The organism is Burkholderia sp. ABCPW 14 (assembly GCF_001523835.1).
Lineage (GTDB): Bacteria > Pseudomonadota > Gammaproteobacteria > Burkholderiales > Burkholderiaceae > Burkholderia > Burkholderia mayonis.
On the sequence record NZ_LOVS01000149.1, the window covers coordinates 57,528 to 113,825 of the forward strand.

A 56,298-nucleotide genomic window follows, 5' to 3' on the forward strand; every position below is an offset into this window, starting at 1 on the left:
GCGACACGGGCGCCACCACGCGCGAAATCTTCAACACCGAGCGCATCGAGATCACGAAGGGCTCGGACGGCGCGTACGGCGGCCGCGGCGGCGCGGGCGGCAGCATCAATCTCGTCACGAAGGCGCCGCATCTCGGCACGACGGCCGAGGCGAGCGCGGGGCTCGGCACCGACCGCTACCGCCGCTTCACCGCCGACGGCAACTGGCAGTTCGCCGATCACGCCGCATTCCGCCTGAACCTGATGAGCCACAACAACGACGTCGCCGGCCGCGACGCGGTGAACAACGAGCGCTGGGGCGTCGCGCCGTCAATCGCGTTCGGCCTCGGCACGGCGACGCGCGTGACCGCGAGCTACTATCACCTGTCGACCGACGATCTGCCCGACAGCGGCATTCCGTACTTCTACACGACGGCGAACAAGCCCGCGAACGTCGACACGATCTATCCGGCGAACGTCGACCGGCACAACTTCTATGGCCTCGTCGACCGCGACTTCCGCAAGACGACGTCGGACATCACGACGCTCAGGATCGAGCACGACATCACGCCGTCGCTGACGATCCGCAACACCACCCGCTACACGGAGTCGACGCAGGACTACATCTGGACGCAGCCTGACGACAGCCAGGGCAACGTGATCAACGGCCAGGTCTGGCGCCGCAACAACAACCGCAACAGCTCGATCAACAGCATTGCAAACCAGACCGAGCTGTTCGGCGAATTCCGCACCGGCCCGTTCAAGCACAGCTTCACGACCGGCCTCGAGCTGTCGCGCGAATGGGGCAAGCGCGACACGTACAACGTCGCGACCGGCACGGGCAATATCTGCCAGCAAGGGATCGGCGCGGCGTCGGGCTACAACTGCACGAGCCTCTGGTCGCCGAATCCGAGCGATCCGTGGGCCGGCTCGATCACGCGCAACAACGACTACGCGCATGCGCGCACCGTCACGAAATCGATCTACGGGTTCGACACGATCGAGCTCAGCAAGCGCTGGCAGGTGAACGCCGGCGTGCGCCTCGACGACTACTCGACCCGCTTCACGGATACCCGCGCAAACGGCGGCAAAACCTACACGCGCGACGACACGCTGTTCAACTGGCAGCTCGGCCTCGTGTTCAAGCCGGCGCGGAACGGCAGCGTCTATGCGTCGTACGCGACGTCGTCGACGCCGGCCGGCACACTGCTCGGCGAAGGGTCCGAGTCGCAGTCGCTGACGCCCGGCCGCGGCGGCGTCGGCCCGAACGCGGACCAGCTCGCGCCGGAGAAGAACCGCAGCATCGAGGTCGGCACGAAGTGGAACGTGCTGAACGACAAGCTGTCGCTCACCGCCGCCCTGTTCCAGATCGACACGACGAACGCGCGCGTCACGCTGCCGGACAACCAGTACGCGATGGTCGGCAACAAGCGCGTGCAGGGTCTCGAACTCGGCTTCGCCGGGCAGATCACGCGCGCGTGGCAGGTGTTCGGCGGCTACACGTACATGAAGAGCGAACTGCGCGACAACGGCAAGAACACCGCCGACAACGGCCACCCGTTCCCGAACACGCCGAAGCACAGCTTCACGCTGTGGTCGAACTACGACGTGACGCCGAAGTTCACGGTCGGCGGCGGCGCGTTCTACATGTCGAAGGTGTTCGGCGATACCGCGAACCTGCGCGCCGTGCCATCGTACTGGCGCTTCGACGCGATGGCGCAGTACCGGATCAACAAGAAGCTCGACCTGCAACTGAACGTGAACAACCTGTTCAACCGCACGTACTTCGATCAGGCATATCCGGCGCACTACGCGTCGATCGCGCCGGGCCGCTCGGCGTTCGTCACGCTGAACGCGCGCTACTGACGCGATGCGGTCGGTATCGTTGAAGGCGCTTTCGTCGGCGTCGCACGAGGATCTCGCCGAGATCCTCGCCGGCCCGCCCGAGCGCGCGGCCGCGTGGGTCGCGGCGGCCGCGGAAAGCGGAATCGTCGAGGCGCAGGCCGTCTACGGGCAATACCTGCTCGACGGCCGGGGCGTCGCGCGCGATCCCGCCGCCGCGCTCGAATGGTTCAAGCATGCGGCGCGCGCCGATCATCCGATGGCGATGAACATGGTCGGCCGCTGCTACGAGTTCGGCTGGGGAACGGCCGCGAGCGCGACCGTCGCCGCGTACTGGTATCGCGGAGCCGCGCGCGCGGGGCTCGACTGGGGCATGTACAACTATGCGACGCTGCTCGCGCTCGGCAAAGGCGTCGACGAGGATCGCGCGGCCGCGCTCGAGTGGTTCGGGAAAGCGGCCGCGCTCGGCCACGCGAAGTCGATCAACCTGATCGGCGGCTTCCACGAAGACGGCTGGATCGTCGCGGCCGACCGCGACGCGGCCTTCGACTGCTACCGGCGCGCGGCCGCCGCGGGCGACTTCCGCGGCCAGTTCAACTATGCGCGCCTGCTCGCCGAGCGCGGCCGCGTCGCGGAGGCGCTCGAGTGGCTCGCGCGCGTGCCGCGCACCGCGACGCCCGCGTTCGTCGCGAAGATGCGCGCCTATCTCGCGGCGTCGCCGATCGACGCGTTTCGCGCGATCGCGGCGCGGCAGGAGTTCGCGACATGATGCTTCACATTCCCGGCGTGTTGACGAAGGAGCAGGTCGCGCAATGCCGCGACGCGCTCGACCACGCCGACTGGACCGACGGCAACGCGACGTCCGGCGCGCAGTCGGCGCTCGCGAAGCGCAACCGGCAACTGCCGGAGGGCTCGCCCGCCGCGCGCGCGGTCGGCGACGCGATCCAGGACGCGCTCGCGCGCAGCGCGCTGTTCTTCTCGGCGGCGCTGCCGCTCAAGGTGTTTCCGCCGCTCTTCAATCGCTACGCGGGCGGCGATGCGTTCGGCACGCACGTCGACAACGCGATCCGCCTGTTGCGCGGCACCGATTTTCGGGTGCGCAGCGATCTGTCGGCGACGCTCTTTCTCGAGGAACCCGATGCATACGACGGCGGCGAGCTGTGCGTCGAGGACACGTTCGGCGTCCATCGCGCGAAGCTGCCGGCGGGCGACATGGTGCTGTATCCGGCATCGAGCCTGCATCACGTGACGCCGGTGACGCGCGGCGCGCGGGTCGCGTCGTTTTTCTGGATCCAGAGCATGGTGCGCGACGATGCGGACCGCACGCTGCTGTTCCAGCTCGATTCGCAGATCCAGCGGTTGACCGCGGAGAAAGGCGGACGCGACGCGAGCGTGATCGCGCTCACCGGGATTTATCACAATCTGTTGCGGCGGTGGGCGGATGCGTAAAGAAGGCTCGCTAACGCATCGATAGGTGCTTTAGAAGCCACTAATCTAACTATGCCAATAAACGAGCATTAAAAGCCGAACAAAACGAACACCGCTGGAGCCGGCGCGCGATGTATGTTCTCGCAGGCATCGATCAAATCATGCTCAAATCGGAATTCCCGTGGCGCCGTCGGGCCAGGCACGCGCATCGGACTCTCCAAAGCACGCCCCTCCGCTCAACGGCTTGAAGCCACGTTCATTGAACCGCTGCCGTGCCGACTTGCAACGCTGAGCGCCGCGCTCAAGCGCAAAGCCGTCTCGCTCAAGCGCAACCGATAACGCGCTCAAAAAAGCGCGACGAAGAGGCCTTCGCCGTGAAGCAAATCACGCTCGCGAAGTTTCAGGAAACGGCACGGGAGAACGCCGCTCGACTGTTGAATCTCGACGAGGCGGGCTTCTGTGGATCGCCTTCGGTTTAGTGTCGTTGGTCACCATGATATCTGCCTCACCAGGTCGAGCGGAACCATTACTGCCGACGCAGAATGATCGACGCACTGGATTTCGGTGCGAATACGCATGATCCATGCCGCTCATGCGGGCACCATCAAAAGCCCCGGCGTCGTGGACTTCATCAGTGGCCTGCTCGCTGCGGGCGATGGCCGCCCGACCGTGATCGTGCCGGACAACGCCAGCATTCGTCACAGCATCGACGCCGCTACTCGCGATAGATGGATGATAGATCATCGAGCACGCCTGTTCTATCTGCCTGCCTACAGTCCCGAACTCAACAAGATCGATATCGTCTGGCGGCAACTGAAATATTGACGGCGCAACTTCGTCACCTGGACCAAGGAAACCATCGACGCCCAGTTCGCTGAACTGCTACGCGGCTACGGCTCCGCTTTCCAAACGAATTTCTCGTGAACAGTTATCGCCATCGCCCGATTTTCCTTGCCCGCTTCTGTCATGCGTTCGCCATCGAACGGCGATAGTTTGATCCTGCTCTTTGTTAATCCCGGATCAATCGAACCCAAGACGCATTCCCCTAGCCACCCATTGGCAACTCGAAGTAGGTAATTCGATCCGGAAAACGACATGAGCGATCCATTCCAAACATTCGCGCCATATTTCCAGAGAAAACGACACTATGCATTCCTACTCAACGAATCGCACGATTCGATCGAATATTCATCGGCAATCACGATTGTCGATCTTGACCTCGATACTCATCTGCCTCGCCTCAGGCAATGCCTGGGCGGTGAAAAGCCCCGAAACCGGCACGCCGGCCAGCCCGAAAATCAAGCAGCCGCCGACCGACCAGCCGGTGGGCAGTTCACCGTCCGCCCCCCCGGCCCGACCCACGCGCGACGTGAGCGTGCAATGCGGCGACCAAACCACGTCGTATTCCGACGACGGGTATCAATACGCCTATTTCGCCAATTGTCTATCCACCTCCGGCAACAACCTGAACATCAGCATCGTGGCCAAGGGCTTCGAGTACAAATGGGGCAGCGCCTGGTACAACAACAAATACGATTCGCAAATCACTGGCGACGTCGTGGTTCAGCGTGATGGCGCGACGATCACCTCGAAGCAGATCAGCCAGCACTTCGACGGCACGTCGGTTTCCGTCGACTTCAGCGTTCCCGCGCCAGTTCCCGGGAAATACACAGTCATCTTCAGCGGGCAAATCAATGGCGGCTACTGGAGCGATAGCGTCTCGTCAGTCGTCAAGGCAAAGAACATCGAATTTTCGATCCCGAAAGCCCAATGATCGATGCAATGTCTTACTGGAGAAAATCATGACCCCGTTGAACCACTCCCTCGACCAACATCCGCCCAGAATCTCGACGAAAATTCTGTGTGCTGCCGCGCTGTTCGGCGCCTTGTCGACCGCCCATGCCGATCAGTACGCCGACACCCTGGCCGCCGTCAAGCAAGCCGTCTCGAAAGGAAAACTGGTCGTGTACCAGTTCGACGAGAACAGCCCGATCCCGTCCGCGCCGCAGAATGAACCCGGCAAGGCGCTCAAGCAACCCGGCTGGCTGGTCGTCCTGAACAATGCGTCGAACTCGCGCAACGACGTCAACCTGTCCTATGCACTGCTGCCGGACTTGCACCAAGGCCCCGAGAAGCGATGCGAAGACAACCCGAAGGCCATCGCTTCCGACGGCACCCGGGAAACGGCCGAACTGTACACGCCCGTCGAGGCATGGGGCGCCTTGAGCAAGCCCTCGGTGATCTTCAATGCCAATTATTTCGACGTGCGCGACCAAGGATCGAGCACCACCTGGCAATCCAACAAGTGCTCTGTCCCGCTTGGCATTTATTTCGACAATCACCCCGTGACGGCCACGCGCAACGACGCAATCACCGGCGACAAGTATTTCGCGGGGCCGAAGGTGTACCTCGACAAGAACGGCAAGAGCTCGATCGTCGACGCCTTCTTCATTGCCGACGGCTCCGCCCAGCCCGGACGAACCGACGTGACCTACAACCTCGTGGCTGGCGACAAGAACGCCACGGCCATCGTCGACAACGCCAACAACCTCATCAAGTCCGGCCAGCAGTTCGTCGCCTTTTCCGGAACGGCCCTGATCCCGTTCTACACCCGCGACGACGTGACCGCGAATCAGCCCGACGCCGGCACGAGCGCCACCACGCGCATCGGGATTGCCTACCTCAAAGGCACGGATCAACTGATGATCTTCGAGGGCGGTTCATACCGGAAAGGCATTACGCGCGCCGAGCTGGCCGGCATCTTCAATGCGTTCGGCGCGCAATCCGCGCTGGAACTCGACGGCGGCGGCTCCGCCGCCGTCGCCGTCACAAAGGGCGCGGCCAGTTGGGCCGGCACCAGCACGACGGAACCGGCCGGCGCCTGCCCCGGCAATGGCCTGATCTGCTCGGCCATCACCCAGCCCTCCGGCGATCCACGCCCGGTTCCCTCCTGGGCCAGCTTCCATTTCTGATGGGGGAAGGCTAAGCGTTGGGCGCGCCGAACCTCGTGTAATGCGCCTCGTCCGGTGGTTCGTCCGATCCGCCGTGCCGGTTTTCGTCCGACACGGCGGCTCCTTGCATGCCGGACCTACCGTTTCGCCGCGATCAACAGTGTGCCGCCCACGGCTCGCTCGCCGGTGGCGTCGGATGGGTGGCCGGCGCTCGGCAATGTCGGCCGGCGTGAGATTGACCATCAGCGGCCGACCATCGGTATCCACCGCGATATACCGCCTGCAGCCAACTACCTTTTCCCGACGTCGTAACCACGCTCGCTGGCCGAAGGCGCCTACCGACAGACTGTCGATGACGCCGGCACTCAGGCAATGCTGCCTGCCCGCCAGTTCCCGGGCTAGCATCACCACCACGTCGTGCAGTGTGCAAAACAGGAACCGCCGCATCAGCCGACGAGACCACCAGTAGACTGTCCGCCATGGCGGGAAATCCTTCGGCAGCATCCGCCAGCCACCGCCCGCGCGCACCAGATAGCGAACGCGTTGACCACCTCTCTCAAGTCGCACTCGCGACGTCGCCCGCGCGATGCCGCGCGTGGCAGCAATCCCTTGACGGCAGCCCACTCAACTTCGGTCATGTCACTCGGGTAACGCTTCGTCTTACGCGCCACCTTCGCCTGGTGTTCCCGCTGTTCTGTTTTCCACGTGAACCCTTTAAGCCACACTCCGGTTCATTTTTCAAACAGGCTCTGAGCGCCGACACAGGTCGGCTCACGCCCGTGACAGTCCGTGGTTGGAATTGTCTCCACAACCTCTCCGCTACTGGTCGAACGAGCCCACAAACGGAGATAGCTTCTTTGCAATTGATGGCCCTCTCGATTTCTTTGTTCCGGCCATTACTCGACGCTGATCCATTTGTCGAGAGCGCTCGCTCAATTTAACCAAATGCGACAATTCGCAACGCGCCAAACATGGTGCGCAACAACATATCCATTCAAACAACCGCTCTTACAAATATCCTCTGATCCGCACTGATAGCCCAGCGAAACAAATTGCGATTAATGCAAGCCAACCAATCGCAATCAAAAACAAAATAATATTAACGGCAAATACGCCCTGATTCGTGTATCACTTAAAATCCGGAGTAATATCGTGAATGATAAAATAAAAATAATGCAGCGATCAGGCCACCGGGAAGGAAGAGGCGCGCCAACAGCCAGTCGGCCTATCTTTGAATTTTATTTTTGGCCGACTCTTCAACGATTTAAAAATCGAGTTAATTAGCTTCGTTGACGCCCCGTTTATTAGCGCAGTCGAACTATAAAATGGCGCCCTAAACGAAATCCACTGCAGCAACTACGAGCTTCCAGCGATTTCTGCGACATCCTCTTCCATACCTCTCACGTCGACCGCGTCCGGCGGAGGCGGAACGAAAAGATTGCCCCGTTCAACGAACTGCCGACCGCTCTGCCAATCCGACGACGGCAGCCATTCGCAGGAGCCGAAGCGCACGAGGATGTCCTCATAGGCATTGATCAACTCATGCTCAAATCGGAATTCCCGTGACGCAGACGGGTCAGGCACGCGCATCGGACTCGCCAAGGCAGGCCCCTCGCCGTCTGTCGCGATAATGTCGGCCGCCGAGTGCCTGAACGGCTACCAGCGCATAGCAGGATGGCGGTGCCGTTCGTGATCGCGCATTATCACTCAGCGGTCCCCCTGAACCGCTCATTCTTGAACTCCCGGATGATCGTGTATTCACGACGCGCTGGTCGAACGTGAAGCACGCGTCGCCCGCGACGTTCGTTTCGAACCCGAGATTCCCCGCCGAGCGCGCGGTCAACTCGACCGAATTGTTCGTGATCACGCCCGCGATCACGACCTGCGCGATTGGCCACTCGTGCAGCCAGCGCGTCGTAAGCCCGGTCGCCGCGAACGCGTCGGGGACGTTCTTCTCGATCATGTGCTCGTGCGCGAGCGGCGCGAACGCGTCCTGAAATTCCGCGCCGGGCTGTCCCGGCCAGAACCCCGAATCCGGCGACCGGGGAATGTGTCGGACGTGCACGATTGGACGCCCGGTTCTCCGCCAGAAATCAAGCAGTTTCCCGGCGCACGCCTCAGCGTCCGGATTGTTGCGGCGTCCCAGCTTCGGATCGTGGACGCCTTTCTGCAGGTCGATGAGCAGCAGCGCGGCGTGCGCGGAAAGCGATGTGGATGCGTCCATATGGATAGCGGACCGGTCGCGAAAGCGAAGACGTAGACGTAGACGAAGCGGCGATTGTAACGACCGCGGCACAGATCGGGATCGACGAAATGTCGCGAACCTTCGTCGACTTCTCGCGCGACACTCGCCTCTACGGCCGCCATCCCGGCGAACGACGACGCCATTCACGGCCCGCCTCCGCCGCCATCGTTCAATCGAAAGGGCTTCCCCGAACTTGCGCGCCGCGCACGCCGCACCGCACAATCGCAGCACCTTCGCCACCGCTTACCGCCATGACTCATGCGTCGCTCGCCACCGGCGTGCTGCTGGCCGCGGGCCTCGGTACCCGCTTCGACCCCGACGGCGTGCACAGCAAGCTGCTCGCGAAGCTGCCCGACGGCACGCCCATCGCCGTCGCGGCCGCCCAACGGCTCGCCGCCGTGCTCCCCGACGTGATCGCGGTCGTGCGCCCCGGCGCGGAAAGGCTCGCGCATCTGCTCAACGACGCCGGCTGCCAGGTCGTGTTCGCACCCGACGCCGAGCGCGGAATGGGCGCGAGCCTCGCGGCCGGCGTGCGAGCGAGCGCCGACAGCTCCGGCTGGATCGTCGCGCTCGCGGACATGCCGTGGATCGCGCCGTCGACGATCGAGGCCGTCGCGCGCGCGCTCGACGTCGAGCTCGCGTCGACCGTCGCCCCCGTCTATCGCGGGCAGCGCGGCCATCCGGTCGGTTTCTCGAGCCGCCATTACGACGCGCTCGCCGCGCTCGACGGCGACACGGGCGCCCGCGCGCTGCTGGCGGCCGCCCCGCCCACGCTCGTCGACGTCGACGATCCCGCCGTGCTGCGCGACGTCGACACGCGCGCCGATCTGCTCGCCCCGCCGCCGCGCGGCTGACGCCGCGTCGTCCGGCAAACGCGCGTCCGATTGCCTATAACGGAAGACGAGACCCGGCGCGTGCCGCGCCGGTCCCTGCGTTTACCGAAATTGCCGACTCCCATGACCGATCACACGACACCGCTGCCGGAACCGCCCGCCGACCCCACCCGCGACCCCGAAGAAGACGCGCTCGCGCCGCCGTCGCCGGGCCACCACCATCACGAGAATCCGCAGAAGCCGGAAGAGCCGCCAAGCAAGGACCCGGTTTGACGCGCTGGCGGTAGGCCGGCGCAACGCGAACGCGCGCACGGATGCCGCCGAGGCCCGCGAGCCAGAATTCGGCTTGATTGCGGGCTCGCGATCCGGTGATCGACCGCGCCTGACGGATTCGCACGCCTTGCCGTCGCGCTTTTCCGCCGTGCCCTCGCGCGTTTCGTCTCACTCGGTCGATCCGCCGGCCGCCCGCATGGCCCCCGCATGGCCCCCGCATGGCCCCCGCATGCCGCGCGCGTCGATCCCGATGCTCCGACATCGGCCGCGACAAGCATTGCCGATCGCCGCGCCATCGATCGAACGACGACGGCATCGTCCATCCGGCCGACGAATCGCGGTCGCCCGCGCAACTGGCCGATGGCTTGCTCCCATCCGCCCGCCCACATAGGCCACGCCCGCATGCCGGGCGACATCCGTCAAACCGCCCTCAGGGCTTCCCCGCGTTCCGCCCGCACCTAGGGAATACCCGCCTGCGCCCGCGGTCCTCCGCGCCGATAAACAGGCATTCGTCCCCATGCCTCAGCCGCTCCACGACTAAAGACCATGCGCTCTCTCTCCCTGAACCATAAGCTCACGTCGATGATCGTCATCCTCTGGGTCGGTCTGCTGCTGATCGGTGCGACCGGTGCATGGCAGAACCGCACGTCGATGGTCTCGGACCGGCGCGAGCAGCTCGCGAACCTGACCGCGCAGGCATACAGCGTGAGCGAGCATTTCTACAAGCTGTCGCAGCAAAGCGCGATGCCCGAAGCCGACGCGAAGCGCGCCGCGCTCGAAGCGATCGCCGCGATGCGCTACGGCAAGGACGGCTATCTGTCGATCAACGACTCGAAGCCCGTCGTCGTGATGCACCCGATCAAGGCGGAGCTGAACGGCAAGGACGTGTCGGGCTTCACCGATCCGGGCGGCAAGCACCTGTTCGTCGAGATCGTGAAGGCGGGCAACGCGCAAGGCGGCCTCGGCTTCGTCGAATACATGTGGCCGAAGCCGGGCGCCGACAGGCCGATCGACAAGACAAGCGCCGTCCGCCATTTCGCGCCGTGGGACTGGTACATCGTGACCGGCATGTACATGGACGACCTGCAGGCCGCCGTGCTCGCGAGCACCGGCCGCTGGCTCGCGATGACGGCCGTGCTCGGCATCGCGGCGACGATCCTGATGGTGTTCGTGCTGCGCAGCGTGCGCGGCAGCCTCGGCGGCGATCTCGAGGCGGCCGTCGAGACCGCGCAGCGGATCGCGCAAGGCGACCTGACCGCGCACGTCGACATCCGCCGCGGCGACCGCGCGAGCCTCCTGCACGCGCTGCACACAATGCAGGCGGCGCTCATCGACATGGTGTCGCGCGTGCGGCTCGGCACCGAGAACATCAACGTCGGCGCGTCGGAGATCGCGGCCGGCAACACCGACCTGTCGCAGCGCACCGAGCAGCAGGCGGCCGCCCTCGTGCAGACGGCGTCGAGCATGGACGAGATGACGTCGAACGTGAAGCACAACGCGGACAGCGCGTCGCAGGCGGCCGAGCTCGCCGACGAGGCCGCGCAGGTCGCGACGCGCGGCAGCGCGGTCGTCGACGACGTCGTGCGAACGATGGACGAGATCACCGACGCGTCGCGCAAGATCGGCGACATCATCGGCGTGATCGACGGCATCGCATTCCAGACCAACATCCTCGCGCTCAATGCGGCGGTCGAGGCGGCGCGCGCGGGCGAACAGGGACGCGGCTTCGCGGTCGTCGCGGGCGAGGTGCGCACCCTCGCGCAGCGCTCGGCGACGGCGGCGAAGGAGATCAAGTCGTTGATCGAGACATCGAACACGACGGTCGAGCACGGCGCGTCGCTCGTCACGCGCGCGGGCACGACGATGACGGAGATTGTCCAATCGGTGAAGCGCGTCAACGAGATTCTCGAGGAAATCAGTCACGCGTCGCGCGAACAGAGCGCGGGCATCGACCAGGTGAATCGCGCGGTCGGCGAGATGGACCAGGTCACGCAGCAGAACGCGGCGCTCGTCGAGCAGGCCGCGGCCGCCGCGCATTCGCTGAAGGATCAGGCGGACGCGCTGCGCTCGGCGGTCGCGCAGTTCGCGCTGCCGGCCTGATCCGGATGTGATACGGGCGACGAGGGGCGGCGGCCGCCCGGGATGCTCCCGGGCGTCGCCCGGCCGCTTCGCGCCCGCTCCGTCGCCGTCCGCTTCTTGCCGTCGTTCGCGCGTGCTTATCGGCGTATCGCCGATTCCCTCCCGCGATCCGCGCGTCGGCGCGCTCGCGCTGACCGTTTTTCGCTAACCGTTTTTCGCTGACCGTTTTTCGCTGACCGTTTTCCGCTGATCGTTTTCCGCTGATCGTTTTCCGCTGACCGTTTTCCGCTAACCGTTTTCCGCTGATCGTTTTCCGCTGATCGTTTTCCGCTGATCGTTTTCCGCTGACCGTTTTCCGCTAACCGTTTTCCGCTGATCGTTTTCCGCTGACCGTTTTTCGCTAACCGTTCCCCGCTGACCACCTCCCGCTTGCCGATGTCGGCGCGCCGCGCTCGGCGCTTCCGCACCGCCTGACCGCTGCCGACGCCACGGCGCCTCGTCGCGCGCCACCCTCCTTCCGCGACGTTCCGCCGATCGACGTTCGCGTCGGCCACATCCGCCGCGACGCCCGCATCCGAAACATCGATCGCATCCGCCGCGATCGCTGATCGACAACCCTTCCTCGACCGCCGTTTTCCGATGCGCGCGCCGCGCTTCGCGCGCCCCCGAGCGTCCTTCGCCGCCTCCGCCCCGCCCGCGCACTTCTTCAATATTTATCAGACTTTTCAACGATTTGGCGGCCAAAGCAGACGAAATCATTACTCATTCATTACAATTCCACTTTCGGGACGCGATCCGCGATCCCGCCCAGCGATAGCGAGCCCATGCGCCTCAAGAAAAAACCGAAGTCGTCCGATCCTTACGTCGCCGTCGCGAAGAGTCCGATGCTGTCGTCGAACCTGCCGATGTGGCGCTCGAAGTTCATCGTGATCCTCGTGTTCATCGCGTTCGGCACGCTGATCGCCCGTGCGTTCTGGGTGCAGGTCGCGAATCAGGATTTCTACGTGGGCCAGGGCCAGAAGCGCTATCAGCGCACGATCGAGCTCGGCGCGATGCGCGGCAGCATCGTCGATCGCAACGGCGCGCTCCTCGCCGTCAGCCTGACGACCTATGAAATCTGGGCAAATCCGAAACAGGTCGACGAAGTCGCGTACGCGCCGCTCGCGAAGCTGCTCGACCTGCCGCTCGCCGAAGTGCGGCGGCGCCTGACGAGCGACCGTTCGTTCGTGCTGCTCAAGCGCCAGGTCAATCCCGAAACGGCCGCCCGCATCGAAAAGCTCGATGTCGACGGCGTCACGCAAGTCGCCGATTCGAAGCGCTTCTATCCGGAAGGCGAATCGGCCGCGCACGTCGTCGGCTTCACGAACGTCGAGGACCAGGGGCAGGAAGGCGTCGAGCTCGCCGCGAACGGGCGGCTGTCCGGCACCGCGGGCCAGCGCCAGGTGATCCGCGACCGGCTCGGCCGGATCATCTCCGACACCGGCCCGCTCGTGCCCGCGCAGCACGGCGCGACGATCGAGCTGACGATCGATCGCCGGATCCAGCAGCTCGCGTACGCGCAGCTCAAGTCCGCGATCGTCGCGAACAACGCGCAGGCGGGCAGCGTCGTTGTGCTCGACGCGCAGAACGGCGAGATCCTCGCGCTCGCGAACTACCCGACGTTCGATCCGAACGACCGCGCGCGCCTGACGGGCCAGCAGTTGCGCAACCGCGCGGTGGTCGACACGTTCGAGCCCGGCTCGACGATCAAGCCGCTCGTCGTCGCGCTGTCGATCGACGCGGGCAAGGTACGGCCGCAGACGATCATCGACACGTCGCCAGGCTCGTACCGGATCGGCCCGAACGTGATCCACGACACGTCGAACCACGGCGCGATCACGGTCGCGCAGGCGCTGCAGATGTCGAGCAACATCGCGCTCGCGAAGCTCGCGCTCAACCTGCCCGCCGAGACGATCTGGAACAAGTACCAGGAATACGGAATCGGCCGCGCGCCGGAACTGACGTTCCCCGGCGTCGCGTCCGGGCGGCTGCGCCCGTACAAGCGCTGGCGGCCGATCGAGCAGGCGACGATGGCCTACGGCTACGGCCTCTCGGCGTCGCTGCTGCAGATCGCGCAGGTCTATACCGCCTACGCGGGCGACGGCATGCTGCATCCGGTGTCGCTGCTGAGAACGCGCGCCGATCCGTCCTCCGTCGACGCGCACCGCGGCCATCGCGTGACGACGCCCGCCACGGCCGCCGCGATCCGCTCGATGCTGGAAATGGCGGTCGGCCAGGGCGGCACCGGGCGCGCCGCGCGCATCGACGGCTACCGGATCGGCGGCAAGACGGGCACCGCGCGCAAGCAGGTCGGCGCGTCGTACGCGAAGGGCAAGTACCGCGCGCTCTTCTCCGGAATGGCGCCGATGAGCAATCCGCGCCTCATCGTCGCCGTGATGATCGACGAGCCGGGTGCGAGAAGCTACTACGGCGGCACGGTCGCGGGACCGGTGTTCTCGTCGGTGATGAGCGGCTCGCTGCAGTTGCTCGGCGTGCCGCCCGACGCGCCCGTTACCGCCGAGAAGCCGGCGGCGAGCGGCGCGAGGGCGCCCGCGAAAACGAAGGCATGACGCGACGCCGCCACCGCGATGCGGGCGCTGCGCCCGCACACATCCACCTCGATCCCATTCTTTAGGATCACCTCGCATTATTTGAAAGCCCGCTTACCCACCGCCTACAATTTCCCGCACGACATGCATGCCGTCCGCGGCTCGCAAGGCCGCATCCATCGAAACGGAGCACGAAGGAGACGCTTATGGGATTGCGCTGGCCCCAAGCCGCCCTCGTCTGCGCGAGCGTCGCCGCCAGCCTGTCGGCGGCGGCCCCCGCGCATGCGGAAGGCGCGGCGCCGGTAAAGATCGGCTTCGTCGTCAAGCAGCCCGACGACCCGTGGTTTCAGGACGAATGGCGCTTCGCCGAGCAGGCGGCGAAAGACAAGCACTTCACGCTCGTGAAGATCGCCGCGCCGAGCGGCGAGAAAGTGTCGACCGCGCTCGACAGCCTCGCCGCGCAAAAGGCGCAAGGCGTGATCATCTGCGCGCCCGACGTGAAGCTCGGCCCCGGCATCGCCGCGAAGACCAGGCGCTACGGAATGAAGCTGATGTCGGTCGACGACCAGCTCGTCGACGGCCGCGGCGCGCCGCTTCCGAACGTGCCGCACATGGGCATCTCCGCGTACAAGATCGGCCGGCAGGTCGGCGACGCCATCGCCGCCGAGGCAAAGCGGCGCGGCTGGAATCCGGCCGAGGTCGGCGTGCTGCGGCTCGCGTACGACCAGTTGCCGACCGCGCGCGAGCGCACGACGGGCGCCGTCGACGCGCTGAAGGAAGCCGGCTTCCCGGTCGCGAACGTCGTCGACGCGCCCGAAATGACGGCCGACACCGAAGGCGCGTTCAACGCGGCCAACATCGCGTTCACCAAGCATCGGAACTTCAGGCGCTGGGTCGCGTTCGGATCGAACGACGACACGACGGTCGGCGCGGTGCGCGCGGGCGAAGGTCGCGGAATCGGCGCCGACGACATGATCGCGGTCGGCATCAATGGCAGCCAGGTCGCGATGAACGAGTTCGCGAAGCCGAAGCCGACGGGCTTTTACGGCTCGATCCTGCTGAACCCGCGGCAGCACGGCTACGACACGTCGGTCAACATGGTCGAGTGGATCACGCGGAACCGGACGCCGCCGCCGCTCGTGCTGACGTCCGGCACGCTGATCACGCGCGCGAACGAAAAGACGGCGCGCGCGCAGCTCGGGCTGTGAGCGCCGCCGCGCGGCGCGCGGCGGCAGCATCGGCCACCCGTTTCGAACCGAAGGAGAACGCATGACGACACGCACCACGCTGATCACGGGCGCCGCGGGCGGCATCGGGCAGGCGCTCGTGCGCCGCTTTCTCGCCGCGGGCGACCGCGTGCTCGCGCTCGACCGCGACCGTGCGGCCCTCGCCGCCTTCGTCGATACGCTCGGCGATGCGGCCGTCGCGCCCGTCGTCGACGATCTGGGCGACGCCGAGCGCCTCGCGGCCGCGCTCGCGAACGAGCCCGTCGACGTGCTCGTCGCGAATGCGGGCACCGCCGCGTCGGCGACGCTGCGCACGACGACGAGCGCGTCGTGGCGCGCGGATCTCGACGCGAACCTGACCGCGACCTACGTGAGCGTCGAGGCGGTGCTCGCCGGGATGCGCGCGCGCCGCCGCGGCGCGATCACGATCGTCGGCTCGGTCAACGGCGTCGCCGCGCTCGGCCATCCGGCGTACAGCGCCGCGAAGGCGGGGCTCGTCAGTTATGCGAAGTCGCTTGCAATCGAATACGGGCGCGACGGCGTGCGCGCGAACATCGTCTGCCCCGGCACCGTGAAGACGCCCGCGTGGGAAGCGCGCGTTCGGCAGAACCCGCAGGTGTTCGAGCAACTGAAGAAGTGGTATCCGCTCGAAGACTTCGCGACGCCCGACGACGTCGCGAACGCCGCGCTGTTCCTGTCGTCGGACGCGGCGCGCGCGATCACGGGCGTCATGCTGCCCGTCGACGGCGGACTGCTCGCCGGCAATCGCGTGATGGCGCAGGAGCTAACGCTCGAGTCGTTCTATTGACCGTTCGATGCACGTGATGCGCGCGGTGCGACGGACGCCGCGCCGCGCGACGTCGATCGGAATCCGCGCGTCGACGATCGGGACGCGGCGCGGCGCGGCTTCGATACGCCGAACTGGCGATTCCGTCGCGATTGCGCCGATCGGGCGATCCGGGCGAGCGATCCGCCCGCCGGAGCGAGGCGTTCATGCCGCGAATGCCGCGAACGCCGCGAGCAAAACGCTGCGCCCGCAATCTCGCTTGGTGGCTATAGCGCAAGCGCCCGCCTCCCGTCCCGCCCGCGCTTAATGCGCGGCCGCCGAGCGCGCCTGCCCAGCATCCGCGCCCATGCGCGCAAGCACGTGCTCGGTCATCCCGCGCGCGAGTTCCGTCTCGCCGACGAACACGTCGCCCATCCCTTCGTTCGCGAGCAGCGCCGCCTCGTCGTCGCTGTTCGTGCAGAGCGCAATCTCGATTGCCGGATTCAGCGTGCGCGCGATGTCGACGATCTGCCGCACGTCGAACACGTCGGGCAGCGTGACGACCAGCATCCCCGCGCGCGCGATATGCGCCTGCACGAGCACGATCGGCTCGATCGCGTCGCCGGACACCGCCGCGACGCCGTCCGCGCGCAGCTTCTCGACCGTCTCCCGATTCTGCTCGACGACGACGTACGCGATGCCGCGCGCGTCGAGCGCCTGCGCGATTCGCGTGCCGACGCGTCCGTAGCCGACGATCACGACCTGCCCCGTCAGATGCGTCTGCGGCGTCGACATCGGCAGCGCGGCGAGCGGATCGTCGCGCGACTCGAGCCGGCGCACGAACGCCGAGTGCTTGCGGATCCACGCGAGCGCCGGATCGATCGCCGCGAACAGCAGCGTGTTGAGCGCGATCGACAGGAGCGCGACCGCGAGGATCAGGCTCTGCCCTTCGGCCGACAACAGCCCGAGCCCGAGCCCGAGGCTCGCGAGGATGAACGAGAATTCGCCGATCTGCGCGAGGCCCGCGCCGACCGTGAGCGCGGTGTTGAGCGGATAGCGGAACGCGAGCACCAGCGCGACGGCCGCGAGCGTCTTGCCGACGACGACGATCGCCGCGACTTCGAGCACGTGCAGCGGCTCGTCGATCAGCACGCGCGGATCGAACAGCATGCCGACCGAGATGAAGAAGAGGACCGAGAACGCGTCGCGCAGCGGCAGCGTCTCGTCGGCCGCGCGGCGGCTGAACTCCGACTCGCGCATCATCATCCCGGCGAAGAACGCGCCGAGCGCGAACGACACGTCGAACAGCTTCGCCGCGCCGAACGCGACGCCGACCGCCGCCGCGATCATGCACAGCGTGAACAGCTCGCGCGAGCCGGTGCGCGCGACGAGCCACAGGATGCGAGGGAACACGCGCTTGCCGACGATGAGCATCAGCGCGATGAACGCGGCGACCTTCAGCAGCGTCACGCCGAGCGCGCCCCAGAGGCTGCCGCCCGCCGGCGCGGCGGCCGCGTCGCCGTGCGCGGGCGCGCCGCCGCCGAGGAGCCCGGCGAGCGGCGGCAGCAGCACGAGCACGAGCACCATCACGAGATCCTCGACGACGAGCCAGCCGACCGCGATCCGGCCGTTGACCGATTCGATGAGCCCGCGCCCTTCGAGCGCGCGCAGCAGCACGACCGTGCTCGCGACCGACAGCGCGAGGCCGAACACGAGCGCGCCGCCGACGTTCCAGCCCCACAGCAGCGCGAGCCCGCCGCCGAGCGCCGTCGCGACGGCGATCTGGACGATCGCGCCGGGCAGCGCGATCTTGCGCACCGCGAGCAGATCGCCAAGCGAGAAATGCAGGCCGACGCCGAACATCAGCAGCATCACGCCGATCTCGGCGAGCTGCTGCGCGAGCGCGAGATCGCCGACGAAGCCGGGCGTACCGGGACCGATCACGATGCCGGCGAGCAGATAGCCGACGAGCGGCGGCATTTTCAGCAGCGACGCGAGGTAACCGAGGATCATCGCGAGACCGAAACCGGCCGCGAGCAGTGCAATCAGGCTGACGTCATGAGGCATCCGTGCTCCATTTGATGACTTGATGTAACGATTTCGTAAACATTGAAGGATAAGGGATCAAGGCGACAAATGTGCGAACTGGCTAAAATTTGCCGGGGGGCGATCGCGTGAAAGGCGGCCGGGGCCGCCGCGATCGGGCAAACGCGCGTTCGGACGGACGGCGATGCGCTCGCCGATCGCTCGGCGAAACGCGCGCCCGCGCGTCCGCGCACAAATGCGCATGCCTCACGCGCGCCGGCCGGATGTGCCGATCGCGCGTCGCCATGGCGTGCGGCGACGCGTGAATGCCGGTTCGCGGCCGGATCGACGCCGCCGCCCGCGACCGGTAAAAGCGAACGCCGCGAACGCTGCCGCGCGCGACAGGCGGACAACGAAGCATCACTTCGTGGGAATCCCGCGACGGATGACCGAGCGGCGAAAACGGTGCCGCGCGAAGGGAGAGCTCGGTAGCCAGCGGCATGGACCGTCGCGGACGTTCGATCCGCCGTTCCGTTGAAACGCCGACTTTCGCTCGATTCCGGCCGGGTTGGCTCGATCGAGCCCATCGAGATCGAAACGGACGACGTCGATGCCGCCCGGCCGAGATGACGGCTATTCGGCCGACGACCGCCCTCGCCTCACCGACCGAATTCGAATTTCCGTCTAATCCGATTTCGTCCGGCCGTCTTTGATTCGAATCAAATTTCAATCGGCCAATGCGGAATTAATAGTCTTTCTATTAGAAATTCTTTGGAGAAAAGGCTCCGCCGCCATTTCCGCGACCATCTGTCGCATCGCGCCGAATCCGTTCGAAAATCGAACCGCGTCCCTTCCGCAGAACGCCGTCCCCGCCTGACTTTCCGCCGGCCGATCAAACGGCGCGCGACACGCGTCCATCGCCGGCAGTTTCAATTGCCGGGATATTCCCATCGCGGCATCAGGGGAAATCCCCACTCGAAACGACTGGTGCTCGCCGAGCAAGCGATTATTATCGTTACATCATCCAATGTAACGATTGACGATGAATTCCGGCGAGCGGCGTTGCGGCGCGCCCGATGCGAACCGATGCCGACGAAGAGGCAATTCGATGCGAGTGTCCGCGATGACGTCCCCGCTGTTCCGAGCGTCGCCGTGCGCCGCGCCCGCACACCGGCTACCCGTGTCCGCATCGCGCGTCTCGACGCCATGCGCCTGCGGGCACATCCGCAGGCGGCGCGGCAGCACGCGGCGGCCCGGCGGCGCGCACGGCAAACGCCTTCGGCAGCGCCGCGCCCCATTCGCAATCCCGCATCCACCAGCCACACGCGACACGGGACGGCCTCGCGCCGTCCGATGAATTCAAAAACCACAGGGAGGCACTCATGGCAGTCGGCAACCACCATCCGATCAAGGCGCGTCACGTCAAATTCGATTTCGGCGAGACGCCGCTCCAATGGATCCCGGGCGATCCGGCGAGCACGCACATCATCGACACGCTGAACCTGCTGTTCCCCGAAGGCGAGCTCTGGTTCTGCCGCGTATACAACAAGGCGCTGCCGCTCATCGACGACCCGGCGCTGCGTGCGGACGCCGACGGCTTCCTGCGCCAGGAAGCGGTGCATTCGCGCTCGCACCACGCGGTCGCGAAGCAGTGCTATGCGCGGCACGGCGTCGACACGCAGCCGTATACGAAGCGCCTCACCTGGCTCTTCAGCAAGGTGCTCGGCGAGGCGCCGCTCGGCCTGAAGATCGGCGGCACGCGCTTTTGGCTGCGGCAGCAGCTCGGCGTCATCGCCGCGCTCGAGCATTTCTTCGCCTATCTCGGCCGCTGGGTGCTGAACGCGCGCGAGCTCGACGAAGCGCACGCCGATCCGGCGATGCTCGACCTGCTGCGCTGGCACGGCGCGGAGGAAGTCGAGCACGGCACCGTTGCGTTCGACCTGCACCGCTACATGGGCGGCGGCTACTTCGGGCGCGCGTTCCACATGGTGCTCGCGATCTTCCTGTTGGTGCTGTTCGTGTCGATGGGCTCGAGGTTCATGTACACGCGCGATCCGAAGGCGGGCCGCTATCCGGGCTTCGTCCGCGCGTGGACGCTCGGCTCGCGGCGCGGCCATCTGCCGTCGTTCTGGAAGACGATCGGCGCCGCACTGCGCTACTTCATTCCCACGTACACGCCGCACGGCGAAGGCTCGACCGAGCTCGCGCTCGAATACCTCGCGCGCTCGCCCGCCGCCCAGGCGGCCGCGCACGGCGGCAACTGGGGCGGGAAAAAGACCACCTGAGCTCGCGGCCCGCGCGCCGTCGTTCCCGCGGCCGCATTCATCGATTCCGTTTGCCTACACCACATCACTCATGATCAACACTCCCTTGAAATGGGCGTCGTACCTGTTGCTGCTGAGCGCGCAGGCCGCGAGCCCCGGCGCGTCGGCTGGCACGCTGACGGGCACGGTCTCGTCGGACGGCAAGCCGCTGCCCGGCGCGATGGTCACCGTGTTCGACGCGGCGCAAACGCGCCGCGACACCGTCTATACCGACCGCAACGGCCAATACAAGATCGCCGTCGACTTCGCCGGCAGCGTGCACGTGCGTGCGCGCACGCCGTACTTCAAGGACGCCGCGCAGGACCTCGCGCTCGCGTCCGACGCGCGCAAATCGCTCGACTTCGCGCTCGCGCGGCAGACGGTCGCCGAAGAGCTGTCCGCGAGCCTGCCGGCGTCCGCGCATCTGAGCTCGCTGTCGTGGAACAGCCAGGACTCGCGGACGACGTTCATCAGCCAGTGCAACTACTGCCATCAGGTCGGCAACGCGCTGACGCGCACGCCGCGCGACGAAGCCGCATGGAGCGCGACGGTGCGCCGAATGGAGGGCTACGCGGCGCTCCTGACGAACAAGCAGGCGCAGGACATCAGCCATGCGCTTTACAAGGGGATGGACGGCCGCGCGGTCGCGGCGGTCGAGAAATACCTGTACGACGACGCGCTCGCGCCCGCGAAGATCAAGGAATGGGCCGCGGGCGACGGCCTCACGTTCATCCACGACGCCGACGTCGGCGTCGACGACCACCTGTACGGCGCCGACGAGGGCCACGACAAGATCTGGGAGCTCGATCGCAAGACCGGCAAGCTCAGCGAATGGAACGAGCCGGACATCGACCTGCCGCAAGGAGGCGTATTTTCCGGCGTGCAGTTGCCGATCGGCGTGTTCAGCGGCAAGCAGGGGCCGCACAGTCTCGCGCAGGCGGCCGACGGCCGGTTCTGGATCACGAACGCGCTGTCGTCGACGCTCGCGTCGTTCGATCCGGCGACGAAGCGCTTCAAGCGCTACCCGCTCGGCCACTCGCACCTGTATCCGCACACGATCCGCATCGACCGGGCGGGCATCGTCTGGTTCACGATCGTCGCGTCGAACGAAGTTGCGCGCTTCGATCCGAAGACCGAGACGTTCACGATCATCCACCTGCCCGACGGCGGCTTCTGGCGCGTGGTGTCGCACTATCTGTTTCCGCTCGTCGTGAAGATCGCCGCGTGGTTCCCGCAGCAGAACCTGCAGCTCGCGGTCACGCATCACAAGTGGGCGTTCCAGGGCCGCGACGCGTTCCCGTTCCCCTACGGGATCGACGTCGATCCGGTCGACGGCTCGATCTGGTACGCGAAGCTCTATGCGAACAAGATCGGCCGCATCGATCCGAAGACGCTCGACGTCACCGAGTTCGACACGCCGCTCGGCGGTCCGCGCCGGCTGCGCTTCGATCCGCAGGGCAATCTGTGGATTCCGGCGTTCGACGACGGCGGGCTGATGAAATTCGATCCGCGCACGCATCGCTTCGAGACCTACAAGCTGCCGCTCCTCGCGCACAACGAATACGAAGTGCCGTACGCGCTGAACGTGAATCCGAAGACGGGCGACGTGTGGATCACGTCGAACATGTCCGATCGGATCTTCCGCTTCGTGCCGGCCACGCAGACCTTCGTCTCGTATCCGCTGCCGACGCGCGTCACGTGGCTGCGCGACATGGTGTTCACGCAGGACGGCGCGGTGTGCTCGAGCTCGTCGAACCTGCCCGCGTACGGGATCGAAGGCGGGCGCGCGTCGTTCATCTGCCTGTATCCGGACGGCGAGCGCGGCGGCGCGACGGCGGCGTCCGCGGCGGTCGCGGGCATCGCGCCGCCGCGCGCGGCGGCGGGCCGGGACGCGTCTGGCCTGGTCGCGCCCGGCCAGGCCGGATCAAGCCGGATCGGATCGATCCAGACCGGCGCGATCAAGCTCGTCGCCGCACACGGCGATCGTTCGAAGCACTAAGCGGGAATCCGTCATGAACATGCAAACCTTCCTGATGTATCTGCTCATCACGGTGCTGATGGCGCCGCTGCTGTTGGTCTACGGCCTGCCGTTCATCGTCGGCGCGCGCCTCTTCAGCCGCCTCGCGCGTGCGCACCTCGGCGCGCGCGTGCGCTACGCGGTCGCGTGCGGGATCGCCGCGCTCGGGATCGCGCCCTCGTACGACGCGTACCGCGCGCCGCTGCCGATCTATGCGCACCGTCTCGAAGGCGCCGACGTGAGCACGGGCTTCATGCTCGCATCGTTCGCCGTCACGTGGATCGTCGTGATGATCGCCGCGCGACTGTGCACCCGTCGCCGGCAGGTGACGCAAGGCGCGTGAGCGGCCACGCGCGCGCTCCGTAGCCGTTGGCCCGGCATCGCCGCGCAGCGTCGCGGCGATGCCGTTTCGGCGGGATCACGAATCGAGCGCGCGCCGGGCGCGCCGCTCGCATGTTTCGGATCGGGCCGTCGCGGTAAGGGCCGAGCGCCGTTGCAGCAATCGGGCCGGCCCGTGCCGCGCAATGCGCGAAGCGTCGCCGGTACTTCCAGAGCCATAGCGCGAGCGGCGCGAGCAGCATCGTCCAGATCCGTTGCGCGGCCTCGTTTGCGCATCGGCGACGGCCGTGCGGCTCGGCCACCCACGACGCATGTCGCGCACCCTCCTGCGCCGAACGAAAACGCGCATGGAACGGCATGAGCGACGCCCCCGGCCATCATTTGACGCAAGCATAGGATGAGGCCGTCGCAAGTCAAGCCGAACCGGGGCGGCGCCGTGCGCCGTCGGGTCGAGGCACGCAAGCAACGACGAAGCGAAGCATCCGCTTATTGAGGGACGGGCACGCGTCACGCAACGCGTCGCACGCCCGCACGCGATCGTCGATCGCTGCCGCGTTGGCGCGCGACGACGCCGTACGCGATTCGGCGTGGCGCGCGCGACGTGTCGCGGCCCGCCGCCGGCGGCAGCTTTGCTGCGCGTCGCTCGCGTGCGCGCCGCGCGCCGCCGCGTCACGGCTCCGCGACCGCGACCATCACCGGATACGCGCTGAACGCCGCCGTCGCCGGCTCGCGCGTGCGCGGCACGAACCGATGCGATGTCGTCATTTCGTCAGGTCGGCTCGTCGTTTTGATCGGACTTCGGCGCAAACGCGGCATTTGCGCCGCTATCGACCGACATCCGCCTCTGCAACACTGTGATCGTCCCAATCCGTCAGGAGGTCAGGTATGCCGTCCCATCTTCCCGCGACCGTCTATTTGAGCGCCGACGACGTCATCCGTCTCGTGCAGCGTGTCGGCCTGCCGAAGTGCATCGCCGAAGTCGCCGTGCGCATCGAGCGCGATTTTCTGCGCTGGCGGGAATTCGACAAGAGCGCGCGGGTCGCGTGTCATTCGCGCGACGGCGTGATCGAGTTGATGCCGATCGCGGATGCGCGCGAGTTCGCGTTCAAGTACGTAAACGGCCACCCGAGGAACACCCGCGACGGCCTGCCTACCGTCATGGCGTTCGGCATGCTGGCCGACGTCGCCACCGGTGCGCCGCGCCAGCTCTCCGAGTTGACGCTGACGACGGCGATCCGCACCGCCGCGACGTCGGCCGTCGCCGCGCGCGCGCTCGCGCGTCCGGACAGCCGGACCATGGCATTGATCGGCAACGGCGCGCAGAGCGAGTTCCAGGCGCTCGCGTTCCGCGATCTCGTCGGCATCCGGACGCTGCGCGTCTACGACATCGACCCGGCTGCGACCACGAAGCTCGTGGCGAACCTGCGCGACGAGGCGCTCGAGATCCGGGTTTGCCGCGACGCCGCCGAAGCGGCCGACGGCGCGGACATCGTGACGACCGTCACGGCCGACAAGGCCAACGCGACGATCGTCACGCCGGACATGATCGCGCCCGGCGTGCACGTCAACGCAGTGGGCGGCGACTGTCCCGGCAAGACCGAGTTGCACGCGAACGTGCTGACGCGGGGCAAGGTCTTCGTCGAATACGAACCGCAGACGCGCATCGAGGGCGACATCCAGCAGATGGCGCCGGACTTCCCGGTCGTCGAGCTGTGGCAGGTGCTCGCCGGGCACGCGCGCGGCCGCGAGACCGCGGCCGACGTGACGATCTTCGATTCGGTCGGCTTCGCGCTCGAAGACTACTCGGCGCTGACGTTCGTGCGCGACGCCGCCGCGGCGCTCGGAATCGGCGACCTCGTGGAGCTGATTCCGGCCGCCGACGATCCGAAGGATCTGTTCGGCCTGCTGCGGCGACAGACATCCGGCGCGCGGGCGGCCCTCGCGCTGCCCTGAACCGGCGGCGAGGCGACCGGCAGCGACGCAGCCGCCTTCGCCGGCTCGCCCCGGGCAGGTTGTCGGCGTGAACGGGCCCTAACGATAGCGCTTGAGCAGGATGCTCGTTTCCGTGTGCCTGATGCCCTTGATCAGGCGCACCCGCTCGAGCGCCGTCGACAGCTCGGCGGGCGACCGCACCCTCAGCTCGGCGAGCAGATCCCAACGGCCGTTGGTGTCGTGAAGCGCGACGACGCAAGGATCGCCGGGCAGATTCGCGATGACTTCGCGCGCCCGGTTGCCCTCTACCTGGACGTCCATCCACGCGCGGATATTGCCGAGCTCCCTCTGCCGCCTGAGCCGAACCGTGTAGCCGATGATCGCCTATGCGTCTTCGAGACGGCGCAATCGATGCGCGACTGTCGTGCGGGCAACGCCGAGCTTCACGGCCAGCGTCGCGACGTTCATCCGCGCGTCGGCACGCAAGAGTGCGATCAATCGGTTATCCGTATCGTCCATGAAGATTCGCTGTACATCGACGCTCGCCGCGACGCGGAAAGCATGCATGCGTGGACGCGCTGCATCGGCGCGACGCGGCCGCCCGTCTGGTCCGCGAAGAAAACGCCATGCCCCAAGCGAGCCCGTTCATCGCCGCCCCTCTGACTGACCCCGCATCGCTTGCGAATCAAACTTCGAGCCGAACGTCGCGCCGCAGCACCTTGGTCAGCACGACGTAGTAGACAACGCCGACGGCGAGCCAGCTCAGTCCCAGCATCCAGGTGTCGTGCCCCATCGAGTACAGCACATACGCGAGAATCACGAATCCCACGGCCGGAAACACGAGATGCTTGAGATACTGTCTGGACTTGTTTCGAATCACGAAGTGATTGACGACGGACACGTGCAGCATCAGGAATCCGGTCAACGCGCCGAAGTTCACGAAGCCGGTGATCCGGTCGAGCTGATCGATGAAAGCGAGCGACACCGCCAGCGATACGATCGCGACGAGACCGATGCTCACGTAAGGGGCCCGGTATGTGTCCGATACGCGCGCAAGCACGCCGGGCAGCGTCCGGTCGCGCGCCATCGAAAACAGCACGCGGGCGATGGATGCCGTCGACACGAACGAATTCGCGATGCCCCAGGCAATCGCCGTCGACCAGGCAGTCAGCCGATTCAGCCATTTTCCGCCTGCGAGCTCGGCCGTTTCGTAAAACGCGGTATCCGGCGACTTGAATGTCGTTCCGTGAGCGAGATCGCCGGCGATCCAGGTCTGCAGGATGAACAGCGCGCCGACGAGCAGCAGCGCCGTGAGCGTCGCGTTGCCCACGACCTTCTGGTCGCCGCCGGCCACCTCCTCCGACATCGTCGAAATCGCGTCGAATCCGAGGAACGACAGCGCGGCAACGGAAACGGCGGAGAAGATCACGCCGACGCTGAACCGCACGGGCTGGAACAGCGGATCGAGCGTCAGATGGCCAGCCCCCACGCCGCGCCCGTAAAGCGCATAGAGGCCGCAGACGCAGAAGATCGCGAGGACGATCAGTTGCGCGTACAACATCAGCTTGCTCGCCTGCGCCGTCACTTCGACGCCGCACAGGTTCACGCCCGTGCCGCACGCCATGAAGATCACGACCCAGACCCACTTCGGCAGCGCGGGGAAGAGCGGCGCGAGCGCCGCCGCGCTCGCGATGTAGAGCAGCGACGGAATCAGGATGTAGTCGAGCAGGATCAGCCAGCCGGCGAGGAATCCCGCGTGCTCGCCGATGCCCCGCTGCGCATAGGTGTAGACCGAGCCCGCGAGCGGAAAGTCGGCCGACATCGCCTTGTAGCTCATCGCGGTGAAGAACATCGCCGCCATGCCCACCGCGTACGCCAGCGCCACCATGCCGTTCGCGGCCTCGGAAACGTATCCGTAGATGCCGAACGGCGCGATCGGAATCATCCACACGAGCCCATAGACGACGAGGTCCTTGAAACCCAGCGCCCGCTTGAGCTCCTGCTTGTAGCCGAATTCTTCGATGGACATCATGCCCCCTGCAGACAATGAATCGATTGCTTCGCCACGGTCCTGATTGCATGCTTTCTTCGCCATGCGAACTTCATGGGCCGCGCGAAGCAAGCGTCTTGCTGTTTCCGTACTCCGACCGGGGGTTCTGGGGGAGCCGGCGGTGGATACCCTGTCCGTCGAACTGCGTCGCTCGGTGGTCCTCGCGGCTCGACTTTCTCGAGCCATGGCGGCATCCTAAGCACAGGAAATAACGTTTTCAATAGACGCCAATATTCATCGAATGAAAAAAATTCCTCAAACCCTGCTCTACCGGCTGCGCGCGGCGCTGCAAACGTTCAGCCCCGCCGAGAAGCGCGTCGCGATGACGCTGATCGCCGACTACCCGATCACGGGGCTCAAGACCCTCGTCGAGATCGCCAACGCTGCGGGCGTCAGTCCGGCGACCGTGTCCCGCTTCGCGGAGACGCTTGGCTTTTTGGGGTTCCCGGATTTTCAGCGGGCGCTTCACGAGGATGTCGCGGCGCGCTTTTCGTCGCCCGGCCTGCAGTTCGACAAGACCCCGGAGCGCAGCGCCGATTCCGGGCGGCCTCACGCGACCGCGAAAGCGCTCGGCAAGCTGGTGACGCAGACCGTCGCGTCGGTGGAGCGGCGCGACGTCGAACTGCTGATCGAGAAGCTGACCGACCCGAAGCGGACCGTCTATTTCCTCGGCGGCCGCCACAGCGGCTCGCTCGCCCGCTATTTCCAGCAGCAACTGCATCACCTGAGAAGCCGCACGGTGCTCTTCGACAGCGTGAACGCCGACGCGATCGACGCATTGATCGAGTTCGACACGCGCTCGGTGCTCATCGCGTTCGACTTCCGCCGCTACCAGCACGACACGACCCGTTTCGTCGCCGCAGCGAGCGCCCGCCGCGCGCATGTCGCGGTTTTCACCGATCCGTACATGTCGCCGGCCGTCAAGCACGCGAGCCAGGTCTTCCTTTGCCGGACCGCGACGACGTCACCGTTCGACAGCTACGCGAGCGGACTCGCGCTGATCGACTTCCTGACCCAGGAGCTCGCGACTGCATTCGGCGAAACGGGTCACGAGCGCGTGTCGAAGCTGGAAAGCGTGCGCGAGGAATTCGGCCTCGAGTACGTGTTGCGCAAGTAGTCGCCTGCCCGCGTGCGCGGCTCTTCTCCGGCGGCCTCGATGACGCCCGGCCGGATATGAAAAAAATTATCATATTTTTTATTTTTCATCATCCATGGCGATTTATTATCATCACCAGCCGACCTGCCCGCCCTTGCGCAGCAGGCCGGCGGGCCGGTGAATCGTCCCGTGCGCCGGCCCCACCCGCCCGAATAGGCAGGAAGCGACGGGCGCCCCGTTACCGAGACAAACGCGATATGTCCTCCAACGTCGCCTTGCGAGCCGGAAGCGAACCGCTGTGTTTCTTCCTGACCAACGATTTTTCCGGTTTGAACCGCGGCCGCGGCTTCCCCGCGCAGGATCTCGCGCGCTATCTCGACAGCGGCTGCGGCTGGGTGCACGCGAACCAGGCGCTCACGCCATTCGGCCCGATCGGCGACGGCCATCCGTTCGGCCCGCTCGGCGATCTGCGCCTGCGCGCGGACCCGGCGACCGAGGTGCGCTACGGTTTCGACGACGGCGCGCAGCCGCTCCATTTCCTGCTCTGCGACATCGTCGACTACGCCGGCGCGCCTTGGGACTGCTGCCCGCGCTCGTTCCTGAAGGCGGCGATCGGCGACCTGCGGCGCGAAACCGGCCTGATCGTGCGCGCATCGTTCGAGCACGAATTCACGATCACGAATCTCGCCGAGGTCGCGCCGCCGTTCTCGTACCGCGCCTATCGGCTCGCCGAGAAACTGTGCGGCGAGATCGTCGCGGCGATGCGTGCGGCGGGCGCGGGCCCGGAAATGATCCTGCCGGAATACGGCGCGGGCCAGATGGAGATCACGATGGCGCCGGCCGACGCGTTGAAGGCGGCCGACAACGCGGTCGTCGTGCGCGAGCTCGTGAGGGAGCTCGGACGGCGCAACGGCCTGCACGCGACGTTCGCGCCGAAGGTGTCGCCGACGGGCGTCGGCAACGGCGTTCACGTCCATTTCGGGCTGTCGCGGGAAGACGGCACGCCCGTCAACTATGATCGCAACGGCGCGGGCCTGCTGTCCGCGACGCTCGCCCACTTCTGCGCGGGCGTTCTGCGGCACTTGCCCGCGCTGATCGCGCTAAGCGCGCCCAGCGGCATTTCGAATCTGAGGCTGCAGCCGCATCACTGGAGCGCGGCTTTCACGTGCATCGGCTCGCAAAACCGCGAGGCCGCGCTGCGAATCTGCCCGGCGACCCGGCAATCGACCGCGGAAAGCGCGCATCACGTCGAATTCCGCGCGGCCGACGGCTGCGCGTCGCCGTATCTGGCGCTCGGCGCGCTGATTCGCGCGGGCCTCGACGGCATCCGGCGGCAAGCGCCGCTGCCGAAGCTGCTCGACGTCGACCCGTCGAGCCTTTCCGATGCGCAGCGGCGCGAAGCCGACGTGCGCACGCTGCCCGGATCGGTGCCGGAGGCGCTCGCCGAGGTCGATGCGGACCCCGAAGTAAAAGGCTGGTTCAGCGACGACTTCTGGCGATGCTACCGCGCGATGAAGCGCGCGGAGCTGAACCTGCTCGCCGGCTTGTCGGCGGAAGAAATGTGCGAACGATACAGCCGAGTGTATTGATTCACCCGATTCCATTGCCATGAATGCCCCTATCGAAACCAAGCAAGCCCGCGCGGGCGACGCACGCCTGACGCGCATCCGAGCGTTCGACGCCAGGAAGACCGCGGTGCTGGTCGTCGATGTTCAGAATGCCGAAATCGTCCCCCGCTACGAGCGCGAGCGGCCTGAATACTGGCGCGCCGTTCACGAGCGCGCGCTGCCGAACCAGAAGCGCGTGATCGACGCCGCCCGCGCGGCCGGCGCCGAGATCGTCTACACCGTGATCGAGAGCCTGACCGCCGACGGCCGCGACCGCAGCCTGGACCACAAGCTGTCGGAGATCTTCGTGCCGAAGGGATCGCCGCTCGCGCGGGTCATTCCGCTCGTCGAGCCGCAGGCCGACGACATCGTGCTGCCGAAGACATCGTCCGGCGTGTTCAACTCGACGAACCTCGACTACGTGCTGCGCAACATCGGCATCGAGTCGGTCGTCGTCGTCGGATTCGTGACCGATCAATGCGTCGACATGGCGATTCGCGACGGCGCGGACCGGGGCTACTACATGGTCTGCGTCGGCGACGCTTGCGCGGCCTATACCGACGACGCGCATCGGAACGCGCTGCGCGCATTCGGCGGTTATTGCCGGCACATGAACGCCGACGAATTCGTCGCGTCGATCGGCTGACCGGCGCCGCACCGATCTAGTTCAAACCATCGCCTCGCCCTTTCGATCATGCAACATCACCGCATTCCGCTCGGCTTCGACACGCCGGGTTCCGCGCTGGCGCTCGACGCGTTCCGCTATGGCGCAGCGGGCGCCGGCCGCCGGACCGTGTACATCCAGGCCGGCCTGCACGCGAACGAAGTGCCCGGCATGCTGGTCCTGCGTCATCTGCGAGCGCGCCTCGCCGCACTCGAGGACGCCGGCCGGCTCGCCGGGGAGATCGTCGTGGTGCCGGCCGCCAACCCGCTGGGGCTCAGGCAGATCGCGCTCGGCATGCATCACGGGCGCTTCGAGCTCGCGAGCGGCGAGAACTTCAACCGCCGCTTCGCGCCGTTCGCCGATGCCGTGGGCGAGCGGATCGCCGCATCGGACCTCGGCGGCGGAACGCACGCGGCGTCCGTCGTCAAGGCCGCGATCGGCGAAGCGCTCGCCGCGCTGAAACCCGCGACGCAGCTCGAAGCGCTGCGCATCGCGCTGATGCGGCTCGCGGCGAGCGCCGACGTCGTGCTGGACCTGCACTGCGACCGCGAAGCGTGCCTGCACGTGTATGCGAACGACCGGCAGTTGACCGAAGCGACGACGTTGAGCGGCCATCTCGGCGCCGAACTCGTCTTGCACGCGGCGGTCCAGGGCGGCGCTTCGTTCGACGACAATCTCGTCTGCGAATGGCAGCGCATCTACGAGCGTGCCGGCCTGCCGGTCGATTCGGTGCCCGTCTTCGCCGCGACCGTCGAATTGCGCGGACGGACCGACGTCAGTCACGCGCTCGCCAGCGCCGACGCCGACCGGCTGATCGGCTATCTCGGCTCGCTCGGCGCAATCGCCGGCGAAACGCGTCCGGCCGCGCCCGCCCAGTCGTTCGTCGCGCCTCTGTCCGGCGTCGAAACACTGCGCGCGCCCTGCGCCGGCGTGCTGGTTTACCGCCGGAACGTCGGTGAATGGATCGCGCGAGGCGACGTGGTCGCCGAGATCGTCGATCCGGTCGGGGGATCGACCGTCGCGCTGAAAAACGGCATCGACGGCCTGCTGTTCGCCCGCGATCACGAGCGCTACGTGAGCGCCGGCCACAACGTGTCGTTCGTCGCAGGTCGCGAGCCGCTCGGCAAGACAGCGCTGCTGACGGCATGACGCGCGCCGCGCCAGCTTCGTCTGGCTCGTCAGGCGCCGGCTCGCGCTTTGCGGCGTCGGCCCCTTGCATCGGTCTCGCAGTCCCGACGCGCGGCGCGGGCGGCGCTCGTTTCCTGCCCCATCGCGTGATCGGCACGATGAGACCGATCGAGGTCTTTGCAGGATGCCGTCTTCGACGCTTCCCATCGCGTCTAACCATTCGTCGCGCTTGCCGCCTTCTCCAGTTGTGCCGCTCGGCCACAAGTCCGTGCACGTCGCGCGTGCCGCCGCGAACTCCGTGACAGCTCGTCCGTCCCGCCGGCCTGCGTCAGCCATCGCGCGCGAACGGCACGCTCGCCCCGCCGAGCCAAGCGCCCGCCGCCTCGCACCTTGCACGATCCTCACCTGCGGTAGCGCCCTCGCCTGCGGCACCGATTGGCGCATTCCGCACAAACGCGACGCATCATCGTCGACGACCGGCACGTCGTCGATATGCTGCGGCGTTTCGGGCCCGTCGAGTTGTCGTCGATGGACGAGTTCAGGAAGAGCGCAGTGTTTCCATTGCCGGTGGCGTTGAACCGACGCGGGCGCGCCAGGCGGCAGACAATCCCGCCGCTCGCTCGGCAGCGCTGACGGACCGAGCAACGCATCATTCGCGCCCAAGCCGGTCGGCCGAGCGGAATAGAAAATCCGCTCATATATCGATAAAATCGAGCGAAATCACACGTTCACCGTAAAAAAATCATGAGCATTCGAAGTCGAATACCCGAAGACAATCCAGCATTGGTAGAAATTTGGCGCCGATCGGTGCGAGCGACGCATACCTTTCTTCATGAGCAGGACATCGAAGATCTCTACCCTCAGGTACGGGATATGTATCTGCCGAGCGTCACGGTGTGGGTCGACGAAGCCGCCGATGGCCGAATCACCGGCTTCATCGGCGTGGATGGCCGACAAGTCGAAATGCTGTTCATCGAGCCCGACCTGTTCGGCCAAGGCATCGGCACGAGCCTTCTCGATCATGTCAGGGAGCAGCACGCCCGTCTGACCGTCGACGTCAATGAACAGAATCCGCAGGCGCACCGCTTCTATCTCCGGTACGGATTCAAGGAAATCGGCCGCTCGGCGACGGATTCGGCCGGCAGGCCGTTTCCACTCGTTCACATGGCTTATTGAGCCGCTCAGCATTCACCTTCGCCGATAACGACGCGAAGCGCCACGACCGTCTTCGATGAGTTTCTAAGCCTGCGGGCTAGTGTGATCAGCGGAATGCTCATGGCGTCATTTCGTCGCATTCGGATAAACGCGGCATTCTTTCATTCAGATCCGCTTCGCCAGTTCTCACGCAGTGATTAGCGGGATCGAGTGGAAGGATATCAGCTCGTATAACCGGGCATGGGTCGCCAGAAAATTGCGATAACGACGCAATGACACGCACTCGCGTCGACTGGGCCCACATCAGTACATTCGTGATAAATCACGCAGTGCTAACAAAGGCAAGACGTGCGACGCATTCGGCTGACTATATCGCGCGCGAATACTCCAACTGCTCATGAATGACAATATGGCCGGAAACAATTTGGCGGATTAATACAAGAGTCCGCAAATTCCGCCTTGACCTAATAGGTAGTTTCCCTCATACTTCGCGCCGATTCATCGGATTGTTAACTCGTCTGATTCACCATTCCATATTTTCTCTCGCCGTCCGTCGTGCACTGGTATCGCAGCTTAAGCATTGCATTCTTCTTCGCAGGAATTTCATCCAATCCGCCCAAGGCGCGACAGTGCAGTGACTCGAAGAAAAGCGACAACGGCCGCTCGTGCGCTTGCCCGGCAAACCGCATGGCAAGCCATTTCATCGCGCATGTCGGCGAGACCGCCAGTCCTTTCCTCCGCGCCTCTCGTGCTCCGTATCGACCGCATCCGGTTGCTCGGTGACATCCATCGCGCGACTCCAAGCTCACAATCACTCTCGATCACAACTGACTTGAATATTTAGTACACGCGGACAAAGTCCGAAACGAAAACACACGCCATCATTTCCGGGGATCATGAAAATATTTCGCCAGCCTTTCTTCTTGGCTATCGTCGGGATTCCTAATCTCGTCTGCCTCGTCTATTTCCTTTTAATCGCATCGCCGATCTACGTTTCCACGGCATCGCTGATCGTCTACAAGCCCGCACAAACATCTCAGAGCATCGCAACGATGCTCTCGGGCACCGGCGGAGGCAATTCGATCGAAGGGGCCTATATCATCAAGGACTATATCGGCTCGTGGGACGAGTATCGAAACGTCACGAAGGCCGTCGATCTGCCGAAGCAATACGATCAAGGCGATCTCGCGAGCCGTTACGGCGGTCTCGCGACGCTGTTCCGCAAGAACGACGTCACGCTGTGGCATTACTACCAGAACCGGGTCAACGCATCGATCGACCAGAACAGCGGGATCGTGTCGCTGTCGGTGCAGGGCTACTCGCCCACGGCCGCGGCGGCCGTCGCCGAGAAGGTACTGGAGGATTCCGTTCGTCATATCGACAACATGAATCGCCAGCAGGAGCGCGACTACATCAAGAACGCCGTTGATCGACGCGCCGCCATCGAAGCGAAACTGAAGAGCGACGAAGCGGCGCTGTCGGCCTATCGGGTATCCACCGGCATCCACGATCCGTCGGAGCTGTACACGTCGAATCTCGCGCTGCTGAACTCGTTGAACGAGCAGAAGACGCGACTGGCCTCGCAGTACGACGCGATCACGAAGGCCACGCCGAACAATCCGGTCGCGCAGAACCTTCGCTCCGCGATGACGGCCATTCAGGCCAAGATCGCGAGCACCGAAGCCGACGGCCGGACGCTGTCGCGGCAAACGGCGCGCCATGAAGAGCTAACCGTAGCGCGGGACAACGACGTCGCGTTGCTGCGCGAAGTCGAAACGGCCGTGCAGCAGGCGCAGTTGAACGCGATGAAGAACAAGTATTACCTGAACATCATCAGCGCGCCGTCCAGCCCGCGTGCACCCGAATTGCCTCGGCGGCTGGAGTGGATCGCCGGCGTTTTCCTTGCGACTCTCGTTCTTTGGGGCCTTCTCCGATGATCTACTTTTTTTCTCGAACCGTCCGCGTCGGGCTCGCCGGCGCGACCCTGGCGCTGTCCGCGTGCGGCCTCTTGCCGTCCGCCGGCCCCTCTGTCTCGACGGTCAAGTCCAGCACCGACGTCGATATCGTCAACGTCACGCCCGCACTCGCTCGCGAACGCGCGTCGACGGAAGCGGCGGGCCGGAAGGCCGCGATCCTGCGCGCCGTTTCGGAACTGTCCCAATCGACCGATCACGGCGCGTTCTCGTTCGCGCCCGGCGACGTCCTGCATCTGACCCTGTGGACGATTTCCCCGTGGCCCGGCGCCGATTCGCAGCAAGGCGCGACGAACGCCCCCGCGCCCATCGACCTGGGCAACTACACGGTCTCGGAAAAAGGAACCATCGATTTGCCCTATGTCGGCTCGACGTCGATCGGCAAACTCGGTCTCGAAGACGCGCAAGCGGCCGTCGCGCGACGTTACGCATCGCTCGGCATCCTGCAAAGCCCGTCGGCCAAGATCACGGTCGCGTCGACCTCGCATAGCAGCGTCGTCGTGACGGGCGCAATCGGCGCGCCGAAGCTCATCCCGTGGACGCCTGCCGGGTTGTCGCTGACGTCCGCGCTCACGCAAGCGCTCGGCAACGGCGCGGATCTCGTCGGTTCGACCAATGGGCACGACAGCGACAACGTCGCGACGCAAGTGACCGTGCTGCGCAAAGGCGCGTCGGTCACGCTGCCGCTCGAAGAGGCGCTCGCCCAGCAGACGGCGCTCCAACCGGGCGATCGTGTGCTGGTCAAGCGGGCGCCGCTCGTGCGCGTGACCGTGGTCGGCGGAGGCGTGCGCAAGAACGGACAGTTCGGCTTCGCACACCCGCCCACGTTGGCCGAAGTGCTCGCGTCGGCATCCGGCCTGGATGCGAACCTCGCCGACGATCATGCGGTGTTCGTCCTCGAAGGAAAGCCGCGGGGCGAACGCCCGGTGCTCTACGACTTCGCATGGAACAACTTGCAGGGCCTCATCGCGTCGCACAGCTTTCCGATCAACGACGGCGACATGATCTACGTCGCCGAAGCGCCGATCGTTCCGGTCGAACGAGCCATCAGCATCCTGTTCCAGCTCGCGCTGCCCGTGCAAGCCGTGAGGTGACATGACGTTCGACGCCTATATCGACCAGTTGGGCCTCCCCGCCGACGAGGCCCGGCGGCTTCGCGCATCGGTTCGCACCTGGGACGATCTCCATGCATGGCTCGACGCGAATCAAGCGTCCGTGATCCAGCCGAAGCCGGAACGGATCACGGTCGCGCCGCCTCCGCTGAACGTTTCGTGGAAACACAATGTATGGCGACGCTTTCGCCGATCGCAATCGTTGAAAGCGCCCGTCGGCCAGCCGCCCGGCTGGGAGCAGGTCGTCGAATACCGGCGCAAGGTGTCGCTCGCCCTCACGCTCGTCACGACGGTCGTCATCCTGCTGCTGTCCAATTACACGTTGCGCGCGCAACAAATGCCCGAGGTCACGATCAAGATCTACCTCGTGATCTACGGAATCATGACGTGGTTCCTGGCCGCCAACTTCTTCAAGCTCCTCATCGGAACATGGCACACGCTGCGCGGGCCCGGCAACAATCCGTGGCATCCGTCGAAATCGGCGCAGGAGCCGCGTCCCGACGCGAAGGTCGCCATCGTCTATCCGGTGTACCACGAGGACATCGCGCGCGTCGCCGCCGGCATGGCGGCCACCTGGGCGTCGATCGAGCGTGATTACCCGGAATACAGTCATCACTTCGACAACTTCCTGCTGTCGGACAGCCGGAAGCTCGAGTACGGCGTCGTCGAGCAAACGGCCGTTCACAAGCTGAAGGAACAGTTCCCGCGCGGCCGGTTCTTCTACCGTCGCCGGCCGGTCAACCTGAACGCGAAGCTCGGCAACGTCACGGATTTCTGCCGTCGCTGGGGCAAGAAATACGAGTACATGCTCGTGATGGACGCCGACAGCATCATGGACGGCAAGGCGATCATCGAGCTGCTCCGGATGATGGAAGGCAACCACCGGATCGGCATCCTGCAAACGAACCCGAAGCCCGTCATGCGGCGAAGCCTGTTCGGCCGGATGCAGCAGTTCGCCGCCCGGCTGTACGGCTCGGTCTTCTCGTACAGCCTGCAGGCGATGTACATGGGGCATGCGTCGTACATCGGCCACAACGCGATGATACGGATGAAGCCGTTCATCAAGTACTGCATCCTGCCGGAGCTGCCGGGAACGCCCCCCTGGGGCGGCAAGCCGCTGAGTCACGACATCATCGAATCCGCGATGATGGCTCGCGCCGGCTACGAGGTCTGGTTCCTGCCCGAGCTCGACGGAAGTTACGAGGAGATTCCGGCGAACCTTCTCGGATTTCTGATCCGCGAGCGCCGGTGGATGCAGGGCAACATGCAGCATCTGCGGTTCCTGTTCATCGACGGCCTGCGCTCGGTTCATCGCGAGACATTCCTGAACGGCTCGATGGGCTATCTCGCCGCACCGTTGTGGGCGATGTTCCTCGTGGTATCTGCATACGGGATGGTCCATTTCCTGAGCAGCGGCGCGCTCGTCATCGGCGCGATTCAGGTCATGCAGATGCCGATGCTGATGCTGCTGATCTCGTCGATGGTCTTCCTGTTCATGCCGCGAATCCTGGCGTTCGTCGTGCACGTCAAGCGCGACCGCGCGCGCGGCTTCGGCGGCAAGGACAAGCTGATGTGGTCGCTGCTGCTCGAGACGATTTTCTCGTTCTTCTTCTCGCCGATCATGATGATCTACGTGACCCGCTTCGTCTGGCTCTGGATCAAACGGCGCAGCATTTCGTGGGGCACGCAGCAGCGCGACGACGAGCCCCTGCCCTGGTCCGCATGCTTGCGGCATTTCGGCTGGATCAGCGTGATCGGCGTGGTCTGCTGGGCCGCGATGGCCTATGCGGTTCACGGCATCTCGTCCACTCGCGCGCTCATGATCGAGATTCTCTCGCGCAAATGGGTGTCGCCCGGCGACATCATGCTGTGGTTCTTCCCGATTCTCGCCGGCTTCACGGGCAGCGTGTGGATCGCCAGATTCACCAGCCTGTCCGTCGACGCCGTGCAATCTCGGAAACTCTTCTGCATTCCGGAGGAAATCGATCGTCCGCAGGTCATCGAGGATACGATTCTCTGGGAACGCAGGATGCGAAGCGATCTTCCGGATGTCGACGATCCGCAAGCGGTCATCGATTTCGCCGTCCACGACGTCGGCTTCTACATCAGGCATCGCCCCGAGACGCGCGATCGCCCGCACGTCGCCCATCGGCTCTTGCCGTCGATCGACGCAGGCAAGCCGCTGACCGGCAAGAACATGCTGCTCGCGCTGAGCGAGCGGCGATGCTTCGACGCACTGCATGTCCAGGCCCAACGCCGTCGCTCGCCGCTTCGGAACGACGTCCCGCGCGAAGCGACGCCGCCGTCGATTCACGACGAAGCCGAGTCGTTCGCCTGATTGCCGCGACGTATCGCATCACACTACACACCAAAACAGCACGTACCAGGAAAACACCATGCTCAAAGTAACGAAAGCCGTATTTCCCGTGGCCGGGTTGGGTACGCGATTCCTGCCGGCGACGAAGGCGAGCCCGAAGGAAATGTTGCCTATCGTCGACAAACCGTTGATCCAGTATGCGGTGGAAGAAGCGATTGCAGCGGGCATCACCGAAATGATCTTCGTGACGGGCCGCAGCAAGCGCGCAATCGAGGACCACTTCGACAAGTCGTATGAAGTCGAGGCGGAGCTCGAAGCGCGCGGCAAGGAAAAGCTGCTCGAACTCGTGCGCAGCATCAAGCCGCGCCACGTCGACTGCTTTTACGTTCGCCAATCCGAGGCGCTCGGCCTCGGTCATGCGGTGCTCTGCGCGGAGAAGCTCGTCGGCAACCACCCGTTCGCCGTGATCCTCGCGGACGACCTGCTCGACGGCAAGCAGCCCGTGATGAAGCAGATGGTCGACGTGTTCGACCATTTCCACAGCTCGATGATCGGCGTCGAAGAGATTCCGCCCGAGGACACGAAGTCCTACGGGATCATCGACGGCAAGGAATGGGAAAAGTCGGTCGTCAAGCTGTCGGCGATCGTCGAGAAGCCCGCGCCCGAGGATGCGCCGTCGAACCTCGGCGTCGTCGGCCGCTACGTGCTGAAGCCCCGGATCTTCAAGCATCTGCGCGAGCTGAAGCCTGGCGCGGGCGGCGAGCTGCAATTGACCGATGCGATTCAGTCGCTGCTATCCGAAGAGCAGGTTCTTGCATACAAATACGACGGCACGCGCTTCGACTGCGGCAGCAAGCTCGGCTATCTGAAGGCGACGGTCGAGTTCGCGCTTCGTCACCACGAAGTTCGGTGCGACTTCGCGCGGTATCTTGCCGAGCGCACGTTGCCGCTGAACGGCTAAGGAGGCCGCCTCCCGCGGGCTCATGGCCGGAAGGCGATGGACTTGCGCGGGGCAAGGCCGCCGCGTCAACGGCGTACGCGGATAACCGGTGCGCTCCAGCGTTTTCCCCGGACGCTCGTTCAATCGCGTCGCTGCAGTGCCGCGTTGGTCTGCGAATACGCCGAGCGGCCGGTTCCCTTTTGGGAAAACCCGCGCCAATAGCCCGTTGGCATTCTCGTTCGGCCTGTGCGGCCGAGCATTCCGAAAATCGCGGAATCAAACTTTGGCGTCGGTCGCCACTGTGGCGCTAGTGATCGACCTGATTGGCCCGACGGCCTTCCGACCCGCCGTTTCGGCTCGATCTTGCCGCTGATGGCGGACTGAATTCGCCCGAGTTGCATTGCTATCGGAACGGGCGAGCGGCCGACGATCATCGCTCTCGATATCCGTTCGCGTTCGACCCGCATCGACACCAAGCCAGCGCGGCGGCGACGTCCGAGGCGCAGCGGCCAGTCATTTCTTCTTCGAGTCGGCCGGCAAAGCGCCGGCCATAACGGTCATTCGTGATCCGTGTGCGTCGCTACGACGATCGCCCGCTATCGAATCCGATCATCGTTCGGCCGGACCCGTCGGAGCGCGGTGATCAGCGACGATTGAATCCGTTTCGAGGCGATCGCGCCGGCGCGCGTTCGTCCTTGTGCCGGAAGTTGATGCGGCCCTTCGTCAGATCGTAGACCGACAATTCCAGCGTGACGCGGTCGCCCGCGAGAATGCGAATATGGTTCTTGCGCATGCGGCCCGATGCGTATGCACCGACGACTGCGCCGTTTTCCAACGTGACGCGGTACTTGCTGTCCGGCAGCACCTCGTCGACGACCCCGTCCAGTTCCAGCAGTTCTTCCTTTGCCAAACCCATTCCTCCAAACAAAATGATTGACCGCAGCCGCAACGGTATGTCGATGTCCGCTCCCTTGCGGGGCTTCGGCTTCAGCCCCGATGTCGAATGCGGCGTTCATACGAACGCGTTGCATCGTGAGGTGCGCGTCGTCTGCTAGCCGCGCGGCTGGCTCGGCTCGCTATTGCGTCTCGGGGAATTACTTCTTTTCGCGAGACTTGGCGAGTGGCGTCTTGGGCGCCACCCAGTTCAAGACTGCGCCAGGAGTCGGCTTGGCCTTGGCCTGCTTGGGTTTCTTCGGTTCCTTGTTGCTTCGCAACTGGCTCTTGGCCATGGTGTCCTCCTTGTGCATCGCTCGCGAGATCGCGATAAATGAATCGTCTGGCAGTGCGTTGCTGCGGTCGCGCCGTGTCCGCCTCTTTCGTGGCGGACGGACTTCGCGTATGAGGGTGCTGGACGTCTGGAAGCGAAACGGTCGCCGTCGTGAACGGACGGCGACCGCAACGGAGGCAGGTGCTGCGCGCGGGATCGCTGCAGCATGTCGGTCCCGCGAACGGGACCGGTAATGCTAACGCGAATTAAAGCGGCGTGATGTTCGACGCTTGCAGGCCCTTCGGGCCACGCTTCGTTTCGTAGCTGACTTTTTGATTTTCGGCGAGCGTCTTGAAACCATCGCCGCGAATCTCAGAGAAGTGCGCGAACAGGTCGTCGCCACCCTTGTCAGGCGTAATGAAACCAAAACCCTTGCTGTCGTTGAACCACTTGACGGTACCGGTATCCATGAAGATCCCTTAAAAGAAACGGTTGAATTTGAACGGTTGCTCCCCGTTAGGGGCGCGGGAAAAAAGATTCAAGGAGGGAGAGGACAACGAATACCGCGGGCAGCGGTGACTGATGGGCAATCGAGCTTCTTGAAAACTTCAATGCGTGACGCTACGCCACATTGATCGCTTCGTCAAGCTTTTTCGGTCAAAGGCGACCGTCTCTCCACGTCGCGGCGACGCCCGATGCGCGTCCCTCACCGTCGATCCAGGCAGCCGCCCGATCCAAATGAACAACCCGCAAGCGGCCATATCCAGCGACGCGGCGGCAGAACGCCGACGCGCGCGCAGCAACGGGATAGCAGGAGAACGGAAGAACGAACGCTCGTCGAAACCTGCTCGGCCTGCCGAACCATTCTTCGGCGGGCCGGCAAATGGAACTTCGATCATTGTCGGCGTGACCGTGGCCGCACCACGAATGCCTCGCGGGAATCCGGCAGGTCGGCCAACAACGCGTAAGGGACGAAACCACGCTCGACTCGTCGTGCGGACCGCGATCGCCGGCATTGCTTGCTTCGTGAAGCGCGGCCATTTTTCGACGGGGCACGGGTCTACCTTGCATCGCTTGCGGCATGACGGCGTCCGTGTCCGGAACCGGTCGCGCCTCGCCCGGCTGGCGCACGCCATGCTGCGACCGGCCGGGCGGCCTCGAACCACCGGCGCCAGACCTGCGCGCGCTGCACCGACCGACGCCGCGCTCGCGCCGCCGCCCCGTCAGGCCAACTCCGCCCGCAGCCACGCCACGAGGCAGTCGACCTCGCTCCTTTCCGCCTGTCCGTGCCGGCGGTAGATCGACAGGGCATCGGGCAAGTGAATGGCCTCGTCGAACGGCGCGACGAGCACGCCGCTGTCGAGCATCCGCTCCGACGTGCGTCTCCACCCCATCGCGAGACCATGCCCCTCCACCGCAGCCTGAAGCATGAGCGAGTAGCTGTCGAACGACAGGCTTCGCGCCTTCGCGGGCAAGCCGTGGCCCAAAGCCGCGAGCCACGTGTTCCATTCCAGTTGGTAAGGCGGTGTGGCGTGATGGTGGAGCGAGGTATGACGCTCCAGCCGATCCAGTTCGATGCGCGCTGCGCGGCCCTTCACCGGTACTTCGCCGCCCCGATGAACTGCGAAAACCGCTCGCACCAGATGACGACGGTCGTGTAATCGCCGACGTCGACGCCGTCCGCGAGCGGCACGACGAAGTCGCCGAACGTCTTCAGCTCGCCGACCCGCAGCGCGCGCGACTTCGCCGCGACAAACGCCTGCTTCGACGCGACGAACTCCCGCGTCAGGTAGATCTTGTAGTCGGGTCCCGGCGCGACGCGCCCTTCGAATGCGAGCGCCGTGCGCGTGACGGATAGCTTGCCGTCCGTCCAGTGCAGCGGATCGCCGCCCGTCAGGCCGCGCTCGAAGCGCCCCGTGTAGAGCGCGCGGCCGGTGATCGGGCGCAGCTCGGTTTCGCTCGCCCCCGCGTCGGCCGTCAGGATCGGCAGCGAATACACGCCGAGCGCGAAACCCAACACGAACGCGATCACGTGCGAGCCGATCCAGATCCCTTCTTTCTTCATTGCTTCCGTCCTCCGTAGTCGAATCGATGCGCCGGACACCCGCGGACGGGGCCGGCACGACTACAGTCGGCGCAGCGGCCGAAATATGACAGACAGACGGATGCAATCGCCGTGCGGCGTCCCGTCACGGGAGATTGGGAGATTGGGAGATTGGGAGATTGGGAGATTGGGAGATTGGGAGATTGGGAGATTGGGAGATTGGGAGATTGGGAGATTGGGAGATTGGGAGATTGGGAGATTGGGAGATTGGGAGATCGGGCGATTGGGCGATTGGGCGATCGTGTCGGCGCGTGTCGCCGGCGGTCCGGCGAGCGGCGACGCCCGCCGTCCCGCTATTGCCGCGCGACTTGCGCCGCCCGCGCGCCGACCGGATAGATCAGCCACGGATCGCCGTCGATATCGCGCCAGTACGCACCCTGCGCTTCGAGCACCGTCGCGAGCCGCCGCCGCAGCCGGTTCAATTGCCCGTTCGACGCCGTGTCGAAGAACGTCCCGCGCACCTCGCGCAGCGGAATGCCGGCGCGCTCCATCCGGTGCACGAGGTGAATGAAGGTCGCGACCGCGTCGCCCCCGCCGCCCCCGCCACCGTTCGCGGCGAGGTCGCAGACGACGAGGCTTTCGTCGACGAGCCGGTAGACGAGATCGAGATCGTTGACCCGCACGCGCCAGCCGATCCGGAAGCGACTCGCGCCGAAATACGCGGGCTCCGGATGCATGCCTTGCGCTTGCAGATAGCGGGTCGCCGCGTCGAGGGCTTCGGCCTGCATCGCACGCCCCCCCGTCAATACCGCACCGCGGCGGCGATCTGGCCTTGCAGCGTCACGAGATCGCGCAGCGCGTCGCGCATCTGCCGCGACGCGTCGAGCGCGCGCTCGACCGTCGACGCGAGCGCCTTTTGCAAGCGCTCGGCGGACTGGCTCTCGAAATCGCCCTGCAACTGCGTCTGCTGCGCGTCGCGCGTGAGCGACGCGTTCGCGACGCCCGCGATTCCCTGACCGGCCTTCGACAGCCCGTCGGTCGCCGACGCGCCGAGCTGGCTGCCCGACGCCGCGCCGATCGCGCTCACCGCGCCGCCGACGAACTGCGCCACCGCGGACGCCATGGCCGCGTCGAAGTGCTGCATGATCCCCTGCTGCTTCGTCTCGAGCACGCCGACCTGCCGGTCGTACGCGATCCGCTGCATCGCCTCGTTGAACGTGCGCTCCAGGTCGCGCATCTCGCTGAAGATCTTCTGCAGCTTCGCCTTCATCTGGTCGATCGTCGCCATCGCGCCGTCGCCCGCGCCGAACATGCCGGCCGTATCGATGCCCAGCGTATCGGTGCGGACCGGCGTGCTGCCGGCTTGCGTCACAGTACTCATCATTCGTTCTCCTCGAATTTCAAACGGCGCATATCCGCCGTGCCTTCAGCCTTCAAACCATCGACGCGGCGATCTGCGCCTGCACCGCGGCGCTCTGCCTGAGCGCCTGACCGCCGTCCTCGACCGCCTGCCCCGCCTTCTCGACGAGTTCCTTCGCGTCCTTCGTCTGCGCTTCCTTGTGCTGCTTGTAGAACGCGAAACACATCTGCAGCCACTGCTGGTCGAGAATCAACTGGTCGATCTCCCGCTGCAGCTTCGCGCGCTCGATGCCGAGCACGCCCGACGTCGTCTGGCTCGCGGCGCCGACCGTCGCGCGCGTCGTGTTCAGGAGCGGCGACAGCGACGCCTTCAGCGCGGCCGCCATCACGTCGCGCTTGACCTGCATCGCGATCGTCTTCGTCAGCGTCTGCGCGGTCAGCTCGACGCCTCGGTCGATCGCCTCGTTCGCGACCTTCCGCACCGCCTTCGTCACCATCTTCTCGATCGCCTCGCGCGAGAAGCGCTCGAGCATCCGGTTCACGCCGAGCTGCCGAACCGTCGTCTGCAATGCTTCCTTGCCCGCCTGCCTGGACGCATCGAGCGCGGTCTTGCCGAGCCCTTGCAGAATCTGTTCGGACACCTGCGAAGCGACCTCCTTGCCGACCGCCTGCGCGGTCTTCTCGACCGCCTGCCTGCCGCCCGACTTGATCGCCTGCTCGAGCGCCTCGCCCGCGCCTTTTTCGAGCACGGCGCTCGTCGCCTTCGGAATCGCCCTCGTGAGCAGCATGTTGCGCGCGGCGCTCGTCACGTCGACGACCGCACCCGCGATCTCGAACGTCAACTGCACCTTCGCGGCGACGTCGGCGACCTGCCGGTACTTGTCCGCGTTCTTCGGGTCGACCAGCGCGAGCGTGTTCATCGTCGCCTTCACGACGCCGGCGAAGCCCGCCATCAGATCCATCGCGCCGCCCGCGACCATCATCGCGTTGCCGGACAGCGCACCGCCGATCATCTTCGCGACGCCGGACACGACCTCGACGGCCGCGACGATCCAGTCGAAGATCACGCTGAAGATTCCGGCCTTCTTCGCCTTCTGCTGCTGCTCGACCGCCTTGTCGATCTGCTCGCGGTAATCCTCGATCTCCTGCTGCCGGACCTCGCCCTGCTTCGCGGACATGATTTCGAGCGCCTTGCTCTTCAGCTCCGCGGTGTTGCCGAGCACCTTCGTCGACAGCAGCGTCGTCGCGAGCAGCATCGTCTCCATCGACACATTCTCGAACGCGCGCAGGCCGATCGACGATGCCCCGCCCTTGTCGCCGGACGCGCGATCGAACTTGTCGAGCATGCGGCCGAGCGCGCCCGCCGCGTCGTTCATCGACACGAGCGCCTGCGCGGCGAGCGGCGCGCGCGCGTCAGCGGCGAGCCGTGCGCGCGCATCGTCGACGACGACCGACGCGCCGCGCAGCAAGCCTGCCGCGACGTGCGCGCGGTCGATGCCATCGTTCCGCCCTTCGGGCTCGATCGGCGCGAGCGCGCTCCCCTGCGCGCCATGTGGGTTGATCGCAACCGCCATTTCATTTCTCCCTTTCACATTGCGCGAGTTGCCGCATCGCGTTCGCCTCGATGTCGCGATGCGCGTCGCGCTCGCCGCACCAGTTGAGCGCCGCGCGAAACGCCTTCGCCGCGTAGTCGAGATTGCCGACGAGCCGGTAGCTGACGCCCGCGTGATACGACGCACGTGGATCGTCGACGCCGATCATCCCGGCGCGGCTGAAGCAGAAAATTGCTTCGTCATGCCGAGCGAGCCGCTGATGGCAAAGGCCGAGCGCGAACCAGTAGTCGAAGTTCCAGTGATCGACGCGCGCGAGCATCAGAAAGAAGTTGCTCGCGGCGTGCAGCTCGCCCGCGTCGAAGAGCTGCGTCGCGTACGCATACAGCGTGTCGAGGTCGCGCCGCTCGACGTCGGCGAGCATGCGGATCGATCCGCCCGACGCGAAGAAGCGCTGCAGCACCGCGTGATCGTCGTCGGGCATCGTTTGATTGAGTGCGGCCATCGGATGGTCTCCCGTGCGGCGGCCGGCGCGATCGAAGCCGCGCCGGCCGCGCGGCGCGTCAGCGGATCGCCGACGCGATGCCCTTCGTCGATTCGGCGAGCATGCTCTGCAGGCTGTTGATCATCTGCACCGCCGTGTTGTAGTTCTGCATCAGTTGCTGCATCTTCAGCTGGCTCTGCTGGATGAAATCCGACGCGCGGCCCGACACCGATTCCAGCGACGACTTCACCGACATCAGATCGGCCTTGTCGAGCTTGCCGCCCTTGTCCTTCATGAAGTCGTCGATCGTCTTGCCGTTCACGAGAATGTGGTTCGCCTTCATGTACTTGAGCGCTTCGTCGGGCAGCTCTGCCTTGTCTTCCGGCTTGATCAGCTTCGCGAGCGCGGCCTCGACCTGGTTCGCCATGTCCTGCGCGTCGCGCGAGATGTTCGACTTCTTCTGCATGTCGTCGAGCTTCGCCGTCGTCTGGCGGCTCAGCAGATCCATGATCACGAGCATCATCGCGATGCTGTCGCCGATCGGATGCGGATTCGCGACGTTGCGGCTGTCGCTGCCGCCGACCGAGTCGGCGTTGTGCATCTTGGTTGGGGTCGTCGATTGAATGGACGTCATGACTCGATTTCTCCGTTTCGTTGCTTGCTCAAACCAATACGCGATTGAACTGCCTCACTGCCCGGCTCTCGCGAGAAGCCGCGGCTTCCGGCGCGGCGCCGCCGCTCGCGAGCTGCGCGACCTCGTCGCCGAGCCGCTTCAGGCAGCGTTCGGCCTTGCCCGCCTGCTCGTTCATCCTGTCGGCCAGGCCCTGCCCGCCGTGCCGCATCAGATCGTCGAGACGCTGCAGCTTGCGCCGTGCGTCCGGATCGTGCGCGGCCCGTGCGCGCAGCGCCGCGACTTCGTCCTGCAATGCCTGAAACGCCTGCATCTGTTCGCGCATCGCTTCCTTGCGCCGGCGCAGATCGGTCATCGCATCCTTCAGTTGTTCGAGTCCTTGCATCGCTCACCTCGTTCTTGACGGTTTCATCGTAATTTCGCCGCACGCTTTCGCTTTACTGAAAACCGCGACGCCTTTCGATTTCAGGATCGCGCTCGCGCGGCCGCCGCATTCGCGGCGTCCGGCGCGCCGGCGCAAGCCGTGGCGTGCCGTGCCGCTCGACGGCAAGACTCATCGTGGACTCCTCCTCCGGCAGTGCAGCCGGCTGTTGACCCGGCGTTGCCCGGCGCGGCCGACTGCGTCCGCGCCGGGCGCCGATCGGCACGCGCGAACGACTGCGCGGCCCGATCCGTTGCATCCATCGTAGCGACGCGTCGCCGCGGGCTTTTCGGAATCCGGCCGCGCATTCCGTTTTTTCGACAACGAACCGGCGACGCGCCGGGTGAGACGCGCGGCCTCGCCGACCGACGGTTTCAGGTGATGACCTGAGACGATTTTTCAGCCAAATAGCCGATGATTCAGACTGAGCAGCAACAACAGCCACGGGGGCTTGATGCAAGTTGTACGTTTCATGTTCGGCCGCCTGAGCGGCCAGGTGAGAACGCGCGGACTGATTCACACGATGCCGGGCGACTGTATCGCCGTCACCCGTGACGACGCCGCGTTGTGCGACGCCGGCGCCGGCACCGACATCCAGTCCGCCGATTTCTACGCGGCGGACTTCCGCACGCTGTATGCGGAAATCAACGCGCTGATCGACCTGCCGCAGCCGACGCCGTTTCGCGGCGAGCCGATCCGCGTCGTCCAGACGTCGCCCGAGGTGATCGGCATGCTGGAGCTGCTCGCCCCCGTGTCGCGTCCGGCGCTTCTCAGCTTTCTGTACATGTATTGCCTCGGCGCCGACCGCGCGTACTTCTCGCGCCTGCTGCACGCGGCGATGGCGGGCGACACCGAGTTCGTCGACTTCGTCGACGCGCACGCGCTCAACCCGTGGAGTGTCGCGCGCTTCGCCGAGGAGTTCGGGCTGCCGCCGCGCAAGTTCAATCTGCTGTTCGTCGAGAAATACGGAACGTCCGCGAAACGCTGGCTCGTCGAGCGCCGCCTCGCGCATGCGCAGCATCTGCTCGCGTCGACATCGATGCGCATTCTCGACATCGCGCACGAATGCGGATTCTCGAATCACGCGCATTTCACCGACAGCTTCCGCCGGCGCTACCGCTGCAATCCGACGCAGTACCGGCTGCGCATGAAGCGGCCGACGGCCTCGGCGGCTTGACGGAGGCCCCGCCGATGGATATCGAAGCCGTCAATCAGCAGTTGTCGCGTCTCGTCGACAAAGTCGGCCACGACGTCGAATCGAAAATGTCCGCGTCCGATCTCAACGATCCGGCGAGCATGCTGCAAGCGCAGTTCGCGATCCAGCAGTACTCGGTGTTCGTCGGCTATCAGAGCGCGGTGCTCAAGGCCGTCAAGGACATGCTGTCCGGCATCATCCAGAAGATATGACCGCGCTCGCGCAGGACGTGCGCCGCCTGCTCGTCGAATGCGGGCTCGCGGCCGTCAACCACGGGCTCGCGCGGCACGCGTGGGCCGTTTACGACGCGCTGCCGGCGCTCGTCTCGGACCCCGCCGACCGGCGGCTCGTCGAAGCGACGATGCTGATCGGGCTCGGCCGCGACGGCTCAGCCGCGCGCCTGCTCGCGTCGATGCCGGGGCCCGAGGCGGCGCTGCTGCGCGGGCTGCTCGCGCCCTCGGCCGCGTCGGTTGCATCGGTCGCATCCGCGTCGGTCGCAGCGGGCGCGGCCGCCCCGTTCCCATCCGAATTCGCAAGGAGCCTTCATGGACATCACCGCCGCGCAACGCGCGCTACACACGCTGCAAGCGACGCCGCAGACCGACGCGACGCCGATCGACCAGGCACAGATTGATGCGTTCACGCGCACGCTGTTCGGCCAGGACGCGAGCACGCCCGAGGCGCGCGCGGCGAGCGGCTTCCAGCACCGCTCGCTCGACGTCGATCGCGCATTGAGCGCCGCGCGCGACCGCGGGCAGGCGCTGATGCAGCCGCTCGAGATGCTCGCGAACCAGTCGGCGATGCTGCGCGCGATCCTCGAAGTCGATCTGACCGCGAAGGCGGCGGGCGCGGTGTCTCAAGGGGTCAACAAGCTGGCGAACATGCAATGACCGCGCGCGCCTCACGCGCCGCGTGCGCGGCCGCGCTGGCGCTGTCGCTCGCGGCCTGCAAGACGGATCTCTACACGAACCTGCCCGAAGCCGAGGCGAACCAGATGATCGCGTTGCTGATGCTGCGCGACATCGCCGTCGACAAGAAGCCGCTGAAGGACGGCAACGTGACGATTCGCGTCGAGTCCGATCAGTTCGTCAACGCGGTCGAGCTGATGCGGCAAAACGGATTGCCGCATCGCAAGCTCGCCGCGCTCGAGGATCTGTTTCCGCCCGGCCAGCTCGTCACGTCGCCCGCGCAGGAGCAGGCGAAGATCACGTTCCTCAAGGAGCAGCAGCTCGAAAAGATGCTGCGTGCAATGGACAGCGTCGTCGATGCACAGGTGTCGATCGCCGAAGGCGAGCCGCAGAACCGACGCGACCCGCCGCAGCCGTCCGCGTCGGTGTTCGTCAAGTACAGCCCCGAGCGCAACTTCGGGGCGCGCGAAACCGAGATCCGCAGCCTCGTCGTCACCGGCACGCCGGGCTTGAGCCCGGACCGTGTGAGCGTCGTGCTGCAACCCGCCGACTATCGCTACGACATGCCCGCCGAAGACGAGCCGGCGGCGGACACGGGCCTGCTCGCGTGGCTGCACGCGCACCGGCTCGCGCTCGGCATCGCGCTCGGCGCGCTCGGCATCGTCGCGAGCCTCGCGCTCGCCGTCGTCGCGTCGCGCAGCCGTTCGTCGAGCGAGCCGCGCGCGTGATGAGCGCGGCTCCGCTCACGCCCGAGCTGCAGCGCCTGCATCGGCTCGGCTGGCAGCCCGGCGCCGCGATGCACGACGGCTGGTGGCCGCACCTCGGGCTCGCCGCGTGGCGCGACAGCTACCGCCGCCATCCGGCGTGCCGCGCCGCGATCGACCGGCTGATCGTCGTGCGGCGCGGCTATCCGTGCGCCGCGCTGCCTGCGCGGCTCGACGAGCGGCAAAGCGCGCTGCTGTCCGTCGAGCCGCGGATCGGCGCGCTGATCGTCGCGCTCGGCGTAATCGCGCTCGATTGCGCGGATCATCTGCTCGTCAGGCAATACCGGGAGCGGCTCGCCGCGCGCATCGGCGAGCGCGGCTGCGCGCAGCTGCTCGCGCTGCATCGCGGATGGCGGTCGGTCGCGCGCGTCGCGGCGCCCGAGCGCATCGTCGATGCCGCGACGGCCGCTGGCGTGCGATGGTGGCGGCGCGATGCGGCGTCGTGTGTCGTCGCGACGCTGCTCGCGTCGCGGCTGCCGCCGGTGGACGCCGCGTTCGACGTTCGCGTTGCGCGGGCGGCGATGGAGGCGACGACAGTGCCCGGTATGCCGATCATGCCGTGCGCGCCGGGTGCGCCAGACGTGCCGCATGCCCCTGATCTGAAGATCGAGCCGAACGCATCGAGCATCACGAACGCGCGCACGCCAACGCCCGCGCGAAACGCATTCGATGCGCACCGCCCGCCGCCCGCCGACGCGGCCGCCGACAAGCTCCTGAAACTCGCCCGCTTCCTATGAACGGACTCGTTCCCCCGATCGTCTCGCTGCCCGGCCCCGCGCCGCTCGACGTGCATCTGACGGCCGACACGCTCGCGCGATACTGCGACGCGGCGGCCGTCGTCGCGGCCGCGCGCGGCGCAGCGCGATCGCTCGCCGACGATGCGCGCCGCGAGCTCGACGCCGCACGGCAGGCGGCCGCGAGCGTGCGCGAAGACGCATACCGGCAGGGCCTCGCACGCGCCGAAGCCGAGCTCGAACGCCGGCGCGCAGCACTGATCGACGACACCGTCCGCTGGCTGATCGATGCGCAAGCGGCCGAGGCGCACATCGCCGAGCGGATCGACGCGCGCGTGCGCGCGCTCGTCGCGAGCGTGATCGAACCGTACCTCGATACGCAGGAACCCGTCGAACGGCTGACGCAGCGCGTGCTCGCCCATCTTCGCGCGGACGTGCGCGCGCGCGCGTTGCGCGTATCCGTGTCGCCGGCGAACCTGTCGCGCGTGCGCGACGCGTTGCGGCACGACCCGCGCGTGCAGATCGACGCCGACGCCGCGCTGCCCGACCACGACGCGCGACTCGAAACGCCGGACGCGATCGTCCGCTTCGATCTCGACCGGCATCTGCGCCTGCTGCTCGCGCGCCTGGCCGGCGCCACCGAGGAGGCTCGTCCCGATGCTCAACCGTATTGATCCGGCCGCCGCGCAGGCGAACGCCGCTGCGATGCCGGCCGGCGCCGGAGCCGCATCCGCGCAAACGGTCCAGCAGATCGTCCCGCCGCAGTCCGCGCACGAGCTCGCGCAACGCGAGCTCGCCGATGCGCCGATCGATTTCGGCGGCGCGCCGCTCGACGCAGCGGGCGTGTCGGGCGAGTCGTTCGCCGAGACGCTGGAGGACATCGGCTTCGCGGTCGGCACGCGTTTTCGGGAGCCGCGCCGCGGCGCGGCGGACGGCCGCGCGGAGCGGCCGCGCGCGCGCTCGATGCTGCAGCAGTTGATCAGGCAGATCGGCGCGGTGTCGGCGGCCGAGCTCGCCGAGTTGCGTCAGCGGATTCCCGGCGTCGACGCACTCGACGACCCGGCCGACGCGATGCGCGACGCCGGCTTCAACGCGGGCGAAATCGCGCTGCTGCTCGGCGCGATGCTCGAAGAAGGCAAGCTGTCCGGCATGCGGCGCAAGCGCGCGGAAGACGCGCTCGCCGCGATTCTCGACGGCGACGAATGGGCGCTACAGCTGTTCGCGCGGCTCGAATTCGGCCACGCCGGCCGCACCGGATTCGCCGAGCTGCGCCGGCTGTATCAGCGCGCGGCCGACCGGCAAAAGCGCCTCACCGAGCGGTTCGACGAATTCCGCCGCCTGCGCGATCGCAGGCGCAAGCTGAAGACGCTGATCCGCGCGCTCGCGTTCGAGCTGTCCGCGCAGGGGCCGGCGATGGACGCGCACCTCGCGGCCGTCATCACCGACCTGAAACGCATCCTGCAATTTCTCGGCGTCGAAGATCATTGCGAGCGCGCGGCGCGCATGCTGGACGCGCGCGACGTGGACGCCGACGCGCTGCTGCAATCGCTCGTCGCATGCGTCGAGCAGAGCTGGATCAGCGCCGGCTGGCTCGCGGCGCGCACCGACGCCGCGATCCGCGACGATGCGCGCCGCTACCGTTATGCAAAGACGATGCTGGAGCTCGTCAAGCTGCTGCCCGCCGATTGCTTCGACGACGCCGACCAGCGCGACGCGATCCTCGGCGCGTTCGCCGAGCATCTCGAAGCGCTGGTCGACGCCGGGCTGTAGCGCGCCCGGCGCACGTCAGCGCAGATTGGCGGACAACTGCTCGCGCGCGACCAAGAACGACTCGCGCCGCACACTCGTCACTTCTTTTTCCCACAGCGGATTGAGCGGCACGTGGTAGCCCACCTGTTTTGCGCCGCCGATCAGTTCCGCGAGTTCGTACTTATCGTGAACGATGCAGATCTCGTCGAAACAACCGATCTTTTGCGGCAACGCGAACGTCGCCGGATAGTTCGCATCGGGCTCGGCGGCCGGGCTGCAGGAATCCGTGCTGTGGTGAACGACGGCCTCGCCGTCGCCAACGAGCGCCGCGTTGATGATCGGAATCATGTCGCGCACGCGCGACGACGCGTTGCCGATCTCCGTGTCTTCTTTCCGATAGAACTCGCTCGGCTGCCGGTACGCGCTTTGCAATGCGTCGGGTATGCCGTTCTTGTAGCCTTCGAGCCGCACCCTGAACACATCGTGCGACACGTCGGGCACCGGCAGATTGTCCCGCGGGCCGAGATCGTCGAGGCGCGGGCCGATCAGGAACAGGTCGTAATCGGCAGTCAGAGGTTTCGCGCCGTCCTTCGGCGGCGCGAGCACCTCGATCGGCTCACCGCGATGCGCAATCGCGTACCTGACTTCGCCGGCGCTGTGAATGTGCCTCGCCTCGAACGAATAGACCGCTCCGCTCGGCGCTTTTGCTTCGAACGTCGTCGGCATGCCATTGCCGTCTCGCCTGATCCGGTCGATCAAGCCCTCGCCCAGCAGTTTGTCGAAGCGTGCTTTCGACAGTGTCAACGGTACGCGCTTCGCGTAGCCTTCCGCGATGCAGGACTGCACTTGCCGATCAAACTTCTCGATGCGGTTCGGCTTGTCCTCCAGCTTGCTGAACCGCTGGTCGACGCAGATGAACGCGGCCTGGGGGCCCCAGTTCGCACTCTTGCCCTTGATATGAAAACCCTTCGTTGGGTGACCGCTTTCGATCAGCTCAGTCGCGAGCCTGTCGACAGGCCGAATGCCGATCAGGCAATCGTATTCGCGCGCGACACGCTGCAGCTCGATTAAATGCGCGGGTACGACTCCGGTCTCACCGCGCACGCGCTCGACGAGCGCGGCGAGCGTGGACTCGGCTGCGCGCCCGGTCGCGGATGGTTGAGCCGAATCCATCGCGCCGTGCAATTCCTGATGCATTGCTCCCGTCACGCCGGGATGCATCGACAACTTATCGATCATCGCTGAACTCCTTCGATCAAACGTCACGAATCGGTTGCCGCGATCGGCCATCCGACGTCTGTGCCGAGCGCGGTGGTTCGATTGTGTTCAACGTGGCGCGGCGCCGCTTGCGCATTCAGGCGCCCGCTGTCGGTTTTCAGTCACGGGCGCTCGCCGCCGCACTCAGCCGCGCGGCAACGCCTGCGGCCTGTCGGCCGACATGCCGTGATATCGCGCCCACAGCGTGTCGATCACGTCGCGCGCCGCGTTCGCCGCGAACCGTACGGCATCCGGACGATTTTCATGACGCGCGGCCACGCTCGCGAGCATCGCGATCAGTCGGTCGCGCGCTTCGCCCGTATCGTCGGCGAAGAGCGTCTCTTCGAGAGAAGTCAGTCGTACCATCGAAGTTTCCTTGCAGGATGTTCACACGTCGAGCGGCACCGACACGAGGCGCCGGTCCTTGCGCAGGCTCATCGCGCGCCGCGTCAGGCGCACGATCGCATAGCCGTTCGGCAGCACGCCGCCCAGTTGCAGACGCATGCCGTTCGCGAGCACGACGTAGATCGCGCCCGCATGGCCGCCGACCGTCACGACGGGCGCGGGCAGGTACGCGCTCGCCGTCTGCAGCGACGGCACGTCCTGCCACGCCGCGACGAAACCGTCGCGGCTCGATCGGTTGAATTCGGCGATCGCGTCCGTCAACGCCGACGCGCGCGCCCGTTCCACCGCGCCGCTGACGATCAGCGTCTTGCCGGACATCACGATGTTCAGGCCGTCGAGCGGCACGCGGCTCGACAGCGTGTCGTACAGCCGGCCGAACCACAGTGCGCGGTCGTTGATCACGCGCCACGCGCGCAGGCCGCGCAGCATCTGAAGCTGGGCGACTACGCGCTGCCACGCCGCATCGGCGACGATCGGCCCGCGGATCTCGACGCTGTCGAGCGTCGCGTCGCTGCGCACGTCGACGTCGCGATAACCGTTCAGCGCGAGCACGTTGCGCACGTTGTCGCGCAACGCGTCCGCGCAGAGGCTCTCGTCGCGCATCGCGATGCCGTGCGCGCGCAACCGCGCCCGCAGCCGCTCGACGTCCCGCGACGACTCGCAAAGCCCGCTCACGACGACCGAGCCGTCCGCCGCGTGCAGCGCGTGCAGGCCGCGCAGCGCCTGCGCCTGAAGCTGCCGCGCGAGCCACGCGTCGACGTCGAAGCGCGCGGGCTGAGGCGGCCGCCACAGCAGCAACGCAAGCCCGGCGACGATCGCGACGATCGAAAGCGCCGCGCCGCTCCAGCACGCGATCTCGCGCATCGAGCGCCTCGCCGCGCGCCGCCGCGCGGGCACCGGCCGCGCGGACAGCGCATCGCCGCTGCCGCCGAGCACGAACGCGACACCCGCGACATCGATCGCGCGATCGAACGGCAAGGCATCGCCCGCGTTCCACGGCCCGCCATCGACCCACACGCCCGCGTCGGCCGACACGCGCACGCCGTCTTCGCCGCTCGTCAGCACCGCACGCGCGTCGCCTTCGAGCGGCAGCGCGACGTCCGCGTCGTCGCCGCCGATCTGCGTCGCGCCCGCGGGCAAATCGAACTCGAGCCCGGCGAGCGGTCCGTTCAGCCATTTGAGCTTGTGCATCGGATCGTCACGTCTGCTGCCAGGGATCGGCCTTGATCAGGAACAGCCGGACCGTATGCCGCTGATTCTTGCGCGTCGTCTTGAACAGACGCCCGAGAATCGGGATGTCGCCGAGCAGCGGAATCTTGCGCTCGCCTTCGCTCAGCTCGTCCTGCACGAAGCCGCCGAGCAGCAGCGCCTCGCCTTCCTTCAGCAGCGAATGCGTCGCGATTTCGGAACTGAGCGTCTGCGGCAGCGGCTCCTCGCGGCTGAGCGGGCTCGTCTGGCGGCCGTCCTGCACGACGAGCGTCAGCATGACCTCCTGCCGGCCCGCGTCGCCGATGACGCGCGGCGTCACGCGCAGCAGCGAGCCCGTCGAAATCGATTCGAGCTTCGCGACGCGCTCGGCGCTCACTTTCGTATAGAACGTGATGTTGCGATCGAGCACCGCCTGCATGTTGTCGAGCGTGACGACCGACGGACGCGACAGGATGCGCGCCTTCGAATTCTGCTGAAGCGCGGAGAGCTGCACCATGAAGCTGCCGGTGTTCGAGATCACCGTCGAGAAGCTGCCCGCGTCGGGCTGGCCGCCGCTGTTGAAGCTGATCGAGCCGCCGCCGATCCGTGCGGACGCCGACCAGTCGACGCCGAGCGCGCCGAGATCCTCCGCATTGATATCGATGATCGCGACCGAGATCTCGACGAGCTTCGGCTTGCGATCGAGCTGCACGATCAGATCGCCGTAGAGGCCCATGTTCGCGCGCTTGTCGCGGACGATCACCGCGTTCTGCCGCGCGTCGGCGGCGAACATCGGCAGCAGCCGGTCGCTCGCCGGCTGCTGCCCCTGGCTGTCCTTGAGCGGCAGCGCGCGGCCCTGCGCCATCTCGCGCAGCACCGACACGACGCCCGGCACGATCACCTGCTGCGATCGATAGCTGTACGACGTATCGGCCGCCGTCGCGTACTTGAGCGGAAAGAAGCGCACCGATTCCCGGTTCTGCTCGCGATGGATCGCCTGCTGATCGAGGCGCTTCGCGAATTGCGCGATGCGCTCGAGGCAGACGGGCACGCCGTACGCTTCGATCGCGTTCGATTGCGGAATCGCCTGCACGCGGCATTGCTGCGGATCGAGCAGCCTCGCCGCGCGGAGCTGCTCGATCAGCGTCGCGGACGGCAGATAGTCGAGCGCGACCAGCCGGGTCGACACCTCCCGCGCGCGAAACACGTAGAGCGTCTGCCCGTCGTAGTACCACGCGAGCTGATAGAGGCGCGCGAGACGATCGAGCGCGGCGTCCGGCGGGCCGCCGTCGAGCGTGCCGATGAACGCGCCGTCCACCTGCTCGCTGACGATGACGGGCACCCGGTAGTTCGCGCCGAGATCGCGCAGCACGTCGGCGAGCTTCGCGCCGCGCGTCGCGAGAAAGAACGGCGCCGCGCCGTGCGTCGGCATATGCGCGGCCCACGCGGGCGCGCTCACGGCGAGCATCGCGGCGGCGAGCGCGCGCACACGCGCGCCGTGAAGCGAACGCATCATTCGCACGGTCCCGCATGGC

Annotated in this window: 54 protein-coding genes and 2 pseudogenes (2 of these 56 running past the window's edge); 33 read left to right on the forward strand and 23 right to left on the reverse strand. The window is 66.1% G+C overall.

The window, feature by feature from the left end:
- The 6 genes from WS62_RS23695 to WS62_RS23720 all read left to right on the forward strand — a co-directional run.
- On the forward strand, positions 1–1,844 hold the 3' portion of the coding sequence (locus WS62_RS23695; protein WP_066576010.1) for a TonB-dependent receptor. 403 nt of this gene lie to the left of the window's left edge; the window shows 1,844 of its 2,247 coding nt (coding positions 404–2,247); its start codon lies off the left edge, out of view; it ends in the stop codon at positions 1,842–1,844.
- A 4-nt stretch (positions 1,845–1,848) separates the two neighbouring features.
- Positions 1,849–2,589: a tetratricopeptide repeat protein gene (locus WS62_RS23700; protein WP_066576012.1), complete on the forward strand. Its 741-nt coding sequence runs from the start codon at positions 1,849–1,851 to the stop codon at positions 2,587–2,589.
- Positions 2,586–3,269, forward strand: a complete 684-nt coding sequence (locus WS62_RS23705; RefSeq protein WP_066576015.1) for a Fe2+-dependent dioxygenase — start codon at positions 2,586–2,588, stop codon at positions 3,267–3,269. Before WS62_RS23700 ends, WS62_RS23705 begins: the two co-directional genes overlap by 4 nt.
- Before the next feature lie 555 nt (positions 3,270–3,824).
- Entirely contained in the window at positions 3,825–4,073 is a 249-nt protein-coding gene (locus WS62_RS23710; protein ID WP_156441106.1) for a transposase, read from the forward strand.
- A gap of 388 nt (positions 4,074–4,461) precedes the next feature.
- Positions 4,462–5,022, forward strand: a complete 561-nt coding sequence (locus WS62_RS37595; protein ID WP_197422909.1) for a hypothetical protein — start codon at positions 4,462–4,464, stop codon at positions 5,020–5,022.
- Positions 5,023–5,050: 28 nt separating this feature from the next.
- Positions 5,051–6,220, forward strand: coding sequence for a phosphodiester glycosidase family protein (locus WS62_RS23720; protein WP_197422910.1), 1,170 nt, complete (start codon positions 5,051–5,053; stop codon positions 6,218–6,220).
- A 189-nt stretch (positions 6,221–6,409) separates the two neighbouring features.
- Here WS62_RS23720 and WS62_RS34730 read toward each other — a convergent pair.
- A pseudogene (locus tag WS62_RS34730) lies at positions 6,410–6,924 on the reverse strand (transposase); the annotation flags it as partial.
- Positions 6,925–7,775: 851 nt separating this feature from the next.
- Positions 7,776–8,423: a cysteine hydrolase family protein gene (locus WS62_RS23730; RefSeq protein ID WP_082721234.1), complete on the reverse strand. Its 648-nt coding sequence runs from the start codon at positions 8,421–8,423 to the stop codon at positions 7,776–7,778.
- A gap of 272 nt (positions 8,424–8,695) precedes the next feature.
- Between WS62_RS23730 and WS62_RS23735 the strand changes: the two genes are divergently transcribed.
- The 3 genes from WS62_RS23735 to WS62_RS23740 all read left to right on the forward strand — a co-directional run bounded on the left by WS62_RS23735 (position 8,696) and on the right by WS62_RS23740 (position 11,650).
- Positions 8,696–9,298 (forward strand): nucleotidyltransferase family protein, encoded by a 603-nt coding sequence (locus WS62_RS23735; protein WP_066576024.1) that lies wholly within the window; start codon positions 8,696–8,698, stop codon positions 9,296–9,298.
- Positions 9,299–9,400: 102 nt separating this feature from the next.
- Positions 9,401–9,550 carry a hypothetical protein gene (locus WS62_RS37600; RefSeq protein ID WP_010109053.1) on the forward strand — a complete coding sequence of 50 codons (150 nt, stop codon included), beginning with the start codon at positions 9,401–9,403 and terminating at the stop codon, positions 9,548–9,550.
- A 546-nt stretch (positions 9,551–10,096) separates the two neighbouring features.
- A complete protein-coding gene (locus tag WS62_RS23740) occupies positions 10,097–11,650 on the forward strand; it encodes a methyl-accepting chemotaxis protein (RefSeq protein ID WP_066576027.1) in 1,554 nt (517 codons plus the stop codon).
- Positions 11,651–11,766: 116 nt separating this feature from the next.
- Here WS62_RS23740 and WS62_RS37605 read toward each other — a convergent pair whose 3' ends face one another.
- Complete coding sequence (locus WS62_RS37605) at positions 11,767–12,339, reverse strand: hypothetical protein (RefSeq protein ID WP_197422911.1); 573 nt, start codon at positions 12,337–12,339, stop codon at positions 11,767–11,769.
- Positions 12,340–12,453: 114 nt separating this feature from the next.
- Here WS62_RS37605 and WS62_RS23745 point away from each other — a divergent pair, with 114 nt between their 5' ends.
- The 3 genes from WS62_RS23745 to WS62_RS23755 all read left to right on the forward strand — a co-directional run bounded on the left by WS62_RS23745 (position 12,454) and on the right by WS62_RS23755 (position 16,251).
- Positions 12,454–14,238 carry a peptidoglycan D,D-transpeptidase FtsI family protein gene (locus WS62_RS23745; protein ID WP_066576029.1) on the forward strand — a complete coding sequence of 595 codons (1,785 nt, stop codon included), beginning with the start codon at positions 12,454–12,456 and terminating at the stop codon, positions 14,236–14,238.
- 185 nt (positions 14,239–14,423) lie between these two features.
- Entirely contained in the window at positions 14,424–15,425 is a 1,002-nt protein-coding gene (locus WS62_RS23750; protein WP_066576032.1) for an arabinose ABC transporter substrate-binding protein, read from the forward strand.
- Positions 15,426–15,486: 61 nt separating this feature from the next.
- A complete protein-coding gene (locus WS62_RS23755; protein WP_066576034.1) occupies positions 15,487–16,251 on the forward strand; it encodes an SDR family oxidoreductase in 765 nt (254 codons plus the stop codon).
- Between the two features lie 282 nt (positions 16,252–16,533).
- On the opposite strand, the gene WS62_RS23760 is transcribed toward WS62_RS23755, so the two are convergent.
- Together WS62_RS23760 and WS62_RS36860 are read right to left on the reverse strand one after the other, a co-directional pair.
- Positions 16,534–18,276, reverse strand: a complete 1,743-nt coding sequence (locus WS62_RS23760) for a cation:proton antiporter domain-containing protein (RefSeq protein WP_066576036.1) — start codon at positions 18,274–18,276, stop codon at positions 16,534–16,536.
- Between the two features lie 684 nt (positions 18,277–18,960).
- Positions 18,961–19,236: a hypothetical protein gene (locus WS62_RS36860; RefSeq protein WP_156441108.1), complete on the reverse strand. Its 276-nt coding sequence runs from the start codon at positions 19,234–19,236 to the stop codon at positions 18,961–18,963.
- Between the two features lie 380 nt (positions 19,237–19,616).
- Between WS62_RS36860 and WS62_RS23770 the strand changes: the two genes are divergently transcribed.
- From WS62_RS23770 to WS62_RS23785, 4 genes are all read left to right on the forward strand, one after another.
- Entirely contained in the window at positions 19,617–20,519 is a 903-nt protein-coding gene (locus tag WS62_RS23770) for a metal-dependent hydrolase (RefSeq protein WP_066576050.1), read from the forward strand.
- Between the two features lie 70 nt (positions 20,520–20,589).
- Positions 20,590–22,536, forward strand: coding sequence for a carboxypeptidase regulatory-like domain-containing protein (locus tag WS62_RS23775; protein ID WP_066576053.1), 1,947 nt, complete (start codon positions 20,590–20,592; stop codon positions 22,534–22,536).
- A gap of 13 nt (positions 22,537–22,549) precedes the next feature.
- Positions 22,550–22,897 carry a hypothetical protein gene (locus WS62_RS23780; protein WP_066494421.1) on the forward strand — a complete coding sequence of 116 codons (348 nt, stop codon included), beginning with the start codon at positions 22,550–22,552 and terminating at the stop codon, positions 22,895–22,897.
- An 881-nt stretch (positions 22,898–23,778) separates the two neighbouring features.
- On the forward strand, positions 23,779–24,846 hold the full coding sequence (locus WS62_RS23785) for an ornithine cyclodeaminase (protein WP_066576056.1): 1,068 nt from the start codon (positions 23,779–23,781) through the stop codon (positions 24,844–24,846).
- 78 nt (positions 24,847–24,924) lie between these two features.
- On the opposite strand, the pseudogene WS62_RS23790 reads toward WS62_RS23785, so the two are convergent.
- Both WS62_RS23790 and WS62_RS23795 read right to left on the reverse strand, forming a co-directional pair.
- A pseudogene (locus WS62_RS23790) lies at positions 24,925–25,344 on the reverse strand (Lrp/AsnC family transcriptional regulator).
- 166 nt (positions 25,345–25,510) lie between these two features.
- Positions 25,511–26,857 carry an APC family permease gene (locus WS62_RS23795; RefSeq protein WP_156441109.1) on the reverse strand — a complete coding sequence of 449 codons (1,347 nt, stop codon included), beginning with the start codon at positions 26,855–26,857 and terminating at the stop codon, positions 25,511–25,513.
- Between the two features lie 259 nt (positions 26,858–27,116).
- On the opposite strand from WS62_RS23795, the gene WS62_RS23800 reads away from it, so the two are divergent.
- The 9 genes from WS62_RS23800 (at position 27,117) to galU (ending at position 38,888) form a co-directional block, all read left to right on the forward strand.
- Entirely contained in the window at positions 27,117–27,992 is an 876-nt protein-coding gene (locus WS62_RS23800; protein WP_066576059.1) for a MurR/RpiR family transcriptional regulator, read from the forward strand.
- 236 nt (positions 27,993–28,228) lie between these two features.
- Entirely contained in the window at positions 28,229–29,560 is a 1,332-nt protein-coding gene (locus WS62_RS23805; protein WP_066576061.1) for a glutamine synthetase family protein, read from the forward strand.
- Positions 29,561–29,579: 19 nt separating this feature from the next.
- Positions 29,580–30,224 (forward strand): cysteine hydrolase family protein, encoded by a 645-nt coding sequence (locus WS62_RS23810; RefSeq protein WP_066576070.1) that lies wholly within the window; start codon positions 29,580–29,582, stop codon positions 30,222–30,224.
- Between the two features lie 48 nt (positions 30,225–30,272).
- Positions 30,273–31,391, forward strand: a complete 1,119-nt coding sequence (locus WS62_RS23815) for a succinylglutamate desuccinylase/aspartoacylase family protein (RefSeq protein WP_066576073.1) — start codon at positions 30,273–30,275, stop codon at positions 31,389–31,391.
- A gap of 723 nt (positions 31,392–32,114) precedes the next feature.
- The gene (locus tag WS62_RS23820; protein WP_066576076.1) at positions 32,115–32,546 is read left to right on the forward strand and encodes an acetyltransferase; all 432 of its coding nucleotides are present in this window, start codon (positions 32,115–32,117) and stop codon (positions 32,544–32,546) included.
- Positions 32,547–33,448: 902 nt separating this feature from the next.
- Positions 33,449–34,462: a lipopolysaccharide biosynthesis protein gene (locus WS62_RS23825; protein ID WP_231748391.1), complete on the forward strand. Its 1,014-nt coding sequence runs from the start codon at positions 33,449–33,451 to the stop codon at positions 34,460–34,462.
- On the forward strand, positions 34,459–35,592 hold the full coding sequence (locus WS62_RS23830) for a polysaccharide biosynthesis/export family protein (RefSeq protein ID WP_066576082.1): 1,134 nt from the start codon (positions 34,459–34,461) through the stop codon (positions 35,590–35,592). Before WS62_RS23825 ends, WS62_RS23830 begins: the two co-directional genes overlap by 4 nt.
- 1 nt (position 35,593) lies before the next feature.
- Positions 35,594–37,948 carry a glucans biosynthesis glucosyltransferase MdoH gene (mdoH, locus tag WS62_RS23835; protein WP_066576085.1) on the forward strand — a complete coding sequence of 785 codons (2,355 nt, stop codon included), beginning with the start codon at positions 35,594–35,596 and terminating at the stop codon, positions 37,946–37,948.
- A 58-nt stretch (positions 37,949–38,006) separates the two neighbouring features.
- Positions 38,007–38,888, forward strand: coding sequence for a UTP--glucose-1-phosphate uridylyltransferase GalU (gene galU / locus WS62_RS23840; protein WP_066576088.1), 882 nt, complete (start codon positions 38,007–38,009; stop codon positions 38,886–38,888).
- Between the two features lie 622 nt (positions 38,889–39,510).
- On the opposite strand, the gene infA is transcribed toward galU, so the two are convergent.
- The 11 genes from infA to WS62_RS23890 all read right to left on the reverse strand — a co-directional run bounded on the left by infA (position 39,511) and on the right by WS62_RS23890 (position 46,527).
- A complete protein-coding gene (infA, locus tag WS62_RS23845; protein WP_025990473.1) occupies positions 39,511–39,777 on the reverse strand; it encodes a translation initiation factor IF-1 in 267 nt (88 codons plus the stop codon).
- Positions 39,778–39,961: 184 nt separating this feature from the next.
- Positions 39,962–40,096, reverse strand: coding sequence for a hypothetical protein (locus tag WS62_RS38690; RefSeq protein WP_269435301.1), 135 nt, complete (start codon positions 40,094–40,096; stop codon positions 39,962–39,964).
- Positions 40,097–40,340: 244 nt separating this feature from the next.
- Complete coding sequence (locus tag WS62_RS23850) at positions 40,341–40,544, reverse strand: cold-shock protein (RefSeq protein WP_010109085.1); 204 nt, start codon at positions 40,542–40,544, stop codon at positions 40,341–40,343.
- 753 nt (positions 40,545–41,297) lie between these two features.
- Positions 41,298–41,672: a LysR substrate-binding domain-containing protein gene (locus WS62_RS23855; RefSeq protein ID WP_231748392.1), complete on the reverse strand. Its 375-nt coding sequence runs from the start codon at positions 41,670–41,672 to the stop codon at positions 41,298–41,300.
- Complete coding sequence (locus WS62_RS23860; protein ID WP_066576090.1) at positions 41,669–42,139, reverse strand: DM13 domain-containing protein; 471 nt, start codon at positions 42,137–42,139, stop codon at positions 41,669–41,671. Before WS62_RS23860 ends, WS62_RS23855 begins: the two co-directional genes overlap by 4 nt.
- Before the next feature lie 332 nt (positions 42,140–42,471).
- On the reverse strand, positions 42,472–42,906 hold the full coding sequence (locus WS62_RS23865; protein WP_066576092.1) for a secretion protein: 435 nt from the start codon (positions 42,904–42,906) through the stop codon (positions 42,472–42,474).
- A 14-nt stretch (positions 42,907–42,920) separates the two neighbouring features.
- Complete coding sequence (locus WS62_RS23870; protein WP_231748393.1) at positions 42,921–43,502, reverse strand: pathogenicity island effector protein; 582 nt, start codon at positions 43,500–43,502, stop codon at positions 42,921–42,923.
- 49 nt (positions 43,503–43,551) lie between these two features.
- The gene (gene sctE / locus WS62_RS23875; protein ID WP_066576094.1) at positions 43,552–45,051 is read right to left on the reverse strand and encodes a type III secretion system translocon subunit SctE; all 1,500 of its coding nucleotides are present in this window, start codon (positions 45,049–45,051) and stop codon (positions 43,552–43,554) included.
- Position 45,052: 1 nt separating this feature from the next.
- A complete protein-coding gene (locus WS62_RS23880) occupies positions 45,053–45,532 on the reverse strand; it encodes a SycD/LcrH family type III secretion system chaperone (RefSeq protein WP_066494392.1) in 480 nt (159 codons plus the stop codon).
- A 58-nt stretch (positions 45,533–45,590) separates the two neighbouring features.
- Positions 45,591–46,145 (reverse strand): secretion protein EspA, encoded by a 555-nt coding sequence (locus WS62_RS23885; RefSeq protein WP_066576097.1) that lies wholly within the window; start codon positions 46,143–46,145, stop codon positions 45,591–45,593.
- Between the two features lie 28 nt (positions 46,146–46,173).
- Positions 46,174–46,527 (reverse strand): hypothetical protein, encoded by a 354-nt coding sequence (locus WS62_RS23890; RefSeq protein ID WP_066576098.1) that lies wholly within the window; start codon positions 46,525–46,527, stop codon positions 46,174–46,176.
- 490 nt (positions 46,528–47,017) lie between these two features.
- On the opposite strand from WS62_RS23890, the gene WS62_RS23895 reads away from it, so the two are divergent.
- Genes WS62_RS23895 through sctW form a run of 8 tightly spaced genes read left to right on the forward strand, consistent with a single transcriptional unit; the run spans position 47,018 to position 51,934 of the window.
- Complete coding sequence (locus tag WS62_RS23895; protein ID WP_231748394.1) at positions 47,018–47,740, forward strand: helix-turn-helix transcriptional regulator; 723 nt, start codon at positions 47,018–47,020, stop codon at positions 47,738–47,740.
- Positions 47,741–47,754: 14 nt separating this feature from the next.
- Positions 47,755–47,970 carry a type III secretion system needle filament subunit SctF gene (gene sctF, locus WS62_RS23900; protein WP_010109100.1) on the forward strand — a complete coding sequence of 72 codons (216 nt, stop codon included), beginning with the start codon at positions 47,755–47,757 and terminating at the stop codon, positions 47,968–47,970.
- Positions 47,967–48,392 carry an EscG/YscG/SsaH family type III secretion system needle protein co-chaperone gene (locus WS62_RS34745; RefSeq protein WP_082721237.1) on the forward strand — a complete coding sequence of 142 codons (426 nt, stop codon included), beginning with the start codon at positions 47,967–47,969 and terminating at the stop codon, positions 48,390–48,392. The genes sctF and WS62_RS34745 overlap by 4 nt, the downstream gene beginning before the upstream one ends.
- Positions 48,304–48,648: a type III secretion system inner rod subunit SctI gene (gene sctI / locus WS62_RS23910; RefSeq protein ID WP_066576102.1), complete on the forward strand. Its 345-nt coding sequence runs from the start codon at positions 48,304–48,306 to the stop codon at positions 48,646–48,648. The genes WS62_RS34745 and sctI overlap by 89 nt, the downstream gene beginning before the upstream one ends.
- Positions 48,645–49,394, forward strand: a complete 750-nt coding sequence (sctJ, locus tag WS62_RS23915) for a type III secretion system inner membrane ring lipoprotein SctJ (RefSeq protein WP_066576104.1) — start codon at positions 48,645–48,647, stop codon at positions 49,392–49,394. Before sctI ends, sctJ begins: the two co-directional genes overlap by 4 nt.
- The gene (locus WS62_RS23920; RefSeq protein WP_066576105.1) at positions 49,394–50,167 is read left to right on the forward strand and encodes a type III secretion system domain-containing protein; all 774 of its coding nucleotides are present in this window, start codon (positions 49,394–49,396) and stop codon (positions 50,165–50,167) included. The genes sctJ and WS62_RS23920 overlap by 1 nt, the downstream gene beginning before the upstream one ends.
- On the forward strand, positions 50,164–50,838 hold the full coding sequence (locus WS62_RS23925; RefSeq protein ID WP_066576108.1) for a FliH/SctL family protein: 675 nt from the start codon (positions 50,164–50,166) through the stop codon (positions 50,836–50,838). The genes WS62_RS23920 and WS62_RS23925 overlap by 4 nt, the downstream gene beginning before the upstream one ends.
- On the forward strand, positions 50,822–51,934 hold the full coding sequence (sctW, locus tag WS62_RS23930; RefSeq protein WP_066576111.1) for a type III secretion system gatekeeper subunit SctW: 1,113 nt from the start codon (positions 50,822–50,824) through the stop codon (positions 51,932–51,934). The genes WS62_RS23925 and sctW overlap by 17 nt, the downstream gene beginning before the upstream one ends.
- 15 nt (positions 51,935–51,949) lie before the next feature.
- On the opposite strand, the gene WS62_RS23935 is transcribed toward sctW, so the two are convergent.
- The 5 genes from WS62_RS23935 to WS62_RS23955 all read right to left on the reverse strand — a co-directional run.
- On the reverse strand, positions 51,950–53,152 hold the full coding sequence (locus WS62_RS23935; protein WP_231748395.1) for a CyaA/EF/ExoY family adenylyl cyclase toxin: 1,203 nt from the start codon (positions 53,150–53,152) through the stop codon (positions 51,950–51,952).
- Between the two features lie 162 nt (positions 53,153–53,314).
- Positions 53,315–53,536 carry a hypothetical protein gene (locus WS62_RS23940; RefSeq protein ID WP_066576117.1) on the reverse strand — a complete coding sequence of 74 codons (222 nt, stop codon included), beginning with the start codon at positions 53,534–53,536 and terminating at the stop codon, positions 53,315–53,317.
- Between the two features lie 21 nt (positions 53,537–53,557).
- A complete protein-coding gene (gene sctD / locus WS62_RS23945; protein WP_066576119.1) occupies positions 53,558–54,766 on the reverse strand; it encodes a type III secretion system inner membrane ring subunit SctD in 1,209 nt (402 codons plus the stop codon).
- Positions 54,767–54,773: 7 nt separating this feature from the next.
- Entirely contained in the window at positions 54,774–56,279 is a 1,506-nt protein-coding gene (locus WS62_RS23950) for an EscC/YscC/HrcC family type III secretion system outer membrane ring protein (RefSeq protein ID WP_231748396.1), read from the reverse strand.
- Positions 56,276–56,298, reverse strand: partial view of a hypothetical protein gene (locus WS62_RS23955; protein WP_231748397.1) — the 3' portion only. 382 nt of this gene lie beyond the right edge of the window; only the last 23 of its 405 coding nucleotides appear in the window; its start codon lies beyond the right edge, outside the window; it ends in the stop codon at positions 56,276–56,278. Before WS62_RS23955 ends, WS62_RS23950 begins: the two co-directional genes overlap by 4 nt.

Bases quoted from the DNA above. Each gene is read 5' to 3' on its own strand.
- WS62_RS23700 (WP_066576012.1), top strand. From the start codon at position 1,849: ATGCGGTCGGTATCGTTGAAGGCGCTTTCGTCGGCGTCGCACGAGGAT.
- WS62_RS23705 (WP_066576015.1), top strand. From the start codon at position 2,586: ATGATGCTTCACATTCCCGGCGTGTTGACGAAGGAGCAGGTCGCGCAA.
- WS62_RS23710 (WP_156441106.1), top strand. From the start codon at position 3,825: ATGATCCATGCCGCTCATGCGGGCACCATCAAAAGCCCCGGCGTCGTG.
- WS62_RS23720 (WP_197422910.1), top strand. From the start codon at position 5,051: ATGACCCCGTTGAACCACTCCCTCGACCAACATCCGCCCAGAATCTCG.
- WS62_RS23730 (WP_082721234.1), bottom strand. From the start codon at position 8,423: ATGGACGCATCCACATCGCTTTCCGCGCACGCCGCGCTGCTGCTCATC.
- WS62_RS23735 (WP_066576024.1), top strand. From the start codon at position 8,696: ATGACTCATGCGTCGCTCGCCACCGGCGTGCTGCTGGCCGCGGGCCTC.
- WS62_RS37600 (WP_010109053.1), top strand. From the start codon at position 9,401: ATGACCGATCACACGACACCGCTGCCGGAACCGCCCGCCGACCCCACC.
- WS62_RS23740 (WP_066576027.1), top strand. From the start codon at position 10,097: ATGCGCTCTCTCTCCCTGAACCATAAGCTCACGTCGATGATCGTCATC.
- WS62_RS23745 (WP_066576029.1), top strand. From the start codon at position 12,454: ATGCGCCTCAAGAAAAAACCGAAGTCGTCCGATCCTTACGTCGCCGTC.
- WS62_RS23750 (WP_066576032.1), top strand. From the start codon at position 14,424: ATGGGATTGCGCTGGCCCCAAGCCGCCCTCGTCTGCGCGAGCGTCGCC.
- WS62_RS23755 (WP_066576034.1), top strand. From the start codon at position 15,487: ATGACGACACGCACCACGCTGATCACGGGCGCCGCGGGCGGCATCGGG.
- WS62_RS23760 (WP_066576036.1), bottom strand. From the start codon at position 18,276: ATGCCTCATGACGTCAGCCTGATTGCACTGCTCGCGGCCGGTTTCGGT.
- WS62_RS23770 (WP_066576050.1), top strand. From the start codon at position 19,617: ATGGCAGTCGGCAACCACCATCCGATCAAGGCGCGTCACGTCAAATTC.
- WS62_RS23775 (WP_066576053.1), top strand. From the start codon at position 20,590: ATGATCAACACTCCCTTGAAATGGGCGTCGTACCTGTTGCTGCTGAGC.
- WS62_RS23780 (WP_066494421.1), top strand. From the start codon at position 22,550: ATGAACATGCAAACCTTCCTGATGTATCTGCTCATCACGGTGCTGATG.
- WS62_RS23785 (WP_066576056.1), top strand. From the start codon at position 23,779: ATGCCGTCCCATCTTCCCGCGACCGTCTATTTGAGCGCCGACGACGTC.
- WS62_RS23795 (WP_156441109.1), bottom strand. From the start codon at position 26,857: ATGATGTCCATCGAAGAATTCGGCTACAAGCAGGAGCTCAAGCGGGCG.
- WS62_RS23800 (WP_066576059.1), top strand. From the start codon at position 27,117: ATGAAAAAAATTCCTCAAACCCTGCTCTACCGGCTGCGCGCGGCGCTG.
- WS62_RS23805 (WP_066576061.1), top strand. From the start codon at position 28,229: ATGTCCTCCAACGTCGCCTTGCGAGCCGGAAGCGAACCGCTGTGTTTC.
- WS62_RS23810 (WP_066576070.1), top strand. From the start codon at position 29,580: ATGAATGCCCCTATCGAAACCAAGCAAGCCCGCGCGGGCGACGCACGC.
- WS62_RS23815 (WP_066576073.1), top strand. From the start codon at position 30,273: ATGCAACATCACCGCATTCCGCTCGGCTTCGACACGCCGGGTTCCGCG.
- WS62_RS23820 (WP_066576076.1), top strand. From the start codon at position 32,115: ATGAGCATTCGAAGTCGAATACCCGAAGACAATCCAGCATTGGTAGAA.
- WS62_RS23830 (WP_066576082.1), top strand. From the start codon at position 34,459: ATGATCTACTTTTTTTCTCGAACCGTCCGCGTCGGGCTCGCCGGCGCG.
- mdoH (WP_066576085.1), top strand. From the start codon at position 35,594: ATGACGTTCGACGCCTATATCGACCAGTTGGGCCTCCCCGCCGACGAG.
- galU (WP_066576088.1), top strand. From the start codon at position 38,007: ATGCTCAAAGTAACGAAAGCCGTATTTCCCGTGGCCGGGTTGGGTACG.
- WS62_RS38690 (WP_269435301.1), bottom strand. From the start codon at position 40,096: ATGGCCAAGAGCCAGTTGCGAAGCAACAAGGAACCGAAGAAACCCAAG.
- WS62_RS23850 (WP_010109085.1), bottom strand. From the start codon at position 40,544: ATGGATACCGGTACCGTCAAGTGGTTCAACGACAGCAAGGGTTTTGGT.
- WS62_RS23860 (WP_066576090.1), bottom strand. From the start codon at position 42,139: ATGAAGAAAGAAGGGATCTGGATCGGCTCGCACGTGATCGCGTTCGTG.
- WS62_RS23865 (WP_066576092.1), bottom strand. From the start codon at position 42,906: ATGCAGGCCGAAGCCCTCGACGCGGCGACCCGCTATCTGCAAGCGCAA.
- WS62_RS23870 (WP_231748393.1), bottom strand. From the start codon at position 43,502: ATGATGAGTACTGTGACGCAAGCCGGCAGCACGCCGGTCCGCACCGAT.
- sctE (WP_066576094.1), bottom strand. From the start codon at position 45,051: ATGGCGGTTGCGATCAACCCACATGGCGCGCAGGGGAGCGCGCTCGCG.
- WS62_RS23880 (WP_066494392.1), bottom strand. From the start codon at position 45,532: ATGGCCGCACTCAATCAAACGATGCCCGACGACGATCACGCGGTGCTG.
- WS62_RS23885 (WP_066576097.1), bottom strand. From the start codon at position 46,145: ATGACGTCCATTCAATCGACGACCCCAACCAAGATGCACAACGCCGAC.
- WS62_RS23890 (WP_066576098.1), bottom strand. From the start codon at position 46,527: ATGCAAGGACTCGAACAACTGAAGGATGCGATGACCGATCTGCGCCGG.
- WS62_RS23895 (WP_231748394.1), top strand. From the start codon at position 47,018: ATGCAAGTTGTACGTTTCATGTTCGGCCGCCTGAGCGGCCAGGTGAGA.
- sctF (WP_010109100.1), top strand. From the start codon at position 47,755: ATGGATATCGAAGCCGTCAATCAGCAGTTGTCGCGTCTCGTCGACAAA.
- WS62_RS34745 (WP_082721237.1), top strand. From the start codon at position 47,967: ATGACCGCGCTCGCGCAGGACGTGCGCCGCCTGCTCGTCGAATGCGGG.
- sctI (WP_066576102.1), top strand. From the start codon at position 48,304: ATGGACATCACCGCCGCGCAACGCGCGCTACACACGCTGCAAGCGACG.
- sctJ (WP_066576104.1), top strand. From the start codon at position 48,645: ATGACCGCGCGCGCCTCACGCGCCGCGTGCGCGGCCGCGCTGGCGCTG.
- WS62_RS23920 (WP_066576105.1), top strand. From the start codon at position 49,394: ATGAGCGCGGCTCCGCTCACGCCCGAGCTGCAGCGCCTGCATCGGCTC.
- WS62_RS23925 (WP_066576108.1), top strand. From the start codon at position 50,164: ATGAACGGACTCGTTCCCCCGATCGTCTCGCTGCCCGGCCCCGCGCCG.
- sctW (WP_066576111.1), top strand. From the start codon at position 50,822: ATGCTCAACCGTATTGATCCGGCCGCCGCGCAGGCGAACGCCGCTGCG.
- WS62_RS23935 (WP_231748395.1), bottom strand. From the start codon at position 53,152: ATGATCGATAAGTTGTCGATGCATCCCGGCGTGACGGGAGCAATGCAT.
- WS62_RS23940 (WP_066576117.1), bottom strand. From the start codon at position 53,536: ATGGTACGACTGACTTCTCTCGAAGAGACGCTCTTCGCCGACGATACG.
- sctD (WP_066576119.1), bottom strand. From the start codon at position 54,766: ATGCACAAGCTCAAATGGCTGAACGGACCGCTCGCCGGGCTCGAGTTC.
- WS62_RS23950 (WP_231748396.1), bottom strand. From the start codon at position 56,279: ATGATGCGTTCGCTTCACGGCGCGCGTGTGCGCGCGCTCGCCGCCGCG.